The 57,671-nt window shown below is 65.9% G+C and carries 47 protein-coding genes (2 of these 47 running past the window's edge); 24 read left to right on the top strand and 23 right to left on the bottom strand.

Annotated features, from left to right (window positions below):
* The 5 genes from ACFFGH_RS15920 to ACFFGH_RS15940 form a co-directional block, all read left to right on the top strand.
* Positions 1-1,369: the end of a methylmalonyl-CoA mutase family protein gene (locus tag ACFFGH_RS15920; protein WP_386669966.1), read on the top strand. Its footprint begins 2,087 nt before the window's first position; only the last 1,369 of its 3,456 coding nucleotides appear in the window; its start codon lies off the left edge, out of view; it ends in the stop codon at positions 1,367-1,369.
* 3 nt (positions 1,370-1,372) lie between these two features.
* Positions 1,373-1,873: a nucleotidyltransferase family protein gene (locus ACFFGH_RS15925; protein WP_386669969.1), complete on the top strand. Its 501-nt coding sequence runs from the start codon at positions 1,373-1,375 to the stop codon at positions 1,871-1,873.
* Positions 1,874-1,894: 21 nt separating this feature from the next.
* On the top strand, positions 1,895-2,080 hold the full coding sequence (locus ACFFGH_RS15930; RefSeq protein ID WP_386669970.1) for a hypothetical protein: 186 nt from the start codon (positions 1,895-1,897) through the stop codon (positions 2,078-2,080).
* Positions 2,081-2,250: 170 nt separating this feature from the next.
* On the top strand, positions 2,251-2,844 hold the full coding sequence (locus tag ACFFGH_RS15935) for a hypothetical protein (RefSeq protein ID WP_386669971.1): 594 nt from the start codon (positions 2,251-2,253) through the stop codon (positions 2,842-2,844).
* Between the two features lie 482 nt (positions 2,845-3,326).
* Complete coding sequence (locus tag ACFFGH_RS15940; RefSeq protein ID WP_386669973.1) at positions 3,327-7,412, top strand: NACHT domain-containing protein; 4,086 nt, start codon at positions 3,327-3,329, stop codon at positions 7,410-7,412.
* Positions 7,413-7,555: 143 nt separating this feature from the next.
* On the opposite strand, the gene ACFFGH_RS15945 is transcribed toward ACFFGH_RS15940, so the two are convergent.
* Together ACFFGH_RS15945 and ACFFGH_RS15950 are read right to left on the bottom strand one after the other, a co-directional pair.
* Positions 7,556-9,070 (bottom strand): hypothetical protein, encoded by a 1,515-nt coding sequence (locus tag ACFFGH_RS15945; RefSeq protein ID WP_386669976.1) that lies wholly within the window; start codon positions 9,068-9,070, stop codon positions 7,556-7,558.
* Between the two features lie 167 nt (positions 9,071-9,237).
* Positions 9,238-9,588, bottom strand: a complete 351-nt coding sequence (locus ACFFGH_RS15950; protein ID WP_386669979.1) for an HNH endonuclease — start codon at positions 9,586-9,588, stop codon at positions 9,238-9,240.
* Between the two features lie 248 nt (positions 9,589-9,836).
* Here ACFFGH_RS15950 and ACFFGH_RS15955 point away from each other — a divergent pair, with 248 nt between their 5' ends.
* The gene (locus ACFFGH_RS15955; protein WP_386669980.1) at positions 9,837-11,408 is read left to right on the top strand and encodes a pre-peptidase C-terminal domain-containing protein; all 1,572 of its coding nucleotides are present in this window, start codon (positions 9,837-9,839) and stop codon (positions 11,406-11,408) included.
* A 37-nt stretch (positions 11,409-11,445) separates the two neighbouring features.
* Here ACFFGH_RS15955 and ACFFGH_RS15960 read toward each other — a convergent pair whose 3' ends face one another.
* Both ACFFGH_RS15960 and ACFFGH_RS15965 read right to left on the bottom strand, forming a co-directional pair.
* On the bottom strand, positions 11,446-11,715 hold the full coding sequence (locus ACFFGH_RS15960) for a hypothetical protein (RefSeq protein ID WP_386669983.1): 270 nt from the start codon (positions 11,713-11,715) through the stop codon (positions 11,446-11,448).
* Positions 11,716-11,788: 73 nt separating this feature from the next.
* Positions 11,789-12,265 carry a hypothetical protein gene (locus tag ACFFGH_RS15965; protein WP_386669985.1) on the bottom strand — a complete coding sequence of 159 codons (477 nt, stop codon included), beginning with the start codon at positions 12,263-12,265 and terminating at the stop codon, positions 11,789-11,791.
* Positions 12,266-12,700: 435 nt separating this feature from the next.
* Here ACFFGH_RS15965 and ACFFGH_RS15970 point away from each other — a divergent pair, with 435 nt between their 5' ends.
* Positions 12,701-13,729, top strand: a complete 1,029-nt coding sequence (locus ACFFGH_RS15970) for a mechanosensitive ion channel family protein (RefSeq protein ID WP_386669986.1) — start codon at positions 12,701-12,703, stop codon at positions 13,727-13,729.
* A 183-nt stretch (positions 13,730-13,912) separates the two neighbouring features.
* Here ACFFGH_RS15970 and ACFFGH_RS15975 read toward each other — a convergent pair whose 3' ends face one another.
* On the bottom strand, positions 13,913-14,233 hold the full coding sequence (locus ACFFGH_RS15975) for a hypothetical protein (protein ID WP_386669988.1): 321 nt from the start codon (positions 14,231-14,233) through the stop codon (positions 13,913-13,915).
* Between the two features lie 224 nt (positions 14,234-14,457).
* Here ACFFGH_RS15975 and ACFFGH_RS15980 point away from each other — a divergent pair, with 224 nt between their 5' ends.
* Positions 14,458-14,838: a YajD family HNH nuclease gene (locus ACFFGH_RS15980; RefSeq protein WP_446686153.1), complete on the top strand. Its 381-nt coding sequence runs from the start codon at positions 14,458-14,460 to the stop codon at positions 14,836-14,838.
* Positions 14,839-15,247: 409 nt separating this feature from the next.
* Here ACFFGH_RS15980 and ACFFGH_RS15985 read toward each other — a convergent pair whose 3' ends face one another.
* Positions 15,248-15,724: a hypothetical protein gene (locus tag ACFFGH_RS15985; RefSeq protein WP_386669990.1), complete on the bottom strand. Its 477-nt coding sequence runs from the start codon at positions 15,722-15,724 to the stop codon at positions 15,248-15,250.
* 995 nt (positions 15,725-16,719) lie between these two features.
* Between ACFFGH_RS15985 and ACFFGH_RS15990 the strand changes: the two genes are divergently transcribed.
* On the top strand, positions 16,720-17,583 hold the full coding sequence (locus ACFFGH_RS15990; RefSeq protein ID WP_386669991.1) for a hypothetical protein: 864 nt from the start codon (positions 16,720-16,722) through the stop codon (positions 17,581-17,583).
* Positions 17,584-17,875: 292 nt separating this feature from the next.
* Here ACFFGH_RS15990 and ACFFGH_RS15995 read toward each other — a convergent pair whose 3' ends face one another.
* Positions 17,876-18,532 carry a L,D-transpeptidase gene (locus ACFFGH_RS15995; RefSeq protein ID WP_386669993.1) on the bottom strand — a complete coding sequence of 219 codons (657 nt, stop codon included), beginning with the start codon at positions 18,530-18,532 and terminating at the stop codon, positions 17,876-17,878.
* A 128-nt stretch (positions 18,533-18,660) separates the two neighbouring features.
* Positions 18,661-18,918, bottom strand: coding sequence for a hypothetical protein (locus ACFFGH_RS16000; RefSeq protein WP_386669995.1), 258 nt, complete (start codon positions 18,916-18,918; stop codon positions 18,661-18,663).
* 347 nt (positions 18,919-19,265) lie between these two features.
* On the opposite strand from ACFFGH_RS16000, the gene ACFFGH_RS16005 reads away from it, so the two are divergent.
* Positions 19,266-21,944: an excinuclease ABC subunit UvrA gene (locus tag ACFFGH_RS16005; protein WP_386669998.1), complete on the top strand. Its 2,679-nt coding sequence runs from the start codon at positions 19,266-19,268 to the stop codon at positions 21,942-21,944.
* Positions 21,945-22,094: 150 nt separating this feature from the next.
* Here the strand turns inward: ACFFGH_RS16005 and ACFFGH_RS16010 are convergent, their stop codons facing one another.
* From ACFFGH_RS16010 to ACFFGH_RS16035, 6 genes are all read right to left on the bottom strand, one after another.
* Positions 22,095-23,651: an amidohydrolase family protein gene (locus tag ACFFGH_RS16010; protein WP_386670000.1), complete on the bottom strand. Its 1,557-nt coding sequence runs from the start codon at positions 23,649-23,651 to the stop codon at positions 22,095-22,097.
* Between the two features lie 85 nt (positions 23,652-23,736).
* Positions 23,737-25,026: a sensor histidine kinase gene (locus ACFFGH_RS16015; RefSeq protein ID WP_386670003.1), complete on the bottom strand. Its 1,290-nt coding sequence runs from the start codon at positions 25,024-25,026 to the stop codon at positions 23,737-23,739.
* Positions 25,023-25,697, bottom strand: a complete 675-nt coding sequence (locus ACFFGH_RS16020; protein ID WP_386670265.1) for a response regulator transcription factor — start codon at positions 25,695-25,697, stop codon at positions 25,023-25,025. Before ACFFGH_RS16020 ends, ACFFGH_RS16015 begins: the two co-directional genes overlap by 4 nt.
* Before the next feature lie 17 nt (positions 25,698-25,714).
* The gene (locus ACFFGH_RS16025) at positions 25,715-26,851 is read right to left on the bottom strand and encodes a DJ-1/PfpI family protein (protein ID WP_386670006.1); all 1,137 of its coding nucleotides are present in this window, start codon (positions 26,849-26,851) and stop codon (positions 25,715-25,717) included.
* A gap of 151 nt (positions 26,852-27,002) precedes the next feature.
* Positions 27,003-27,704, bottom strand: coding sequence for a CPBP family intramembrane glutamic endopeptidase (locus ACFFGH_RS16030; RefSeq protein WP_386670009.1), 702 nt, complete (start codon positions 27,702-27,704; stop codon positions 27,003-27,005).
* Between the two features lie 339 nt (positions 27,705-28,043).
* Positions 28,044-28,601 carry a DUF4142 domain-containing protein gene (locus ACFFGH_RS16035; protein ID WP_386670012.1) on the bottom strand — a complete coding sequence of 186 codons (558 nt, stop codon included), beginning with the start codon at positions 28,599-28,601 and terminating at the stop codon, positions 28,044-28,046.
* 426 nt (positions 28,602-29,027) lie between these two features.
* Here ACFFGH_RS16035 and ACFFGH_RS16040 point away from each other — a divergent pair, with 426 nt between their 5' ends.
* The 6 genes from ACFFGH_RS16040 (at position 29,028) to ACFFGH_RS16065 (ending at position 34,661) form a co-directional block, all read left to right on the top strand.
* Complete coding sequence (locus ACFFGH_RS16040) at positions 29,028-29,522, top strand: gluconokinase (protein WP_386670015.1); 495 nt, start codon at positions 29,028-29,030, stop codon at positions 29,520-29,522.
* 395 nt (positions 29,523-29,917) lie between these two features.
* On the top strand, positions 29,918-30,517 hold the full coding sequence (locus ACFFGH_RS16045; protein WP_386670018.1) for a hypothetical protein: 600 nt from the start codon (positions 29,918-29,920) through the stop codon (positions 30,515-30,517).
* The gene (locus ACFFGH_RS16050) at positions 30,514-30,738 is read left to right on the top strand and encodes a helix-turn-helix transcriptional regulator (protein WP_386670020.1); all 225 of its coding nucleotides are present in this window, start codon (positions 30,514-30,516) and stop codon (positions 30,736-30,738) included. Before ACFFGH_RS16045 ends, ACFFGH_RS16050 begins: the two co-directional genes overlap by 4 nt.
* Positions 30,739-30,790: 52 nt before the next feature.
* Entirely contained in the window at positions 30,791-31,723 is a 933-nt protein-coding gene (locus ACFFGH_RS16055) for an alpha/beta hydrolase family protein (RefSeq protein WP_386670022.1), read from the top strand.
* A gap of 86 nt (positions 31,724-31,809) precedes the next feature.
* Positions 31,810-33,111, top strand: coding sequence for an MFS transporter (locus ACFFGH_RS16060; protein ID WP_386670024.1), 1,302 nt, complete (start codon positions 31,810-31,812; stop codon positions 33,109-33,111).
* Positions 33,112-33,818: 707 nt separating this feature from the next.
* The gene (locus tag ACFFGH_RS16065) at positions 33,819-34,661 is read left to right on the top strand and encodes a DUF4394 domain-containing protein (RefSeq protein ID WP_386670027.1); all 843 of its coding nucleotides are present in this window, start codon (positions 33,819-33,821) and stop codon (positions 34,659-34,661) included.
* A 196-nt stretch (positions 34,662-34,857) separates the two neighbouring features.
* Here ACFFGH_RS16065 and ACFFGH_RS16070 read toward each other — a convergent pair whose 3' ends face one another.
* Positions 34,858-37,407, bottom strand: coding sequence for a DUF305 domain-containing protein (locus tag ACFFGH_RS16070; protein ID WP_386670030.1), 2,550 nt, complete (start codon positions 37,405-37,407; stop codon positions 34,858-34,860).
* Between the two features lie 427 nt (positions 37,408-37,834).
* On the opposite strand from ACFFGH_RS16070, the gene ACFFGH_RS16075 reads away from it, so the two are divergent.
* The gene (locus ACFFGH_RS16075; protein ID WP_386670031.1) at positions 37,835-40,033 is read left to right on the top strand and encodes a hypothetical protein; all 2,199 of its coding nucleotides are present in this window, start codon (positions 37,835-37,837) and stop codon (positions 40,031-40,033) included.
* Positions 40,034-40,114: 81 nt separating this feature from the next.
* Complete coding sequence (locus tag ACFFGH_RS16080; RefSeq protein WP_386670033.1) at positions 40,115-40,441, top strand: hypothetical protein; 327 nt, start codon at positions 40,115-40,117, stop codon at positions 40,439-40,441.
* Positions 40,442-40,802: 361 nt separating this feature from the next.
* Here the strand turns inward: ACFFGH_RS16080 and ACFFGH_RS16085 are convergent, their stop codons facing one another.
* Positions 40,803-42,107 carry a metal-dependent hydrolase family protein gene (locus tag ACFFGH_RS16085; protein ID WP_386670036.1) on the bottom strand — a complete coding sequence of 435 codons (1,305 nt, stop codon included), beginning with the start codon at positions 42,105-42,107 and terminating at the stop codon, positions 40,803-40,805.
* A 339-nt stretch (positions 42,108-42,446) separates the two neighbouring features.
* On the opposite strand from ACFFGH_RS16085, the gene ACFFGH_RS16090 reads away from it, so the two are divergent.
* On the top strand, positions 42,447-43,973 hold the full coding sequence (locus ACFFGH_RS16090; RefSeq protein ID WP_386670039.1) for a diguanylate cyclase domain-containing protein: 1,527 nt from the start codon (positions 42,447-42,449) through the stop codon (positions 43,971-43,973).
* 224 nt (positions 43,974-44,197) lie between these two features.
* Here the strand turns inward: ACFFGH_RS16090 and ACFFGH_RS16095 are convergent, their stop codons facing one another.
* Positions 44,198-46,117, bottom strand: a complete 1,920-nt coding sequence (locus ACFFGH_RS16095) for a glycerophosphodiester phosphodiesterase family protein (protein WP_386670040.1) — start codon at positions 46,115-46,117, stop codon at positions 44,198-44,200.
* A 352-nt stretch (positions 46,118-46,469) separates the two neighbouring features.
* Complete coding sequence (locus ACFFGH_RS16100; RefSeq protein ID WP_386670042.1) at positions 46,470-47,033, bottom strand: porin family protein; 564 nt, start codon at positions 47,031-47,033, stop codon at positions 46,470-46,472.
* 275 nt (positions 47,034-47,308) lie between these two features.
* Between ACFFGH_RS16100 and yihG the strand changes: the two genes are divergently transcribed.
* From yihG to ACFFGH_RS16115, 3 genes are all read left to right on the top strand, one after another.
* On the top strand, positions 47,309-48,187 hold the full coding sequence (yihG, locus tag ACFFGH_RS16105; RefSeq protein WP_386670045.1) for a 1-acylglycerol-3-phosphate O-acyltransferase, YihG family: 879 nt from the start codon (positions 47,309-47,311) through the stop codon (positions 48,185-48,187).
* Positions 48,188-48,500: 313 nt separating this feature from the next.
* Entirely contained in the window at positions 48,501-49,340 is an 840-nt protein-coding gene (locus tag ACFFGH_RS16110) for a hypothetical protein (protein ID WP_386670047.1), read from the top strand.
* A gap of 234 nt (positions 49,341-49,574) precedes the next feature.
* Positions 49,575-49,943: a DUF6164 family protein gene (locus tag ACFFGH_RS16115; protein WP_386670267.1), complete on the top strand. Its 369-nt coding sequence runs from the start codon at positions 49,575-49,577 to the stop codon at positions 49,941-49,943.
* A 427-nt stretch (positions 49,944-50,370) separates the two neighbouring features.
* Here the strand turns inward: ACFFGH_RS16115 and ACFFGH_RS16120 are convergent, their stop codons facing one another.
* The 4 genes from ACFFGH_RS16120 to ACFFGH_RS16135 form a co-directional block, all read right to left on the bottom strand.
* On the bottom strand, positions 50,371-50,874 hold the full coding sequence (locus tag ACFFGH_RS16120) for a YciE/YciF ferroxidase family protein (protein WP_386670049.1): 504 nt from the start codon (positions 50,872-50,874) through the stop codon (positions 50,371-50,373).
* Between the two features lie 666 nt (positions 50,875-51,540).
* Positions 51,541-54,093, bottom strand: coding sequence for a CHASE domain-containing protein (locus ACFFGH_RS16125; protein WP_386670051.1), 2,553 nt, complete (start codon positions 54,091-54,093; stop codon positions 51,541-51,543).
* A 764-nt stretch (positions 54,094-54,857) separates the two neighbouring features.
* On the bottom strand, positions 54,858-55,103 hold the full coding sequence (locus tag ACFFGH_RS16130; protein ID WP_386670054.1) for a helix-turn-helix domain-containing protein: 246 nt from the start codon (positions 55,101-55,103) through the stop codon (positions 54,858-54,860).
* Complete coding sequence (locus ACFFGH_RS16135; protein WP_386670056.1) at positions 55,103-55,609, bottom strand: DUF2975 domain-containing protein; 507 nt, start codon at positions 55,607-55,609, stop codon at positions 55,103-55,105. The genes ACFFGH_RS16130 and ACFFGH_RS16135 overlap by 1 nt, the downstream gene beginning before the upstream one ends.
* 64 nt (positions 55,610-55,673) lie before the next feature.
* On the opposite strand from ACFFGH_RS16135, the gene ACFFGH_RS16140 reads away from it, so the two are divergent.
* Both ACFFGH_RS16140 and ACFFGH_RS16145 read left to right on the top strand, forming a co-directional pair.
* Complete coding sequence (locus tag ACFFGH_RS16140) at positions 55,674-56,600, top strand: ABC transporter ATP-binding protein (protein ID WP_386670058.1); 927 nt, start codon at positions 55,674-55,676, stop codon at positions 56,598-56,600.
* Complete coding sequence (locus ACFFGH_RS16145; protein WP_386670061.1) at positions 56,581-57,336, top strand: ABC transporter permease; 756 nt, start codon at positions 56,581-56,583, stop codon at positions 57,334-57,336. Before ACFFGH_RS16140 ends, ACFFGH_RS16145 begins: the two co-directional genes overlap by 20 nt.
* A 96-nt stretch (positions 57,337-57,432) precedes the next feature.
* On the opposite strand, the gene ACFFGH_RS16150 is transcribed toward ACFFGH_RS16145, so the two are convergent.
* On the bottom strand, positions 57,433-57,671 hold the final stretch of the coding sequence (locus ACFFGH_RS16150; RefSeq protein ID WP_386670063.1) for an extracellular catalytic domain type 1 short-chain-length polyhydroxyalkanoate depolymerase. The gene runs 823 nt beyond the window's last position; only the last 239 of its 1,062 coding nucleotides appear in the window; the start codon falls outside the window, past its right edge — the gene reads right to left on this strand; it ends in the stop codon at positions 57,433-57,435.

Consider the following 57,671-nt stretch of genomic DNA (forward strand, 5'->3'; position numbering starts at 1 on the left):
ACCTGCGCCGATGATCCTCGCGATGTTCATGAACACCGCGATCGACCAGCAGGTCGAGAAGTACCTGCGCGCCGACCAGGCCCGCTGGGACGCCGCGCGCGAAGTCATGGACAAGATGTTCGAAGGCCGCGAGCGGCCGATGTACAGCGGCATGCTGCCCGAGACGAACGACGGACTCGGCCTCGGCCTGCTCGGCGTCACCGGTGATCAGGTGGTCGAGCGCGAGGTCTACGAAAAAATCCGCGCCGAGACGCTCGCCACCGTGCGCGGCACGGTGCAGGCCGACATCCTGAAAGAAGACCAGGCCCAGAACACCTGCATCTTCAGCACCGAGTTCGCCCTGCGCATGATGGGCGACATCCAGCAGTTCTTCGTGGACCACAACGTCCGCAACTTCTACTCGGTGTCGATCAGCGGGTATCACATCGCCGAAGCCGGCGCGAACCCGATCAGCCAGCTCGCCTTTACGCTGAGCAACGGCTTCACGATCGTCGAGTACTACCTCGCGCGCGGCATGAAGATCGACGACTTCGCGCCCAACCTGTCGTTCTTCTTCTCCAACGGCATGGACCCGGAGTACACCGTCATCGGCCGCGTCGCCCGCCGCATCTGGGCCCGCGCCATGCGCGAGCGCTACGGTGCGTCCGCGCGCAGCCAGATGATGAAGTACCACATCCAGACCAGCGGCCGGTCCCTGCACGCGCAGGAGATCCAGTTCAACGACATCCGCACCACGCTGCAGGCGCTGTACGCACTGTTCGACAACTGCAACAGCCTGCACACCAACGCCTACGACGAGGCGATCACCACGCCGACCGAAGAGAGCGTGCGCCGCGCGGTCGCGATCCAGATGATCATCAACAAGGAGCTGGGGCTTAATTTCAACGAGAACCCCTGGCAGGGCAGCTTCATCGTCGACAAGCTCACCGACATCGTCGAAGAGGCCGTCTACAAGGAGTTCGAGGCCATCAGCGAGCGCGGCGGCGTGCTCGGTGCCATGGACACCATGTACCAGCGCGGCAAGATCCAGGAAGAGTCGCTCTACTACGAGCACAAGAAGCACGACGGCAGTCTGCCGCTGATCGGCGTCAACACCTACCTGCCCAAGGACCACGGCGGCGACATCGTCACCGAGATCGAGCTCATCCGCTCCACGCCGGAGGAAAAGGGGCAGCAGATCGAGAATGTGGCCACCTACCAAGGCAACCGCAACGCGTTCGCGGGCGACGGCCTCAAACCGCTGCAGGCGGCGGCGCGGGAGCGGAAGAATGTGTTTGCCAGCCTGATGGAGGCGGTGAAGACGCACTCGCTGGGGCAGATCAGTCATGCGCTCTACGACGTCGGCGGCGAGTACCGCCGCAACATGTAAGTCGTGTCGAGGCTCATCGACCAGATCCGGCAGGCGCTCGCCGCATTCGCGGCCGAGGACGTTTCGCCGGCGCTGATCGGCGGCCTCGCGCTCGCTGCGCATCGGGTGGTGCGCGCGACACAGGACGTGGACTTCCTCGTCGATGCCGACGACGCCGACCGCGTCCACGCGGCATTGCTCGGTCTCGGCTACCGCTGCATCCACCGCAGCGAGGACGCCGCGAACTACGTGCGCGGCGACGAGGGGTTGGACCTGCTGTACGCGCACCGTCCGATCGCGAGGCGCCTGCTCAACGAGGCCGAGTCCCGCGACACGCCGATGGGCCGGCTGCGCGTGATCACCGCCGAGGGCCTAGTCGCGTTCAAGCTGCAGGGCTACGTCAACGACCCCGCGCGCGCGCGCGACCTCGAGGACATCCGCGCGCTGCTGCGCACGCCCCCGATGCGCTCGATCTCGACGAGATCGCCGGCTACTTCCGCCTGTTCGAGCGCGACGAATTGCTGACCCAGCTGCTGGAGCAGGCCCGTGAGTGACGGCGCCGCCCGCGCGCCCGAGCCTGTGCTGCTGCGTGACGGCGGCATACAGTTCGTGCCCGCGCACAACCGCGAACCGCTTGAGGCCTGGAGTGAGCTCATGGACGTCGTCGAAGCGCTGTGCCCGCAATGGCCCGTGCGCGCACCGGCGCGCTACGCCAATCGCTTCCGCCTTTAGCCGGCACCGGCGCGGCTAAACGCGACCGAGCCACCCGGAATTTTTCTCGAAGCGCCCGCCTACGCGGGCGTTTCGCGTTTCCGGGCCCCAAAATCGCGTCGATCGCGTTTGCCGCCACCGCGCCCTTCCATTAGCGTGCGCATCTGGACATGGACAGCTGGGGAGCTGTTATGGAAATCAAGCAAAAGCGCACCTCCAACCGCATTCGCTACGTCTTCGGCGAGGACGAGCTGCAGTACTCATGGGAAGACGGCTCCGGCAGCCGCTCGTTCTCGGTGCAGTACACCGACATCACCCGCGACCGCCAGACGCTGGTCGAGCGCAACGAATGGCTGCGCAACGTCGGCTTGCTGTGGCTCGCGCTCGGCGTCGTCACCACCGGCCTGGCCTGGTTCAACAAGGGCCAGCTCGACCCCTCGCTGTGGCTATTCATCGGCGCCGGCTGCTACGGCGTCTACCGCGTGCGCGCCACCGGCTTCACGATCCTGCCGAGCGACAAGGGCAACCTGCTCGTCATCGACGGCGACGAAGGCAAGCGCATCATCGGCGAGATCGAATCCCGCCGCGCCGCCCAGTTCCTGCGCGAGTACGACTTCATGCCCGAGAACGATACGCCCGAGCAGCTGCGCGGGCGGTTCAAGTGGCTGCACAAGGAGGGCGCGCTGAGCGACGAAGAGCTGCAGCGGCGGTTGGCGGTGGTGGATGCGAGGGATCCGGGGCGGATGCAGAGCGAATTGGCGCCAGCTCGTGCGGTGCTGAACTAGTCGCGCCTCAGTCGGCCCCACCATCCAGGGCGAGCGGTAAGTGAACCTGACCCCGTTAGCTGGTCGCGACTTTCTAGCTGGTCGCGACTTTCGAAGATCTCACCTAAATGCTTGATTTCTCCAGAATTAACCCAGTTCAGCAAGGCCAGAGGTCGTCATTTGAGGAACTTGTCTGTCAGCTAGGTTCGCTTGAGCAACCGGAAGTTGGCGCGACGTTTAGGCGGGTCGACGGCGCCGGCGGGGATGGCGGCGTCGAGGCCTATTGGACAACAGCTGATAGGCGGGTGGAGGGCTACCAGGCTAAGTTCTTTCTGCGCAGCGGCGAAATTGACTGGGTCCAGGTTGACGAGTCGGTAAAGCAAGCCCTGGCGACGCATCCGAAGCTGCGGCGGTATGTTGTGGCTTTTCCTTGCGACCTTACCGACAGAAGTGGGTCCAAGCGACGCGGCAAGTCCGGGTGGGAACATTGGGCGGACCGAGTATTGCTTTGGAAAACCTGGGCTCTACAGGCTGGGAACATCGATATTGAGTTCGCTGCTTGGACGGCAAGCGAACTGGTTGCTCGCTTATCAAAGCCGGAATCAGCTGGCCTTCAAGAGTTCTTTTTCGGTGAAGTGTGCCTGTCGACGGAGTGGTTCAACGACAAGTTGAGCGAATCCATTCTCGCACTAGATGAGCGGTTTCACCCTGAGGACCACATTGAGGTACGCGCGGAAAAGCTGTTCATGGCACTCGCGCGATCGCAGGAGTATCGAGGCGAACTGCTTGAATATTTGGGTGCGGCGGCTGCAATCGGCGCCTCCGCAAAGCTGCTGGATGGGTTTGAGCCGTCACATCAGCAGCGGGACTTGTGCGTGTTGTCAGCTTCACTAGAGGCGTTTCGCGACATCCAGAAAGACATCGAGTGCGATCCGCATGTCGGTTGGAACGCTGACAGCTGGATCGCGAAAGTTAAAGCGGTCCGATCAGCGTGCGAAAGGCTGAGTAAGTTCTATTGGCAGTGCGATAACACTCTCGATCGAAACGACACCGCGAAATACGACACACGCAACCGGATCGAATGGGCGAGGGAATTCGAAGAGGCGCTGGAGCGGCTTGAGTACGCCTTCGGAGCAGATCATAACGACGCCGAGCGATCTCGGATTGCGTTCGTACGCGGCAGTGCCGGGTCGGGGAAGAGTCATCTGCTAGCGCGAGGGGCACAAATCGCGCTACGGACTGGACGTCCCGCCGTTCTAGTTCTGGGAAACCGCCTTAATGACGGGGACCTATGGACCCAGCTGGCGCAAGCGCTCGGGCTTCCAGGCCGGACACCGGAACAGCTGCTCGGCGCGCTCGACGCTGCCGGAAAGCGAGCCCGAGCGAGGACGTTGTTGCTCATCGATGCGATTAACGAGGGCGCGGGTAGCAGGTACTGGCGGAATAACATCGCCGGGCTCATTCATCCCTTAAAGGCTTACTCTCACGTCGGTGTGGTGGTGGCTTGTCGGGATGAGTATTTCGACTTAGCAATTCCGTCGGAAATTGCGAAGAGCGGTCCAGTCGTAAGGATTCGAGGATTCGAGACGCACTCAGAGCAGCTCAATGCCGCTCGTGTATACCTGGACCGAAGGGGGATCGCCCGCCCTAGCACGCCCTGGTTGGCGCCTGAGTTCGTCAATCCCCTTTTCCTACGTGCGGTCTGCACGTCACTTGCGCGCGATGGGAAAACCGAGTTCCCATCAGGCCTAAATGGTACGAAAAAAATTCTGTCTTACTATCTGGACAGCATTGGCGCTGAAATATCTAGGCGCGAAGGCAGCGCAGTCTCACTAGCAACCAATGTGCGACGTGCGGTGCTGCGTATCGCCGGCGTCATGCTCGACCAGCGACAAGACTACTTGGACTTCGGCCGTTGTCGCGCCGTGCTTGCTGGGGAATTTGACAACATAGCTCCGAACGAAGGCGACTGGCTGTCTGTCTTCTGCGGCTGCGGCCTGCTCCGCAGGGACCCGAGCCCAATAGCGGACGAGTTTCTGCAAGAGGACGTTGTCAGGTTCAGCTTCCAGCGGTTTCAAGACTTCCTGATGGCAGAGCAGGCGCTCGCTGGCGAGCGCGCGGCTGAAGGGCTTTTTGACATCGACGGCAAACTCAATTTCTGCTTGGAGCCCTCGGGGTTGGCTTGGGAGTGGCGAGGGCTGGTCAGCGCGCTGGCGATTGCTATCCCCGAAAAGCTCGGTCATGAACTCGTCGATTCACTACCGGGTGGCGAGGAAGCCTGGTGGCCGGATTGGGGCGTTAGAGCGGCGTTCGTCGACAGTGTGCGCTGGCGGATTCCAACGTCGTTTTCGGCTCGGTCGCTAGAGCTGTTGAATCGTTGCGACGATCCTCACGAGATTCTGTTGAGCGTTGCGGTGGCGGCGAGTCACCCATGGAATGCGAACTTTCTTACGTCGAATTTACTTCGGCGGCGACTACCTCGACGAGACGCAACTTGGACCACCTGGGTCAATGACCAATCAGAGTCCGCCGATTCCACGCTGGGGGTGCTGCTTGAGTGGTGCCGCGTGGGACAAGCACCGACATCGAATGCCGAAAATCAATACTTGGCCGCGCTAACGCTGTGTTGGCTATTTACTTCCACGAACCGTGCGATACGTGACAACGCAACAAAAAGCCTCTCCTCGCTATTGCTTTCTAACCGCGGTATTTTTCCGAAGCTCCTAGCTGAGCTCGAGAACGTAGACGATCTGTACGTCCACGAGCGGCTAGTCGCAGCAGCGTTTGGTGCATGCTGTAAAGATCCAGATGGCGAGCGTCTTAGAGAGTACTCAGGCGCGGTCGCACGCCACATGTTCAAGGCGAAGCGCGCGCCGTTCAGCATCCTTTTACGCGACTATGGACTTGGCATTGTCGAACTAGCTGATGCACGCGGCGTTCTTCCTCCCGATGTCGAAGTCGCCGACTGCAGTCCTCCGTACCAGTCGTCACCTGTGGTTGCCAATGTCAGTCAGTCACGCCTCGATGAGATCGCAAAGCGCGCGGGCGACGATTCGATTGTTCGATCGGCGACGTCTTGGGGGGATTTCTCGAGATACGAGATTGAGCCTCGTACGCGGCGCTTTCTCAATGTGCGTATCAATGAGGTAGTGCCGCTGACGACCCGTCAGAAGGAGCGCGCTTTCGAACGGGAGGTTATTGGCAGCGCCAAGGACAGAATCCGGTCCTACGAGCGCCTTGCGAGGGCGGCGAACCCCTACATCTCCGGTTTAATTGCCCCGTCGTTCCCCAATGAGCCAGGGCCCCCGTCGACAGAGGCGTTACGGAAGTGGACCCGCGCGTTGAAACGGGCGGAGGACTCACTGTTCGCCCTACTCACGCAAGAAGAGATTGGACGGTTCCAAACGGATGCGGCGCCACATCTCTACAGGGAGACTGGTGCGAAGGACGTTGATCGAAGGTTTGACCTTGATTCGCTTAAGCGGTGGGTGGCACGTCGCGCGTATGCGTTCGGCTGGTCGGATAAGAGATTTCCGAGAGATCGATCGTCGAGTTACGGGAGAGATCGCGCCAAAGTCGAAAGAATCGGCAAGAAGTACCAGTGGCTGGCAATGGATGAGCTGTTGTGCAGGCTTGCCGACAACTTCTGGATCGATTCGGAGTACGAGGCTCCGCCTGTTATTTACAAGAGCCCCTTGGATCTAGGGTTCGAGCGCGACATTGATCCGACCATTCTCGGTACGGAGTCCGAGCCGACCCCGATTGGTGTGCGCTGGGCCAGTGACCCATGCATCTCTTTGGGTGCGGCAGACGAGGGCGAGTTGCGGAGTTGGCCCTTCGAGAAGAACTTGGAGAATGGCATAAAAGGCCTTGCAACGCGACGGGACGAGAATGGTACCGAGTGGCTCGTTCTATATGAGCACCAAGCCGAAGACGACAAATACTCAGATCATCGTGGCGAGCATGGTTTGCGGAGACAGGAGTTCCGCTTCTTGGCAACCATACTCGTAGACGCGACTGATGCGGCTGGAGCCGCAAAGCACCTGCGCAGTAAAAAGAACCTCGATTTATCGCAGTGGGCGGTACCCGAGTTTACCGACGGTCCCTTTCTGCATGAATTGCCGTGGCGAAACACGTGGGATCAGCGCAAATGGATATTTGATTCGTGGCGCATGCAAGTCGGGACGCGCTATGCGCAGACTGTCGCGCGCTACCACTGGGAGTCGCACCTGGATGCTTCTTTGCCCGAAGGCTATTACGGCTACGTTCCGATGCCTTGGCTGTGCAAGGAGCTTGGCTTGACGGCAGGCAAAGCTGGCATATGGCGCAATGCGAGTGGAGAAGTTGTTTACAAGGAGGTAAAGGCGCTCCCCAGGGGCGAAGTTTGCTTGTTGAGGATGCATGAAGCGCGGCTCCTTCTGGGCGGCGATTGCAGCTGTGTCACCTTGCTAATCGCCGAACGGACGGCGTGGCCCGGAGGAAGTAACGCATTCGCAACGTGGCGTCGAACCGAGGGTGTTGCGTGGACGGATGGCGGACGAACACGTAGTTCTGTTTGGTCGAGGGACACGCGAAACGGGGAAGATTAAGAGGCGGCAGGCTCAGGGGGGGAGTAACGGGGTCAGGTTAACTTACGCACCAGGTACGGATGTAGTTAATCCCTTGTCGCCACGACCGCCCCTGTTTGGCCCAGCCGATTCTTCATCGCGCGCGCTCTCATTCATGGTTGCCGTCAGTAGCGGCGCAATGCATCTGTGATCCTGACACTCCGGTCCGCTCCAAGTTCACTTACCCGATCAGTTAGGGCGCTCAGCAGAGCCCGCTTTCGCACATCCCCGAGGGGTGCGTAGGCCTCACTGCGCCGGATCCAGTCGTCGGCTGCCGTAAGCCACCACAGGAAGTCGGAATCCGCAATTCGCAGTCCAAGTAGCTGATCCAGGCGGTCCCACAGCCCGCCGGTGTTGAGGAGCTTGCGCATGGCTATCCGCCCGGCTTCGCCAACGTGGTCGGACGCCAGCACGTGCTGGATGAGACCGCTATCAAGGCAGATGGCGCTGTCGCACACCGCAGTGTTCAGTGCCGCAAGTACCCGCCGCCCGCCGAGCTCAAGCAACTTTGAGAACTCATCCGGCGATACGGATTCGCCAGTCTTCAGCAGGCCCTTAAGTGCAAGCTGTCGAACGATGGGGCGGTCAGCCAGTAAAAGCCGCCTCATGCGACCCGCGTCTTGGTTCTCGGGCTCTTCTGCCAAAGAGGCCAGCGCACCGAGCGGGAAGGGGACGGACGGATGGTCGAGTGCAGCGCGCCACGCCTCTCGCGGATCGCTGCCACTCTGACGTGTGAGGAATGCCGCAAGCCGGCGGACACCTACGGAGCGGTCGAGGAGTGCACGGGGCAATGCGGCTGCGGCGGCAGCGTTGTCAGTGGTCGCGAGCGCGCGCAGCGACTCCCTGCGAATGACGGGGTGCGGCGCTTTGAGCCCGGCGGCTGCGAGGTCCCCGAGTCCCTTTGCGCCAAGCGTTGTCCCTGCATGGCGTAGGGCGTGCAGACCGATGCGCGGGTCGGGCTGCAGGAGTGCCGGCAGGAGGATGTCATCACCGCGCGCCACGGCTTGCTGGTAAGCCCAGCGGCGCACGGATGGCGTGCGGCTCTCCAGCGCAAGATGCAGGGCCTCGCGGTTTCCCGGCGCGAGCATCCAGCAGTCGACGTTCTCTACGAGCCACTCCTCGCCTGATCTCTCGCGTTGCTTGAGCCGCAGGACAAGCGGCCACGCCGACACGACCTCGTCTGGGTCGCACTGAGACAGCAACTGCACGACCGCATCGCGTGCGGCAAACCGAACCGGCGCCGCCCAGTCGGCGCATCGTACGAGCGCCGCCGCCAGCGTGAGATATCCGGGGAACTCAGCGAGGCGCCATACCGCTTTCTGCCGCTCGCGCCCATCGGGGTGCGAGCACGCGATAAACAGCAGGGCACTCCGTACGTCATCCACAAGCGGGCACGCACCGACGGCGTGCAGTGTGCCGAGCGCCCAATGCCGATAGGCGTCACTGCGATACGAGCGGAGGCGCTGGTCGATGTTCAGCAGCTCGTCTGCGCGTATCGCCACAAAGTCGCTCGCGGCCGGTTCCGCTTTGGCTGGGCCCATCCCTGCACGCAGCGCATCGGTCAGGATGCGCGGCAGTACGTCGCAGGGATCGCTGGGCACCCGTAACGGCTCGGAGCGGAAGAGAGTGCGCCAGTCCATGGGCTTTGTTGCTTTGCCGGAGAGGAGGAGACTGTGTCATTCGAGCGCATGGCTGGCAAACGGATCGAGTTCGCCGCAAGTCGCCAGATGCATAGCCGGCTAAAGGGGCTGGGCCCAAAGGAAATGGCGGTAGTTACGTCGGCTTAACGGACTCGGTCCGTACGCCTCTATGCCTTAAAGCAGTTGTCGCGATGCCACTGCAAATACGTCGCGTGCGGGCGCAGCTCAGGGGCATCCGGCACTGCGAGCATTCGGCCAGGCCGGATCAGCTTGTCGAGGTCGTCAGGTATGCCGTAGGGCGAGAGAAGAATCTGAAAGTCGTCAGTAAAGGTCATGAGTCCACGGTCGAACAGCCAATGCGCCGTGCCCGTGAGCGCAATGCCGTTACGCACGGTGTCTGGTCCATCGGCTTCAAAAATGGGGTCAGGTTCATTTTGTCGCAGGGCAAGTCGAGCCGTGGCAGACGGGGCATAGCGGACGCCCGGGCGAAGGTGCCTCAGCTTGGCCACGGATCGCATACACGGCTGTCGGAATCCGCGCCGCCTCTGAATCGGAAAAGTCCACTCTGACCCGGTTGTCGACCCTGACCCCGGTTGTCGTCGGGTTCGCCCCAAAACAAGGCCCCGCAGAGCGGGGCCAGAACGTGGCGCCGGTCACCCTTTTACGGCGATAATTTCCCCGCCGCGACCTCCACGGGGATTGAAGATCGCAGCTCGAACTGGCGGAGTGCCGGTCGACCAGCCAAACCACAAAGCAGGGGATACGCATGAAGCGAATGCTGGCAGCCTTGGTGCTGTCCGGATTGGCATTGCCCGTAGGGGCAGTGGGCACCTACATTCCGGCGCCGAGCCGGTTCGACATGGTTCACGACGAGGCGCGCGGCATCGTCTACATCAGCCACGGCACCGAGGTGCTGCGCTACCAGGTGACGACCGGCACGTTCCTGAGCCCGATCGTCCTGGGCGGCGCGCTTTCCGGCCTCGACATCTCGCCCGACAATCGCACGCTCGTGGTCGGCGACTTCACCGATTCGGTGAGCCAGTCCTGGGTTCATCTGGTCGACCTGGACTCGCTGTCGCATCAGAAAGCCACTGTGGCTACGCCCGACTACATGGAGGGCAACACTTTCGTCGCCGTCTACGACGCCAACGGCAAGATCTACACGACCTCCAGTTTCAATGGCTCCGGCTGGGTCCAGATGCGGCGACTCGATCCCGCGACCGGCGTGTGGACCAACCTGGCCTCCGTTGGACAGAACTCGATGCTGTCGGCCAGTGGCGACGGCCTGACGATCGCCTTCGCCGAGACCAACCTCTCCGACGGCCCTTGGGGTCTGTTCGACGTGCCGACGGGCGGGATCGTGCGCCGCGGCGGGTACCAGAACGGCACCTCGCGGTTCAACTACGAGATCGGCACCGACCGCTTCGGCGCGCAGTTGTCGATCCCGACCTACGGCGGCACGATGGTCTACGACGACGTCTACGCGAAGATCGCGACGATCGGGACCTACGCCGGCGCACAGCCGGTCGGCGTCGCCTACCATCCGGTCGAGCGCATCGCCTACTTCCCGTTCGCCCAAACCTCCGAAGTGCGCGTGTACGACATGAACACGCGCACCCAGACCGGCTCGTTCGACTTCGAGTACACCTTCAGCCACCCGGGCAACGCCGCCTTCCAGAACGGGCGCACCCGCCTGTCGCGCGACGGCTCGCTGCTGATGGTGTCCGTGGGCGGCGGCGTGCGCATCCACCAGCAGTACGCACCTCTGCAGGCCAGGTCCATCAGCGCATCGACGGCTTTCGGCCAGGCCAGGCACGTGACCCTCGACGGCTCGGTTGGCAACGGCGGCAACGTCGCCTATTCGCTCGGCACGGCGCCCAGCCACGGCACCGTAACCATCGCTGGCAATGTCGCGACCTACACGCCGGCCGCTGGCTACAGTGGCGCCGACTCGTTCACCTATCGGGTCAGCTACGGCCGGGCGGTGCGCGAAGCCACGGTGTCGATGACCGTGGGCGAGGGCCCGGTTACTGTGTTGACGAGCAAGGTCGCCGTCACCGGCGTCAGCGGCGCGGCCGGAGGCAGCAAGATGTACAGCATCGTTGTGCCTGCTGGCGTGAGCCGGCTCAACCTGACGACCTACGGCGGCACCGGAGATGTCAGCCTGTACGTCGGCCGCGATTTCAAGCCGACCACAACGGTGCATAGTTTCAAGTCCGTTCGTTCGGGCAACAACGAGACCGTGCGCATCTCCAAACCGGCTGCGGGCACGTACTACCTGCTGGTGCAGGGTGAGACCAACTTCAGCGGTTTGTCGGTGCAGGCCCGCATCGACTGAAAGTTGCAAACATCGCGGCCGTGGTGACGCGGCCGCACTAAAAACCCCGGCTTTGGTCGGGGTTTTTCTGGCCACAAAAGAGGCAAAAAAAGAAAAAAGGGGTCAGGTTGGGCTGCCCCGCATTCCACAGACAGGTAGTCAGGATACAGACCTGACCGGTTGGTATTCCCGCTCCGCCTGCACCGGCGACCGATATCCCAGCGCCGAATGCAATGCGGACGCGGTTGTAGAAGAGCTCGACATACTCGAACACCGCGCTGCGTGCGGCTTCGCGGTCCTTGAACCGAGAAAAGGAGGTCAGGTTCACTTACCAGGGAAGTGAACTAGCCCCCTTTGAACGAGTAGTGGCGCTCCGGCCCGGGACCGAGCACCCGCGACTGTTATCTGCCAACGCCGGCCATCACCCCGAATCGGAATCGTGCCGATTGTTCCGCGCCGCCGTCGCCCGTCGATTGCGCCATGCGCATCGTCGATAACAACGCAAGCCCGGCGCTGAAGTTGAGCCCATCGATGACGTCGTGCAGTGTGGGCACGAACTTCATATCTGCGGCGCGGCGAGCCCTGGCGTGTTCCGCGGAACCGGCGAGCGCAGGGTGGCCGTACAGAGGCGAGCGTTCCAATACTTCCAGCAGTGCCTCGCCTTCGCCAAGGCGTGAAGCCTTGCGCAGCAGGCGCAGCAGGGTTTCGGCATCCGGCGTGTCGGGCCCGGTCAGGACGCGGTCGATCGCCTCGCCGGACACCCGTTCGACCCACAGCGCGCGCAAATGGCGGTCCACCGTGGGGCGTACCAGCGACAGCATCGGACCGAATATTTGCCGCTCAGACAGGGTGACGATCGCCACGTGGTGCTCGATCACCTGATCATGCAACGCAAGCGCCGGTGTGCTCCGCCGGGCGTGCGACCAGAATAGGGGTCAGGTTCATATGTTCTTCGCAGCTGAGCCGACTGCTGCTGCGGTGGCGAGCCGCGACCCGAACCGCCGAACGCATGCTCGCCGTCGGCCTGCATCGCATCAAGCGACTTGTGGACCCGGTTGCGCGGCACGCCCAGCTCCGCCTCCAATCGCGTCACCGGGCTGTGGCCCCGCTCCATCAAGCGCGTTGCCTTGCGCTTGAACCGCGGAGTGAACCGCTGCCTTTCCATGCAACAGCTCCGGGGTTGTCCCCATTCTCAGGTGTCTATGGAAGTGGGCCAATCCACTCTGACCCCTGTTTTCGTGTTCGGGCCCGGTGAACGAGGGATCGGGGGCAGCGCGTTAGGATGCCGAGCAAACAGTCAGCGGGCCTCGAGAATGAAGTCGTGGGAAGCGGTCAATAGTGCAGGCGCTGGGCTCGCCGGTGTTGAACCGGATGTGGGGAATGCCTGGGACACCGTCGACGCGATGGTGGACGGATTCTTCGCCCTCCTGCCGAATATCGCCATTGCCGCCGTCGTCTTTCTTGTCTTCTGGATCGTGGCAAAGGTGATCCAGAAAGTCGTGGCCAGGGCAACGGCCAATCGCGAGAACGGCAATCTCGCCACCGTGCTTTCCAGGCTGGGTTACTGGGTGTTGCTGATCTTGGGCCTGCTCGTCGCGATCACCATCATCGTGCCGTCGATGACGCCCGGAAAGCTGGTGTCCACCCTGGGTATCGGTGGTGTCGCAATCGCCTTTGCGTTCAAGGATATTTTCCAGAACCTGCTTGCCGGGATCCTGATCCTGCTGCAGAAGCCGTTCCGTGTCGGAGACGAGATCACAAGCGGCGCGTTCACGGGAACGGTCGAGGCAATCGAAACCCGCGCCACCTGGATCAAGACCTACGACGGCATTCGCGTCATCGTGCCGAACAGCCAGATCTACCAGGAACCGGTGAGCGTCATCACCGCTTACGGCATGGTCCGCAGTGAATACGACGTGGGCATCGGCTACGGTGACGATATCGGGCAGGCCTTGGAGGTCGCGCTGGATACGCTGAAAGGGATCGACGGGATCCTGGACGATCCTGCACCCGACGTTCTCGTGTGGGAACTTGCCGGGTCCACGGTCAACCTCAGAATGCGTTGGTGGACCAACCCCAAGCGCGCCAATGTGGTGGTCAAGCACAGTGAGGTACTGCGAAAGGTGGCGGAAGCGATGGGCGCGGCCGGCATCGATTTGCCGTTCCCCACTCGGGTCGTGCTTTTGCATGACCAGACCGAGGCCACCGATGGCGACCGCACGAAACAACGTGAAGGTTGGCCGGCCGGAGACTCCCCGCCGCCCGCCCGTACCGTCGCAGGCGCGCTGATCCAGGCGGCTGAGCAGGCACCAGCGCAGCAGGGTGACAAACCCGCCACCTGACCCCGTTCCGTTCAGAGCGCCCGCGACTGTTATCTTCCAACGCCGGCCATCACCCCGAGTCGGAATCGTGCCGATTGTTCCGCGCCGCTGTCCCCGGGTCAAAAAAGAGGTCAGGTTCATTTCCATGGAAATTTGAACTGGACCTCTTTTTTGACCCTGTCAGCGCAGTACTACCTCGCGGTCTCACGCCTCGTCTTCTTCCCTGCGCCGGGCGCGTAGCGCGCTGCTGGCGATCAGCACAGAGCAGAACTGCGCCACGTCGCTATTGGAGCGCATGGAAAAGACCGCGCGTCCGTAACGTCCTTTGCGTCCCTTCGAGTCGCACTCCCACTGCTGGGCCTGCAGGTAGCCGCCACTGTTGATCTGTACGCGATAGGCCACGCCGTGGTGGGCTTCGATGACCACCCTGACCATGGTCTCGCCGCCCTCGATCTCGAATCCCTGCTCGACACCGACCTGCTGGATGAAACGGAGCCAGGTCTTCAATTTTGCGGCGCTGGCCATTCAATCCTCCCGAGTGTGCAATGTCTGCCATGGTCGCACCCATGGGATTAGGGGCAGGCGACGACAAGCGCCGAAATCACCGGAGCGAAGGGGGCGGAGGCAGTTAAAGCCGACTAGGGCGCTCCGTCTCCATAGTGCCCCGCGCATGCTTTCCGCCGCTTCGGGTGATACTTCGGCACGCGATCAGCAATCGCTTTCCCTGCCGCCCCACGGGACCCATGACCATGACCACGCCACAAGACGCCAAGCTTGACCGCATCGTTGCAGAGGCTAGGCGCAGCGCCGAGCAGCGCGACCAGGGTTACCGCGAGCGTGCGCTGAAGATGTACCCGTGGGTCTGTGGCCGCTGCGCGCGCGAGTTCACCCGCGCCAACTTGCGGGAGCTGACGGTCCACCACCGCAACCACAACCACTCGGACAATCCGCCCGACGGCAGCAATTGGGAACTGTTGTGCGTGTACTGCCATGACAACGAGCACTCGCGCCAGAGCGACTACACCGGGGTCAGCGCGCTGGACGCTGAGGACAAGACGCCCGCGGCGACGTCCAACCCCTTCGCCGACCTGAAGTCTCTGCTTGGGAAGCGCCCACCGAAGGACGGGTAGCCAAGCAGAAGGGGGCGTGCTCATTTCGCACAAATTGAATCTGGCTCGTTCACTTGAATACGCAAGCTGGTGTCGTCGTCAGGAATCCGCCGATGAACCCACCGAAAAAACCGCCTTCTCACCCAAATGAACAACCTGCGGATGCGCCGCTCGCGCGCGAGGGCGGGGTTCCTCACGTGCAGTCCCAACGGCGTGACCCAATTGCGTCGTGGATGGAGCTGATGGAGGCGGTGGAGGCACTCTGTCCCTGCTGGGCAGAGCGTCGTTCCTCACTGCCTGATGGCGTGTTCCGGTTGTGACCCGGCGACCGGTCCGTGATGCCGCAACGGGGTCAGGTTCACTTACACAGCCCCAAATAAAAGGCCCCGCAATGCGGGGCCTTCTTCTTCCTTGGGCTTGAGTCGTGTCGTTACGCTGCGCGTTCCGCCTCGTCCGGCTTCTTCCGCGGCGCCTTCTCGAACTGCTTTCCGAGGTCGCGGCGCAGGCTGTCGAGGCCGGCGCCCCTGCCGTTGAGTTTCAGCTGCGCGTAGCCGCGCAGCGCGGCGGTCATCACGTCGCTGCCGAGCGCCACGTTGGTGTCGGTGAGTTTCTCGACCAGGCGGTCGACGCGGGGGCGGCGTGCGGCGAGCTCGTCATGCGTGGCGAGGTCGCGGCCCATTTCTTCGAGGTCGACGTCGACCGGCGCCAGGCGTGGGTTCTCGCGCATGACGCGCAGGGTGGCGCGGCAGAACGCCTCCGAGCCGGTGCCCATTTTCGCAATGCCACGGCGCCCGCGTTCGAGCACCACCAGCATCGGGTCCCACAGCCGCTCCACCGTATCCAGTGCCGCGTCGAGTTCGGCCCACTGCGCGGTGTCGAAATGCACGCTTGCCAGGTTCTGTCCCATGCCCGTTCTCCCTGTCGTCGTTGACTTGCCCCGGGCGGCGTCGGTGCCGTCCCGTGGTGCTATTGAATGCTCGAGCTATCGCGCAGGCTGAGATTTCGCACGATCGCCTGAGACCGCTCGTCGGAGAGATGCAAAAGGCGGTGAAAGCGGTGCGGTTTCAATAGGCTACGGACCGATGGGGTGGTCCACCCGCAGGTTGGCGCAGCGGGCAGGGCAGCCGTCGCACCCCGCAATTGCATTGCCTGCATAGGTCCAAAGCATCCGTCGAACGGTCGAAAGCATTGCTCCCAATGGAATGGCCCCCGACCAGCCCCTCGAAAAGCGGTTTTCAAACGGTCGAAAGCCGTGCCCTGATAGGTCGAAAGCGTTCGCCGAATGCTTTCGACCATTGGGTGCATAGGTTGAAAGCATTCGTTGAGCGGCCAAAAGCATTCAACGAATGGTCGAAAGCGTCTGTTGAATGCTCTCGAGCAGTCGGAGCTCTGCTCTCGAGCCGGAAGGGGCCGGGCGGGTCCAACGCGCCGCCGGTGCAATGCGCGGGCGGCGGCGGCCGGTCGACCCGCGGGGGGCGGGCCATGGCACAAGACGACGTGTGCGCGGTGCGGCAGCCCATACCGGCAGCGGCGCCGGCCTTTCAAAGTTCCTGTCGGCGCGGTGGGCAATGTGCGCGTGCCGATCGAGTTGATCGCCGGCACCGGTTCGAGCTGGCCGCTTCGCCGTTTATCCATTAGCGGCGTCTCCGGCGCATACGCTGCGACGTTGCAAATAGCCCAACTCTTGCGTTGCAAATAAGTAACGCGACAAGGCGGGCATGCAGGCGAATAGTGGGAGCAGGCTGGACGGCGCTGATCCTGTACAAGGACGCGGCGCCGTGCCGCCCATGTGCTGACGCCGGGCTTGGTCTCCCAAGCGGGCGATTGACAATAATTCGCCAGCCGTGTTCGAGACTTTCCGGCGTTGTCAAAACGACTGGAACTTTTGAAGAGGACGACCTTATGAAAGCAGTCCTGCAATGCGCTTGCCTCCTGATCGGTGGAGCAATGTTTGTTTCGACGGCCGAAGCGGCCCTCGTCACGCATAACTACGTTGGCACCATCAAGCAAGTGAGAGGCCCCCAGCCTCCCGAAGTAGCGGTGGGCACCACCATCAATCTGTCGTACACGGTGGATGCCGCGACGGCTGACCAGAACTCGCTGCCCAGCCAAGGAATTTTCTTTGGCGCGATGCAGTCGCTGCGCGTGGAACTGCCGGGTCGCGAGCCGATCCTGTCGGTCAGCGGCGGCACGGTGCAGACATTCGACAACACCGAGTTGTCCGGGGTCACGCTGACCGACACGGTGCTCATGTTCAACGGCACGATCAACCAGCCCAGTGAGTTCGGGGGCCTGCCTGTCTACTACTGGCAGTTGATCCTCCAGGAAGTCACCCCGCTCGATGTGACCCCCACCATGCTCAACGGTGATGTGTTCCCAACCGAACCCATCGCGGCGCCAGAGGTGTATCTGCAACTGCAGACCACGCCTGGCTACATCACCACGCTCTTGTTGGAACTCAAGCCTGCCGAGCCTGCCGCTCCAACGGTCCCCGAAGTAGTGACCGATGCCAAGCTGCGCATCGATACGTTGGTTGAGCAGGGGCAGTTGGGTGCAGGTGTCGCCCAGTCAATCGTCGCCAAGCTCGATGTGGTCCTGCAAGCCTTCACGACGGAGAGGAACGGGGTTTGCGGTCCGCTGGTGGGACTTCGCAACCAGGTGGGCAACCTGCCTCGGCGTACTGCTGAAGAAGCGGCCGTCGCGGATGAGCTTGCCGCGCTGGTGGCGGTACTGACGGAAGCGGTGGGTACCTGTAGCGCCGAGTGAGGATTTGTCCGCTACCGGCCCCTACCGGCCGGTAGCGGACGTCGCCGGGCGCTCTTGGCGCGGCGCCGAAGCGACACGACCGCTGAGGCCGGCGCCGGCTGTGGAGAGGGAGGTCAGGTTCACTTACGCTTTCAGCGCCGACGCCGCCAAACAAAAGGCCCCGCACTGCGGGGCCTTTTGTGTTCGATGTGTGGTGACGACGCTTGGCAGCGCCTCGACGCGCATCTTCGGCTTCTTCCGTAGCGGGGTCAGGTTGGGTTCTTTGAGAAAGCGAACCTGATCCCGGTGGTCGTTACCGTTTTTGCGCGAACTCCGGGAAGGTCTCCGCGATCGACGCCTCATCCGGCAGGATGTAAAAGACGCCGCCGCGCTCGAACGTCGGCTGCATGATCTGTTCGAAAAACTCGGGCGAGACGTTGATGCAGCCATGCGTGACGCGGTTGTCGTCCGGCTTGGGCGATGCGAGGCGCTCGGCGCGCTTCTCGTCCGGGACGTTGGTAGCGGTAGGGTGGATGGCGACCGCGGAATCGTAGTCCACCCACAGCACGCGCCCGGCGTCGACGGACGGACCGAAACCGCCCACAAAGCGACCGGCCGGCGTGGTGCGGTCCCGGCCCGGAATCTCGCGAAGCGCTACACCGGCGATGCCGGGGGCCGTATGGTCGCCGACCGCCGAGCCAATGAGTACAGGTGCCGCGCCGCGAGGCCGGCCGTCGCTGCCGAACACCAGGATCTGTGCGGCGGCCTTGTCGATGATCGCGAATGGATAGCCTTGGCTGTCCTTCGCCGCGACCGCCCACCCCGCGAGCTTGATCACGTCGCGGGACACATCCTGACCTCGCGGGAGCTGGTCGAGGGCGGCGACCGGTTGCGAGGGGGCATCCTTCGCGCTGGCGATGCCGAAGCTCGCAAATGTCAGTGTCAACGCGCCGAAAACGGCGCGGATCACAGGGTGTGTGGGCGTACGGATAGGAAGATTCCTCAGAACGAAGACGGGATGGGATCAGGACACCGATGGCCCGCAAAGGCCACCGGGTTCCGGCTCAGACCGTTCGTTGCGAACAGTGCGAAGAGCGATTAACCGCGCGGCTTGCGGCGTGGTGCCGTTTCGAGCTGCTGGATGCGGCCTTCCATCTGATCCAGCCGCTGGTTGGCCTGCTGCGCCGACTGATTGGCGGCCTCGGCGCTCTGGGCCGCGCTCTGCACCCGCGTGTCGACTTGATCGAGGCGCGAGTTGATTCCCGCAAACTCGTCGTCATAGGTGGCGCATGCGGAAAGGCCGAGGGTGGCGGCGAGCGCCACGCCCATTGCGAGATGTCGCGTGGTCAGAAACATTTGAATCCTCCTTGCTGTGGGGGAGGCCGAAATATAGCGAGCTTTTCGGCGTGTTCATTTTCAGCGTACAGCTGAGGTTGGAGTACGTAGATGGGCTGTGAAGGTGTGTCGCTGCGCGGGCGCCGCAGCTTGAATTCTCCTCCTCTGCGAACCATCGCAGCGTCTGATCAACTGTCACAACGTCATGCGCGGAAAAAGGGGGCACGTTCTTTGCTCCGGAAACTCGAACTGACTCCTTTTGTTGCCGGACTTTCTCGTTTGCGCCGTACACGCCTTGGATATCGTGGCCTGACCCCACGTTCACGCCCCATCGCTAGCGTCAGCCTTTCCGGAGATCCGACTAACGCATGCCACGTTCCCCCGCATCGAAAGGCAAGGGCGCTCCGCCTGCGGTGGCCAGGACGGCGCCGACGCGCACCGCCCCGCGCGACACCGGCTTCGTCCGTGTCCGCGGCGCGCGCGAGCACAACCTCAAGGACGTCGACCTCGATGTCCCTCGTGATCAGTTGGTGGTGTTTTCCGGCGTGTCCGGATCGGGCAAGTCGTCGCTCGCGTTCGGCACGATCTACGCGGAGGCGCAGCGGCGGTACTTCGAATCGGTCGCACCGTACGCGCGGCGTTTGATCGACCAGGCCGGTGTGCCGGATGTCGACAGCATCGAGGGCCTGCCGCCGGCGATCGCCCTGCAGCAGCAACGCGGCGCAAGCAACGCGCGCTCCAGCGTCGGCAGCGTGACCACGCTATCGAGCCTTGTGCGGATGATGTACTCGCGCGCCGGCGTCTATCCGCCGAAGCAGGCGATGCTTTACGCCGAGGACTTCTCTCCGAATACGCCGCAGGGCGCGTGCCCGACGTGTCATGGCCTCGGCCACGTGTACGAGGTGACCGAGGCGCTGATGGTGCCGGACCCGTCGCTGACCATCCGCGAGAAAGCCGTCGCCTCGTGGCCGCCGGCGTGGCACGGGCAGAACCTGCGCGACATCCTGGTCACGCTCGGCTACGACGTCGATACGCCGTGGAAAGACCTGCCGAAGAAGGACCGCGACTGGATCCTCTTCACCGAGGAAACGCCGACCGTGCCGGTCTATGCGGGCTTCACCCCGGCCGAGACGCGCGCCGCGCTCAAACGCAAGGCCGAGCCCAGCTACATGGGCACCTACATCGGCGCGCGCCGCTACGTGCTGCACACGTTCGCCAGCACGCAGAGCGCGCTGATGAAAAAGCGCGTATCGCGCTACATGGAAGGCCGTCTGTGCCCGCAGTGCGACGGCAAACGGCTGAAACGCGAGGCGCTGTCGGTGACGTTCGCCGGTATCGACATTGGCGAGCTCTCGCGACTGCCGCTCGACCGCGTGGTCGAACTGCTTGAACCGGTCGCGCGCGGCGAGTTCCACGGTCACGCGGGCGGGGATGCAACCAATACCACCGCAACTAAAACTGATCGAGCCAAGCGCGCCGCCGCCGGACAGGCCACCCACGCCGCCGCGCCCGACGTGCGCCGCACGCCCGCGTTGTCGGAAGAAAAACGGCTGGCCGCGCAGCGCCTGGCCGAAGGCGTCATCGAGCGCCTGCACACGCTGCAGGCACTCGGGCTGGGCTACCTGTCGCTGGACCGCGCCACGCCGACGCTCTCGCCCGGCGAGCTGCAGCGCCTCCGGCTGGCCACGCAGCTGCGTTCGCACCTGTTCGGCGTGGTCTACGTGCTCGACGAGCCGTCCGCCGGCCTGCACCCGGCCGACAGCCAGGCGCTGTACGACGCGCTCGAGCAGCTGCGCGACGCCGGCAACTCGGTGTTCGTCGTCGAGCACGACCTGGAGCTGATGCGCCGCGCCGAGTGGCTCGTCGACGTCGGCCCGGACGCCGGCGAGCGCGGCGGGCAGGTGCTGTACAGCGGCCCGCCGGCAGGACTGGCCGACGTGCCCGATTCGCGCACCGCGGAGTTCCTGTTCGGCAACACGCCCGCGCCTACCAGCCGCGAACGCGAAGCCAGTGGCTGGCTGCAGCTGCAGGGCATCCACCGCCACAACCTGCACGGGCTCGATGCGCGCGTGCCGCTCGGCGTGCTGACCGCGGTCACCGGCATCTCCGGCTCCGGCAAGTCCAGCCTGATCGCGCAGGCGCTGGCCGAACTCGTGCGCCTGCACCTGGGCCATGAACCCGAGGACAGCGACGACGACACCGGCGACGGGCCAACCGTGCTCGAACGCACGCGCGGGCACCTCGCCGGTCACGTCGACGCGGTGCAGCGGCTGGTGCAGGTCGACCAGAAGCCGATCGGCCGCACCCCGCGCTCCAACCTGGCCACCTACACCGGCCTGTTCGACCACGTACGTAAGCTGTTCGCCGCCACGCCCGAGGCGCGTCGCCGCCGCTTCGACGCCGGGCGCTTCTCGTTCAACGTGGCCAAGGGCCGCTGCGACACCTGCGAGGGCGAGGGCGTGGTCAGCGTCGAACTGCTCTTCATGCCCAGCGTCCACGCCCCGTGCCCCACCTGCCACGGCGCGCGCTACAACGAGGCGACGCTGCAGGTGCATTGGAACGGCCGCAACATCGCCGAGGTGCTGGGCATGACGGTGGAGCAAGCCGCCGAGTTCTTTGCGACTGAAGACGCCGTCGCCCGCCCGCTGCACCTGCTGCGCGAGATCGGCCTGGGCTACCTGCGCCTGGGCCAACCGGCCACCGAGCTGTCCGGCGGCGAAGCCCAACGCATCAAGCTGGCCACCGAGCTGCAGCGCAGCCAGCGCGGCCGCAGTTTGTACGTGCTGGACGAGCCCACCACCGGCCTGCACGCCGCGGATGTCGATCGGCTGATGGCGCAGCTGCACCGGCTGGTCGATGCGGGCAACACCGTCGTGGTGATCGAACACGAGATGCGCGTGGTCGCCCAGGCGGACTGGGTCATCGACATGGGACCGGGGGCGGGCGAGCGGGGTGGGCGCATCGTCGCCGAGGGGCGGCCCGCAGATGTTGCGAAGGTGCGGGAGAGCCGGACGGCGAGGTATCTGGCGGCGGCACTGTCGGGCTGATGAGGTGCAAGGAAAACATGGGCAGCTCGGGCTGTCCGCATTTCAGAGACATGTAGTCGGGATATAGGCCTGATCGGTTGATGTTTGCGCTCCGCCTGCAGCGGGCACCGCACGGACAGGTGCGCGCGGCCTGCGGCGCGGCGCGGTCGCTCAGTCCGCCGCCTGCACGCGAATCAGCGGGCTGTTGAGCCCATCCCACAGCAGATGCAGATTGGTGCGCACGCTTCCGGCCTGCTGCTCGGCGAACGCGAGCAGCTCGTCGAGCGCGGCGCGATCGAGGTACTTGCCGGCGAAGAACAGCCCGCGGATCCGCCGGGTATGGCGCACGTCTTCGAGCGGGTTCGCGTCGAGCAGCAGCAGGTCGGCGGCCTTGCCCGTTTGGATCGATCCGAACGCGTCGTCCATACCGGCGAACACGGCAGCATCGAGCGTGGCGCTCCTGATGGCTTCTGCCGGCGACAGGCCCGCACCGACGAACTCCACGAGCTCGTCGTGGATGCCGAAGCCGGGGAACACGTAGGTGTCGCCGGCGTCGGTGCCGGCGAGGATCTTGACGCCGGCCGCATGCGCTTGGCCGACGTGGCCCTGCGCCATCCGGTACAGGGTGGTGTACTGCGGCCGACGCGAAGCATCCGTCGGCTGTGTCGCCACGCGATCGGCATCGGGCTCCCACAGGAGCTTCGTGAACACCAGGGGTACGTATTTCAAACGCGGATCGTTGCGGAACGCGGGGTCGCCGGCCCGCGCGGACAGCTGCAGCACCTGCAGCGTCGGCGTCCACCAGGTGTCGCTGCGCGCCATCGCGTCCATGAGCGCGGCGCATCGCGCGCGGTCGTGTTCGTCGATCATGCGCCAGCGCATTGCGGCGTCATAGGCGGCCGCGGGATCGGGCAGGGCGCGCAGGGCGGCGGCGCCCGGGAAGCATTCTTCGTAGAACATGCGAGGGTGTTCGACGCTGCGCTGACCCGCGGCCAGCATGTCCTCGAGCGGAATGCGCAGCGGCCGATGCCCGGCAAGCCCTAGCCCCTGCCGGCGTGCCTCGGTCGCTAGCGCGCGGTAGGTGGCGGGTGTGAGTTCGGAATAGGTCTTGAGGAAATCCGCGCCGGCCTGCCGATAGAACGCAACCAGCTGGCGCACCTCCGCCGGGTTGCGCGCCTTGAAGAACGCCGGATAGCCGTCGGGCACCTCGCCGCCGCCGTTGATCTTGAAGCTGCTTTGCAGCACGTAGCGGGGCGAGAGGCTTTCGCCGCGCTCGAGCGCGCGGTTCCAGGCGTTGCGATCGTCGATGCAGGCGAGGAGGCTGTCGGGCTGGGACATGCATCCGGACATGTCGCGCACGCCGGTGACGCCGTTCGCCACGAACAGCGGATGCGTGTACTGCGGCGAGATCTTCACCGCGTGCGTGTGCATGTCCCACAGGCCCGGCATTAGGTACTTGCCGGTGCCGTCGATGATCGTCAGCGAATCGTTCGTAGGAGTTGGTGCGCTGGGTCCAACGGCTGCGATGCGCCCGTCGCGCAACACGACGTCCTGCCGGTCGCGAACCGTGCCGTGTTCGACATCCACCACGGCGACGTTGCGCACGAGGAAGTCGCCGGCGGTACCGACACGCGGCGTGTCCGGCAGCGGCCACATCAGAAGGCCGGCGGTGACCAGGACGAGCACGCCGAGCATCGCTGCGCTCGCGCGAAGCAGTTTCATGAGCATCGGGATCATCCTTGGATCGAAATGGGTCGGCTTGGTGCGCCGGGGAGCGCGACCGGCCCCTCGGGACAGGAAGTACGAGCGCTGGCTAGTGCTCCGTGCGCAGCGCGAGCCGGGCCACGACGCCGGCTTCGCTGCCTGTGATCTCGAGCGCGAGCCGGGATTGCGCCGCCACCCGCTGGACCAGGCTTAGGCCCAGCCCGAATCCCGGGCTCGCATCGCCTTTGCGGAATGGCTTCGGCTCGCTGATGTCCGCCAGGTCGCCACACAGGCGGCCTTCGTTGACGATCGAAATGGCGTCCGCATCGGCCGTGATGCGGATCGCGCCGCTCGCGGTATGCGCGAACGCGTTGCCGATCAGGTTGCCGAGGATGATCCGCACCACAGGCTCGGCGGCGTCGATCACCGCGTGGCGGGGCGCGTCGACCTCGACGGTCACCGGCCTGTCCTGCAGCAGCAGCGACTGCTCGACGACGACGCGTTCGACGATCGGCAGCAGCGGGGTCCGCACGGCGGGCCCGCTCGACTTCGACGCCTGCTCGCGGGCGAGCGTGAGCAGGGCAAGGATCAGCTGCTCCAGCTGCATCGCAGATTGCTCGATGCCGGCCGCGTGCTCGCGCTCGGCGGGCGGCAGGTGCGGCGACGCACGCATGCGCTCGGCCGTGCTGCGGATCACCGCGAGCGGCGTCCTGAGTTCGTGGCTCGCGTCGCGGGTGAACGCGCGTTCGCGCTCGGCGAACGCGCGGATGCGTTCCTCCAGCGATTGCAGCCGGCGGGCGAGCATCCCGACCTCGTCGTCGCCGCCGGTGAGGTTGCCGAACGACGGGGCAGCCTCGTCGAACGCGAGCCGGTCCACCTGATCGGCCAGGCGCGACAGCCGGCGCGTGGTCCGACGCGCGATGAACCAGGCCAGTGCCAGCCCGGACAGCAGCATCACGAGGCCGGCCCCGGCCAGCAACGAAGCCAGTGCGCCCCTCATTGGCCGCACCACCAGCTCGTCGCTCACCTCGCTGGCGAGCCATGCACGCGCGCCGTCCCCACCAAGGATCGCGTGCACGTGGTAATGGCGCCCGTCTGACGTGGAGATCTCCCGGCGCCCCGGCTCGGGACCGAGGACGGCGCGCACGCCCGCAGGCAGCTGCTCGAAACGCTCGTGAAGCCGTATCGACCCCTCGCCCACCGGCGCCCAGCGTCCGTGCAAGAGGCGATGGTCGGTCTGCCGATCGGCCTCGCTGCCCAGGCGGGCCTGGAAGAATGCGTCCTCGACGGAGTAGGCGAACGCCATCGCGAACAAGGCGAACAGGGCGACGAGCACGACGGTGAACCCGCCGAACCCCCACATCAGGCGCGATTGCAGCCGGCGCGACGGCCGGCTCACAGGTCCGGCACCAGCGCGTAGCCAACGCCGTGCACGGTGCGCAGCATTGGCGTGTCGAACGGGCGATCCAGCGCCTGACGCAGCAGGTACAGATGCGAACGCAACGGATCGGACTGCGGTGGCGCATCGCCCCACAGGCGGTCGATCAGTTCGCTGCGCGTCAGCGTCCGCGGCGAGGCTTCGGCGAGCTCCAGCAGGATGCGGAACGGGGTCTGTTGCAGGTCGAGCGGACACTCCTTGCGCCAGGCCCTGCCAGCGCGCCGGTCGATGCGCAGCGTTCCGAGCTGCAGCACCTGCGAGGCGCCAAGCCTGTGGCGCCGTGACAGCGCCAGGCAGCGCGCGAGCAACTCGTCGCCCGAGAACGGCTTGGTGAGGTAGTCGTCGGCGCCCGCATCGAAGCCGGCGAGCTTGTCGGCAACCATGTCGCGTGCGGTCAGCATCAGCACCGGGACGTAGCGGTCGGCTTCCTGCCGAAGCCGCTCGCAGACGCGCAGACCATCCAGCCCCGGCAGCGTGAGGTCGAGCACGAGGACATCGGGCGGCTGTTGCAGCGCGAGCCGCAGCCCGGTGATGCCGTCGGCCGCGAAGTCGACCTGGTGGCCCTGCCGTTCGAGCAGGGCCGCCAGGTTCATGCAAAGCGATGCGTTGTCCTCGACCACGAGGATGCGCAGGTGCGCGGACTGCATCGTCAGTCGTCCATACGGGTTTGCAGCATCTTAGCTTCGGCGAGCTCCGGGTGAGCCTGCAGTACGCCGGCGATCAGACGACGGGCCTCGTCGCGCTCGCCGAGCCGCCACCGCGCCTCGGCGATGCCCACCCCGAGCTGCGGATCGGTCATGTACGGACGGGCGAGCTCCATGATCGCGAGCGCGTTGCGCACCTCGGCATCGGTCTGCACCGCCTTGAGCTGGTAGTAGCCGAGCATGCCGATGAGCTTGACGTGGTAGCGCTCCGGTTCCTCGGCGAGCGCCGCGTGCGCCTCGTCGTGTTTTCCGTCGAGCAGCGTCTGCACCAGGCGCATGCTCGCTTCGTCGCGCCAAGGCTGCCGCGCGACCGGCTCGCGACCGAGCGCATGGACCACGGCTTCGGCGACCGCCGGGGTCGAGAAGAGGTTCTGCCCGGTCACCAGCCTGCCGTCCACGACCAGTTTCGGCATCATCAGCGGCGCCTCTTCCCAGCGCGCGCCGCGCTCCCGCATCGCGTCCTCGAGCAGGAAGCGGAACTCCTTGATCCACTTCTTGCCCAACACCGTTTCCTCTTCATTGGTGAGGCCCGTCAGCCGCTTGCCTTTCACCAGCAGGTCGCCGTTCGACAACCGCACGTCGACGAACGCCGCCGGGCCGTGGCACACGGCGCTGACGACCCCGCCGCGTTCGTACACGCTTGCGGTGATCGACTTGAGCGCGGGGTCCACGGGCAGGTCGAACATCGCGCCCTTGCCGCCGACGATGTAGATGGCCGAATAGTCGCCTGGGCGCACCTTCGCCGTTGGGAGCGTGGCGGCGAGCTTGCCCACCGCATCCGGGTCGGCCAGCACGCGTGCATTGAAGGGCTCCTTGGGGTTGTAGCGATCGGCCTCGACGCGCCCGCCCGCCGGGCTTGCCACATCGACCGCATAACCGTTGTCGCGGAAGATCGCCCAGGCCTGCGAAAACTCGCTCATCTCGAAACCCGCCCGGGTTTTGCCTTCATCGCGGCTCTCGCTGCTCACGACGACGAGGATCTTCGGCTGGGCAGGGGATGCCGCGGGCGCTGCCGCGACTGCGTTCTGCGCGGCGAGCAGCAGGCCGACCGCGCCTGCGATGTTGAGGAAGGTGGTGGGCATGTCCGCTTCTGTTTGGGATGTCTGGTCATCCTTCGCGACGGATGTGAAACAGGTTTCAAATACACGGCGGCAAAGCGCCAAGGTGCGTTTGCCGACTGACGTGGAGCGACCCGGGAGCTTCGAGCGCGAGCGCCCGCTCCGCGCTTTTCCGTCAGCGCAGCGCCTGCAGGATCGCCGGCAGCGCGGCGAGGATCACGAGCCAGTGGATCGCGATGTTCACGTAGAGGTTGCGCGTGCGGACGAACAGCGCACCGAACACGAGCGCCCAGCCGAAGAACCACCAGAACTGGTCCAGCGATTTCAGGCCGTGCTGGAACACGAACGGAATCGCCGCGATGAGCACGGCCGCCCAGCGCCCGATGCGTCGCCGGGTCAGCGCGTTGATCGCAAAGCCGCGGTAGACCAGTTCCTCGGACACGGCCGCGAGAAAACCCATGAGCACGAACACCAGCCGGGAAGACAGTGACTGCGGCGTCAGGTCCGCGTAATCCGATAGTTGGGCGATCTTCATCGGATCGAGCCCACGCGTGGCGATCGCGCTTTCGATGAGCGCGACCAGCGCGAGCGCGAACACGAAGTAGCCGATGCACATCCAGCGCAAACGGCGCGATCCGATGTCCAGGCCGAATGCGGCGAGCGACAGCCCGTTCAACCGCGCGATCCATGCGATTGCGATGACCTGCACGGCGTACCAGGCGGAGATCAGCATCCAGAACGAGGTATTGAAGTCCGTCCCCGTCCAGGCGAGCAGCGCCTTGTTCAACAGAAGCAGCGAGATCAGCGTCGCAATGGCAGGAAAGCCCAGCAGGACCAAGGCGACGTGCTTGCGGGGGATCAGTGCGGTCGCTTCCATTGCAGTGCCTGAAGGTGGTCCAGGCGGCAGTCTGGTCCGCCCGAACGCGACACTCAGGTGCCGACGGTCATCGGTCCGAGGTGCCGGAAGTCACTTCGGTCGTGGAGCTGGGAAGTTAAGACCCTTCAATGTCGCCTCGGCCGCTGGCGGGGCGACCGGTAGCGGCGCTAACGGGGTCGGGCAAGCTTCCGGCCGGAACACGAAAACCGGCCAGACAAAAGGCCCCGCACTGCGGGGCCTTCTGCGTTGCATATCCTGGGCTCGAGCGTTACGCCGCCCGATCCCTCGGTTGTCCGCCCGGACACCGCGGGCCGGGGCGAAAGCCCGCCCGCGATCCCATCAGGACCGCAGGCTACCGGTGCCCTCGATGCGATCCACCATCTCCTTGTGCTGCTGCAGCGTGGGCAGCATGCCGCGGGCATACGCCACGAGCTCGGGGTGCTCGTCCGAAGACGTAAAACCCTCGAAAAGCGTCAGCGTTTCGCGATGCGCGAGCTTCTGCTGATCGATGTAGACGCTGTCGAACTGATCGTCACTGGCCTGACGCAGGTGGTCGATCATGGTCTGCCGGTGCTGGTCGAGCTCGCCCTCGATCTCGCCGATGAGGTCCTGGTCGCCGTGGGACCGCAGCGCCGCCATCAGCTTGTTCGCGCTCTCGGTGTGATCCTGGAGCATGCGATCGGCCAGCTGCCGCACTTCGGGCGAGCGTGCGCGCTGCTGCGCGATGCGGGCTGCCTCGATCTCGTAGACATCGCCGCGGCTCGCGTTGGCCACGAATGCGTTCACCGACTTCGACCCAAGGCCCGCCTTGAGGGTGCCGACCATGCCGCCGACCGCATCGACCGCCTTGGCGATGCCGCCCACGCCCTGTTTCTGTTCTCCGCGATGTTCAACCATTGTCCTGTCTCCTTGTGTTGGGGAGCGCGGACGTATGCGGCCGTACTGGCCGACCTCCGCGCAAGAGACATCAGCCTATGAGGGAGGCAGTTAGGCGAGGGTGGTAGCGAGGTGAAGAGCGCGGGAGGAGCCGAGGTCGCAAGCAGTGCTGCTTGCGGCAGCGCTGCCAGCGGCTCGTTCGGGTGAGTGATACGGTTCGCTCCGGACCGGTGTGCTGACGGGCAGGTGTGACGCTCACCGGGATCATCCAGCGAGGCTGGTATTCCTCGGCCCGGTACACCTCGGGCATATGCAGATCGAGCAGCGAATGCGCGTCGCCGAAAATGCAATGAAGCGGTCGTGGCAGGTCGGGCCGAGGAGGCTGGCCGCATGCTCGGACGATGACGGGACGCCGGCGCCGTACGGCGTAACGCTGCGAGGGCTGCAGTGAGCAGGACGCGCATCGTGCTGGTCACGGGCGTCGCCGGTTCGGGCAAGACGACCGTCGGCACCCGGCTCGCGCAGCGCCTGGGCTGGCCGTACTTCGAGGGCGACGACTTTCACCCGCCGGCGAACCGCGAACGCATGGCGCGCGGGCTGCCGCTGACCGAAGCCGACCGCGCGCCGTGGCTGGAGGCGCTGCGCGCCCGCATGGACGAGGTGCGCGCGGCGGGCGGGCGTGCGGTGCTCTCGTGCTCGGCGCTGCGGGAGACCCACCGCGAGCAGCTGGTCGGTGGTTGCGATGACGTATTGCTCGTGCATCTCGCGGGCGACTACGAAACGATCCACGCGCGCGCCGTGCAGCGGCAGGGGCACTTCTTCGATCCCGCGCTGGTCGCGAGTCAGTTCGAAACGCTCGAGCCGCCGCGGGATGCGCTGGCGCTCGACGTGCGCGAGACGCCCGACGCGATCGTGGAGCGCATCGCACGGGCGCTGAGTTAGGGCGGGGAGAGCGCCCATCGGCGCGATCCGCGGGCCGCCGCCAAAGGCGTTGCGGGCACCTACGCAGCCTGCCGAGCACAAACGTTTACGCGGAACGGATGCGCGTACCGGACTTGATGTTCTCGACAGTGCTGCGCCTGCTACCGCGACGCAGGCAGGGATCGAAAGCAGCGCGCGGTACGTAACGAGTGAACCAAGGCGAGGGCCGGCCTCCGGTGGCGTCGGTCGGCAGCACGTCCGCATCAAGCGACGGTGCGCACCGCGGTGTCCCCGGGGCGGGCCGGTGCCAGGCAGACCGGCACGGCACCTTTACGCTTGCGGTATGTTCAATTCGAGGTGTACGCTGCACCGTACACAATGTACGGTTAACCAGACATATGCTTCGTATTCTCGCCGTGGTCGTCGCGGCGCTCGCCCTCGGCGTGGTGCTGGCCTCCGGCGCGGCCTTGTGGCCTGTCCCGCCGGGTATCTTCGGCGCCCTGCTGATGGTCGGCGTCGCGTTTGCAGCGCGTCGGCGCTGGGGGCTACTGGCGGACGCCGCGCCGGGCTCGCCGGAACGCATGCTCTGGGTGTCGCTGGCCGCCAATGCCGTGGTGGCGACGCACCTGTTCGCCACGCTGTATCGCATCGGCCCGACGCTGGGGATGCACACGCCGGTCGTCCACGCGCTGGGCCGGGATAGCTGGACACTCGTCGGTGGCGCGTTGCTTGCCTACTGGATCGTGCGCGACCCAACGCCGCGCGCCGACGAACGCGACCGCACGATTGCCGTGCAGGGGCTGCGCGCGGCGCATTACGGCCTGCTGCTCGCGCTGGCGGTGCAGATCGGAGTGCTGGGCTTCGTGCACGAAGGCTGGGTCAGCCGTTTATCGCGCCCGACGATCGCGCATGCGTTGATCCTGGCCATCATCGCCAGCGTGCTCGTCGATGCGATCGCGCGGCTGCGTGCATACGCACTCGACGCCGCGGCGTCCGGGTCGGACCCCGCCCCATGACCGCTCTGCCGGTCGGCAACCACCTGCGCCGGCTGCGCTTCGAGCACGGCGAGTTGTCGCAGGAGGCGCTGGCGCGGCGCGTGGGCGTCACCCGTCAAACCATCATCGCCATCGAGGGCGGTCGCTATGCGCCGTCGCTGGAACTGGCGATGCGGCTGGCGCGAGCGTTCGGCCTCGGCGTGGACCAGGTCTTTTTCTGGACCGGTACCGAAGACGAATAGCCCGAAGCCCGCGATTCGTTACTCCCGATTCACTCGACCCAGGCGCCCCGACATGACCGCACGCGCATTTCCGTCTTTACTGAAGATTCTGCTTTGGAGCATCGGCGGCGCGCTGGTGCTGCTGCTCGCCGGCGCCGCCTGGGTGGTGTGGCGGGTGTACAGCTTCGATACCAGCACGCTCCCGGCGCGCCATGGCCAGGTCGACGCGCGGCTGTACGCGCCGCCTGGGCCGCCGCGACCCCTGCTGGTCGGGTTGGGTGGCGCCGAAGGCGGCAACAGCTGGACGCGCGAGTACTGGCAGCCGCAACGCGATCGCTTCCAGCAGCAGGGCTATGCGCTGCTGGCGCTCGGGTACTTCGGGTTGCCCAATACCCCGCGGGATCTGGACCGCATCGCGCTCGAGGGTGTGCAGAAGGCGATCCGCGAGGCCCAGGCCGACCCGGCGGTCGACGGCGACTGCGTCATCCTCATGGGCGGTTCGAAAGGCGCGGAGCTTGCGCTGGCGCTGGCCGCGCATGACCCGACTATCGATGCGGTCGTTGCGATGGCTCCCGGCGACACCATCTTTCCCGCGCACACGGATGCGATGAACACATCCTCGTGGTCGTACCGCGGGCAGCCGCTACCGTTCGCACCGATTCCGTGGTCGGCCACGCCCGACCTGATCGGCGGCAACATCCACGCCGTGATGGAGCGGGCATTGGCCAACGACGCGGCCGCTGCGGCGGCGATCCCGGTGGAACGCATCGCGGGGCCCATCCTGCTGGTGGCGGCGCGCGATGATGAGATGTGGCCTTCGGTTCGCATGTCGCGCCGAATGGTCGACCGACTGGAGCGCGCAGGGTTCGCCCACGCGAGCGAGTTGCTCGTGGTGGACGGTGGGCACGTGGCCGTGGCGAAGCATTTCGACCGCGTCGAGGACTTCCTGGAGCAACACGTCGCCCCGCGGGCAGGGTGCCGGCCCGTTCGCGCAGCGGGAGGCTGATCGCCCACCACCCGCGCGACACTTCGCGGCGCTGGCGTGGGCGTTGACCCAGCCGAAAGGCGGACTCGGCTAGGCTCCCGCGCTCAGTGAGTCGCACGTTCTCCTCCCTCTCGATCTACAACTACCGCGTCTGGGCCGGCGGCGCACTCGTGTCCAACGTGGGCACGTGGATGCAGCGCGTCGGGCAGGACTGGCTGGTGCTGACCCAACTGACCGATCACAGCGCGACGGCGGTGGGCACGGTGATGGCACTGCAGTTCGGGCCTCCGTTGCTGCTGCTGCCGCTGACCGGTTGGGTGGCCGATCACCTGGACCGCCGCAAGCTGCTGTTCTGGACGCAGGCGGCCGCCGGCTTACTGGCGCTGGGGCTGGGCCTGGTCACGCTGATGGGTGTGGTGCAGCTCTGGCATGTATATGCCTTCGCGTTCGGGCTCGGCTGCGTCACCGCGTTCGATGCGCCCGCGCGGCAGGCGTTCGTGTCGAACATCGTCAGTGACGAGCACCTGGCAAACGCCGTCGCGTTGAATTCCACATCGTTCAACGCGGCGCGCATGATCGGGCCCGCGGTGGCCGGCCTGTTGATCGCGGCGGTGGGCGAGGGCTGGTTGTTCATGGTCAATGCGGCTTCGTATGCGGCCGTGCTGGTCTCCATCCTCTGCCTGCGGGCGCACGAGCTGCATGCTGAGCCGCGGCCCGAGCACACGCGCGGCAGCATGCTGGCGGGCTTCCGCTATGTGTGGCAGCGGCCGGACCTCGTCGCGGTGATGGTGATGCTGGCGTTGATCAGCACGTTCGGCTTCAACTTCGCGATCTTCGTCTCGACGATGTCGGTTACGGTGTTTGACGGGGATGCGAGCCAGTACGGCCTGCTTACCTCGGCAATGGCCTTGGGGACGATGAGCGGCGCACTGCTGTCGGCGCGCCGGCCGATGCCCGGCATGGTGCTGATGGGGGGCTCGGCGGCGGCGTTCGGCGTCGCGACCGCGGTCGCGGCGGTGATGCCCAGCCCGTGGTCGTTCGGGGTCGTGCTCGTGTTCGTCGGACTTGCCGCGCTGACATTCATGACGGCCAGCACCTCGATGGTGCAGCTGACCACCGAGCGCGCTATGCGCGGCCGCGTGCTCGCGCTACGCATAGCAGTGGCCATGGGCGGCACGCCGATCGGCGCCCCGTTCGTGGGCTGGATAGCGGACCGCTTCGGCCCGCGCTGGGCACTCAGCGTCGGGGCACTCTCGGGACTCGCGGCGGCAGGCGTGGCGCTCGTCTATCTGGTCAGGTATCGCAGGCTGCGCCTGCAGCGCGACGGCGGGCGGTGGCGTCTGATGCTCGACGCCGAATCGCCGGGCCGCGACACCGTGCGGGTTGCGACCGGTGAGCGGGTGAAGTGAGGGAAGGGGCGTTGCCGCGCCATTCGCACGGTGCTCGATCACACGGCAGCACACGGCCGGCGAGGGGTTGATTGCGCGGCTCGCGTCTACCGCAACCACCGGAGGCTAGAGCTCCGTTGTCCCTCGTAAACGAATGGGGCCTCGCCTCGCTCCTCGCACTGCCGAATTGGATCTCGACCTTGTGAAGCCGCAACGCTCTGATTGAGGTGATTCAAAAGACACGCCCACGAATGCGTCATCGATGCGGCAGCGTCCGAACGAACCTCGATATGTGAGTAGACCAGGCGCATCGCCTTGCGCACGCATCAGCCACGCGGGCAGAGGCGACGAATTGGTCGAGTTAACCGGGCCCGTAAATTTTTTGAAACACTTTTACGGGTGTCGGTAAGAACGCCGCTATGGGGATAAACGGGACGCGCATAAAAACAAGAAAAGCGCGCACCGCACGTGACGCTCAGCATCTTCGGGCCTGCGCGCACGTCATCGAAAAGCATGTGGAACTTGTCATCGGCATCACATCGCGACTGCAAATTTCCGCTGCGCTCAAGTGAAGGGATCCGGCCTTGGGCAGTCCAGCAAGGGATCCACGCGGCGTCCGCCGATGCGACACCGCGGCCACATTCGTCCCGTAGGTGTTACCCGTCCCCCTCTGTCAATCAAATTTTTTCGGAGATGATCCCATGACTTCCAGATATAACCTGCTTTCGTTGTCCGCAGCGATCGCCATCGGCGTCGCGACGGCATTCGCGCCCGTCACCGCCGTTGCCGCCGGTGATGCGCCTTCAACGCAAAGCCATACGGGGCTGAAAGTCATCGGTCTGACGTCGGATCAGCGACTGATCCGTTTTTACGAGCGGCAACCGGCCAGCGCATCGAATATCGGCTATGTCCGCGGACTCAGCGGCGACCGCAAGCTCGTCGGCATCGACTATCGCGTGCAGAACGGCAAGCTGTATGGCGTGGGCAATGCCGGGGGCATCTACGTGATCAGCACGAGCACTGCTGCGGCGACCAAGGTCAGCCAGCTCACCGTCGCGCTGGAAGGCCGCCAGTTCGGGGTCGATTTCAATCCCGCGGCTGATCGACTGCGAGTGGTGAGCGATACCGGCCAGAACCTGCGCCACGACGTCAATCCGGGCGGCGTCACCATCGTCGACGGCCGCCTGAGTTACACCGCCGACGCGGATGCTCGCGGCATCGCCGGGGCCGGTTACACCAACAATGACCTCAACGCGTCGACGTCCACCAACCTGTTCGACATCGACTTCAAGCTCGACCAGGTCGCGTTGCAGTCGCCTGCGAACGCCGGTCTGCTGGCAGCAACCGGAAAGCTCGGTTTCGACGCCGCAAGCTGCGTTGGCTTCGACGTGTACAGCAAGATCCGCAACGGCGTTACGGTCGGGAATAGAGGCTACGCCGCACTGCGGTCCAGCGGCGGTGCTACCCGCTTCTACAAAGTGAATCTGCTTACGGGCAAAGCGTCTTCCCTGGGTGCGTTCGCGGGCGAAAATACGCCGGTCGACATCGCAATTCCACTGAATCAGCTTTGACGTAGCGCGCAGCGTCCGGCGCGGCCGGGCGCTGCGATTCCGATGGATCGATACTTCATCGATCCGCCTGTTACCACGTCGGCTCCCGCTCTCTGCGGGAGCCTTTTGCATTCCGGGCGGCGCAAAGGGAGCGGAGTGCTCGAGTCGAAGCGATCCTTCTCGCCTCGCCGCACTCTGAGCCCCTGTGCCCGAGCGGTTATTGCAACTTTGACGCAAGCGCCTTCAAAGTCTGCGACAGCGCATCCCGGCGCTCAGCGTTGCGTCCGGCGGCGTCACGGGCGGCCGCAACCGATCCGGCCAGCGCACCCAAGCGGCGGGCAAGTGCGTCCCTGTCGCCAGCCGGGCCTGCCTGATCCAGCGCGGTCCGTGCAGCCGTCAACGTTTCGCGCAGCTGGGACTCCAACCCGGCATCGAGTGCTCCGTTACGCGACAGCTGATCGACGTACGCCAACGCCACCACCGGCGCATCGGGCCACGTCATTGCGAACTGCTGCTGCGGGTTGAATACCGGGTCGGCTTTCGCGAGCGCAGCGGCGGAAATCTCGTTCGCGGTGATGAACTTGCTGGGTTCCAGCGTCAGCACGTCCAGCCCGCGCGTAATCTCCGAGCCGTAGATGCGGCCGTCGTAGAAATACGTCGACCAGAAGCCGCCAGTGACCAGCTTGTCGGGGTTGGTCGGGCCGCGATCGAAGAACGCGATCTCGACCGGGTTGGACGAGTCGGTGAAATCGATCACCGACAGCCCGCCCTGGTACCAGGCCTGCACGAACACGTCGCGCCCCGGCACCGGCACCACCGAGCCGTTGTGCGCGACGCAGTTCTCGGTTACCGCCTGGGGCGCGGGGATCTTGAAGTAGCTGCGGAACACCAGCTTGCCGTCGACGATGTCGTAGATCGCATCCGCACCGTAGTTGCGCGGGTCCGACGCACGGCAGCGTGGCCGACCGCCGCCGCCCCATTCGTCGGTGAAGATCACCTTGGTGCCGTCGTTGTTGAACGTTGCCGAGTGCCAGTACGCGAAACCCGGATCGGTGACCGCGTCGATGCGCTTGGGCTTGAGCGGGTTGGTGATGTCGAACAGGATGCCGTTGCCCGAGCAGGCGCCGGCCGCGATCTTCTTCGCAGGAAACACGGTGATGTCGTGGCAGTGATCGGTCTTGCTGGTCTTCTGGGTGCCGTCGCCGTGGTCGCCACCGCGCCACAGGCCGGCAAGCGTGCCGGTCTTCGGGTCAGCGAACACCGCCGGGCTGTCGACGACCCGCGCTTTCGACGGATCCGCCACCGGAATTTCGATGACATCGATGCGGAAGAGCGCGGTGCGCGTATCGCCGGGCAGCTCGTCGACGCAGCGTTCGAGTTCTTCCTGCTTGCGGACCGAGCTGGTGCCGGAGTTGTAGACGACGATGCGCTTGTCGTCGCTCGATACGATCGAATGGGTGTGCGAGCCGCGGCAGGTCTGCACGGCCGCGACCTGCTTCGGCCGCGCCAGGTCGCTGATGTCGAACACGCGCAGGCCGCGGAAGCGCTCCTTCGAGACGTCTTCGGTGACGCCCTGCAGGCCGCAGTCCAGCCGGCCGCGGGTTTCCTCGACCGACATCAGCAGCAGATTGCCGACGATGGACACGTCACCCTGGCCACCCGGGCAGACCACCGAGCTGACCAGCGTCGGCACGCCATCCGCGCCGAGGCGATAGGCGTTGAAACCGTGGTAGTTGCCGACCACGAGCACGTCCCCCGAGAACGCCATATCCGTGTTCGAAAAACTGAGTAGCGCGCCTCGGCCTTTGTCACTGGACTCGCCCTTGAAACGCTTGAACGCCTTGTCGCGCTGCTCTTCCGCGAGCGCCTTGGCGTCCTTCTTCTCTTCCTTTTTCTTCTTCTTGTCGTCGACCGGCTCCAGCGGCAGGCCCGCCGGATTTTCCGGATCGAAGAAGCCCGGCGGCTTCGGTAGCGAAGCCACCAGTCGCAGATTCTCGATGGCGGTTCCTGCGTCACGGAAGCCCGCTTTCAGGCCGGTGCGCGGATCAGGGCTGACCGCGGCGAGCAGCGTGGTCATGCGCTCGATCTCAGCGGCCTGGTCGTTGGCGACGTCGTTGACGAACTCGAGCAGCGTCGGGTCGTATGCCGAACCTGATTGCTCCAGCAGTTCCTCGACCATCTTCAGCGCACCGCCGTGGTGGCTGATCATCAGCTGCAGGAACTGCCGGTCGAACTCCCGGCCTTCGGCCTTCGCCAGCGCCGCCATCTGCTCGGGCGTGGCCATGCCGAACATCTGGAGCGCCGCGTCGCCGTGCGCGCCGTGAGCCGCCGCTGAGTGCGACGCGTGCGTGCCCGCGGGCGCCTGCGGACCCGCCGCGCTCTCGCCACGTGCGGCGAGCCACTGCTGCATGAAGCCGATCTCGTCGCGCTGCGAAGCCTCGATGCGGCCAGCCGCTTCGATCACCGCCGGTGAGTTGGTGCGCTTGCCAACCAGCGCGGCCATGTCCAGCGCCTGCTGATGATGCGGGATCATGTGGCGCATGAACTGCACGTCCGCCGCCGAATAGCGCGACGCGGCAATCTTCACCGCGTCATCGGCCGACAGCTCGCGCGCAGGGGCACCCGGTGCGCCCGGGTTGACGATGCTGACCTGGGCCGTCGCCGGCGCGATCGATGCGGCCAGCATCGCGGCGAGCAGGGAAGACGGGCGCAGGCGCAGGAGGCGTGCGTCGCGCGAAGAAGGGGGCAGAGAGCGCGGTCGGGTCATCAACGGGATCCTGGGGCGGGATGGGTGGCACAGCGCGTCGTGCGCTTCGCCCCCTAACTTATCGGAAGCGCAACGGGACGGATGTGCTGAATCCGTCCGGACCCGTGGGCACTGGCGAGGCCGGGAGGTCCTGTCCGGAGGCAGGGCGCGCTCGCCAGATGAGGGCAAAGAAGGTGTGTCGCAGCACGGCACCGCGGGGGCAGGTGATCCCCGGGTCCCAAGCAGCCAGTTCCGCATTGCGTCAGGATTCTTCCTCCTTCTCACCGGCGGCTTGCACAGGCAGGAGCCGGGGCGACGGGCAAACAGACAGTCGCCTCTGCGCCATCGCATGCGGCCGCGCTTCCGACCTGCGGTTCCGTTCGCCCTCCGAACGGAGCGGGTCACTAGGCGCGTCATCGCTAGAGTGGCGAACACACCTTCCGCCCGCTTGGACGCCATGGCCTCTCTCGCTTTCCTGCTTGCGCCCGCCACCCCGATTCCCGCCGAGGCGGACCGCGCTTGGTTCTGCGATTTGAAGCAATGGTCAAGCGCCCTCAGCGGGCACTGGGACAGCCTACGTGAGCGGCTGCCAGCCGAGCAGCGTGCGCGTGTGCCGCGCCGCCTGCGTTCGCGGCTGCCGAACGGCACGATGTATTTCGGCTCGGGGTCGGGGCAGCACGGGGTCAGCCGCAACGCGTGCAAATGGGCCAAGACGTTGCTCGACGGCTACGTAGGCGGCGGCTGCAGCGGTCCGGTGCCCGTCGTCGACACGCTGGTGGCCTCGCAGGCGCTGGGCCTGACGCCCGCGCCGGGCCTCGACAATCTGGTGCAATACCGCGGCGATGCGCTTCGCGCCATTCCGGCGGGCAAGCTCAAACGCGGGGGGGCGCTGGGGTACCTGTGCAATGCCGGCTCGCCTTGGGAATTCAACGTCTTCGCGTACGGGGCGAGCGAGCGCAATGCGCTGCATGCGTTTGCCGAGGCGTACGGTGGCGACTACGTCATGCTGGTCACCTGGGGCGAGGCGCTGATGATCGAGCGCATTGCCAGCCCCGGGCCAGGCATGGCGCCGACGGTGGACGCGTCGTGGTCAGTACGGCTCGTCCCACTGGTCGCGGGCCGCGATCCGGGCGTGCTTACGCGGTTGCGCAGATTGTTCGACGGGGCGGCCGTCCAACCGGACTTCGCCACAATCGAGCGCGAGCTCGGCGCGCCGCGTATCTCGGTCGCTGGGTTCTTCAAGGCGTTCGGTATCGCCGGGGCGCGAGAGATCCAACCGCCAGATGCGGGTGCGCTGTGGGCGCAGCTCGACGAAGTTGCCGCCGCGCTGCTGGCCGGCGAGGCGCCGCCGAAACCCGCACTCGCTGCGGTCAACGCCGTGCTGGCCGAGTCGGGCGACAAACTGCCTGGGAAGCCGGCGCGGCCCGGGAAGGGCGCTACGGCATCCGCACTCGTCAATGCGTGCCACGTCTTCAGCGAGCGTCTGCCGGAACCGACGAGCGGCGCGTGGGCGGAGCGCAAGCACGCTGCCGATACAGTGGTGCGGGTGGAAGACAGCCCGGCGCGTCGGGGAATGACGTTCGGCCGCGATGCCAAGGGGGTGGGCGACTCGGCGGCGGCCGCACGCATGCTGGCGCACATCGAGCCGCCGCCGCGGGCGGGCGACCCGATGGCCCTGGCGCTGCTTTCGAACCAGTGTGAGGCGTGGAACTGGCACGGCTTCGTCGAGCCGCTTGCCAAGCTGGCCGAAACGCTGGGACAGACCGGATTTACCGCCATCGTCGCGCCGTCCGACGAGCGCTCGGCGATGCGTGAAGCCTTCGGTCTCGAGGCGCCCGAGGAGCGCGAAGGGGACGCGCCTGCGGGGCCCTGGGCCGCCGAGGTCTTTCTCGACAGTCCCACGCTGGTCAAGGGCGATCTCGGCGCAGCGGCCGCGGCGTGGCTACGCAAGCGCAAGTGCGCCGGCACGGTCGCACGCATTACGGCCGATGGCGACGCGTCGATTACCTACTTCGCAGGCGGGCGGGAGGTGCCACACGCGGCCGATGCCGGGCTGCCCCAGGCCGACCTCGACGCGCTGCGCGACGCACGCGCGGCATTCAATCCGCGCGCAGTGCCGATCGCGCTCGGTGTCGGCGATCTGTTCGCGCCCGGCGACCTCACGCCGTCCATGCAGTTGCTGCCTGCGGTCGAGCACGCGACACGGGAGGCCGCGAGCGGTCTGCTCACGGCGCTCCCTGCGCTTACGCCGGTACGCGACTGGCGGACCCTCACCGATCGGTTCGACGGCGAACTGCGGTTGCGTGGATGCGATGGCGCCCAAGGCGACGCGCTGCTGGTGCTGCGCATCCGTGTGCCGCATGCGGAGCCCGCCGGCCTGCGCTCACTACGTAACGATTTGACCGGGCGCGATCTCGCCGACCAGGGCGACGTCTGGTGGCACCGAGAGGACGAGCTGCGCGCCGACATGGGCGACGACTACTACCCAGCGTTGCTGCAGCTGATCCTGGGCGATGCTCCGCCGGGGACGGAACTCGCGCTGACCGGCGGGCGCGAGCCGCCGCTCAGCGTCGTGCTGTGTGATCCGAGCAAAGTAGAGGTGCCGCCGTGCGACGCAATCCAAGTGGGCGAGTGCGCGCACACTTGATCTTGCGTGCTGCACCGAGGGGCGGAACGCCATCTGCGAGGCCAATGGGCAGACTGGTGCATTGACGGAGACCCATAAGCCGTGTCGGAGTGGGTGAGGCTGGCCGACTGGAAGCCGGTGCAGGCGCAACTCCACGAGTTCCGGGGTCGATTCACCGGCGACGAGCTGCTGGGCGGGTTTGACGTGGCCCGCCTAGATGATGGATTGACGTTGACCGTACGCGGCCTCTCGCACATCACAGCAACACTGGAGCCCCGCGCACACGATGTGTTCGAAGCCGCCGGCGTGCCGAACTTGGACGGCCTGCTGGTCGCGTTCAAGCGCGACGACGGCGGCCGGATAACGGGGCTGGCGATCGGGCCGGATTCGCTGCACGAGTTGCCGTTCCAGAAGGTCGCTTCGAACTGAGTCATGCGCTGTTGCGGATCAGCGGCCCACCAGCGGTACAGATCCGGTCGATCGATAAGGCGGGTGGTCGGACCTTCCGCATGCGAAGGTCGCGACGCCGGGTCACCGTTCTTCAGGCAGCGAGCTGGGTGTGTTGCGTGCGGTCGCGCCTGAGGCCACGCCTACGGCCGGGCGTCGCGATCGACCAAGCGGCCTTCCAGTCGCGTGAAAAAGGCGCCGACAGGTGGCATGGAAAAGCGAGGCATGCAGCCCTTTCGCTAGGGCGCGGATCTCAGCTGTGCGGCCGGGGGGGCGGCTGAGTCTCTCTGACACGTCGCGGCGACATTCGCGTCGCGCCGGGCAGGTGAGGGGGCTCTGCTTGCTACCGCTCGACCACCTCGCCGCCTTTCATCACAAGCTCCACCTGCTTGAGTACGCCGACGTCCTCCAGCGGATTGCCGCGAACCGCGATCAGGTCAGCCTGTTTGCCGGGTTCGAGGCTGCCGATCTTGTCACCAAGACCGAGCAGGTCGGCCGCGTTGCGGGTGGCGGCGACGATCGCCTGGGTCGGCGTCATGCCGTGCTTGACCATCAGGCCGAACTCGTCCGCGTTGCGGCCATGCAGGCTGACGCCGGCATCGGTGCCGAAGGCGATCTTCACGCCGGCGGGCACTGCGCGTTGCAGCGCCTTGCCCGTAATGCCGATGCGCCACTGCACCTTCTCCAGCACCTCGCCGGTATAGGCGCCAGGGTTGGCCTCGAGGCGTTCGAGGTAGCCGTTGACGGTGGAGAGCGTCGGTACGTAGTACGCGCCACTTTCGCGAAAAAGCTTGAGGCCGTCGGCGTCGAGCAGCGTGCCGTGCTCGATCGAGTCCACCCCCAGGCGCAGCGCGAGGTTGATGCCGTCGGGGCCGTGCGCGTGCACCGCTACTTTCTTGCCGTACAGGTGTGCCGTGTCGACCACGGCGCGGGCTTCGTCTTCGAACATCTGTGCGCCCAGCCCGGCGCTGATGCGACTGTTGACGCCGCCGGTGATCGACAGCTTGATCACGTCGGCGCCCTGGGCGATCTGTCGGCGGACCGCTTTGCGACAACTATCGACGCCGTCGCAGACGTTGCCACCGGTGTCGACCGCGGCGTGCAGTTCTTCGCGATACCCGAGCGTGGGGTCGCCGTGGCCGGCGGTCGCCGAGATCGACGAGTTGGCGGTCAGGATGCGCGGGCCGGGCAGCTTGCCGGCATTGATGGCATCACGCAGTGCGCGGATTTCGCCGTCGCCGTCACCCAGATTGCGTACGGTGGTGAACCCCGCCGCGAGCGTCTTGCGGGCATTGACCGCGGCTTCCAGTGCATTGTCGGCTGGGCTTCGCTGCACTTCCGCCAGCTGGCCGGCAATGCCGCCGACATCGCTGGTCAGGTGAACGTGGCTGTCGATCAGGCCCGGCAGCACGAAGTGCTCGCGCAGATCGACCAAGCGCGCGCCGGCGGCGTTGAACGCCTCGGGGCCATGGTGGCCGTCGCGCACCTCGGTAATGACACCGTCTTTGACCAGCAGCGTAGCGGGACCGCGCGGCGGTGCCTCCGGCCGGTCGAGCAGTTTCCCGGCCTGCACGACTAACGGCTGTGCTTGGGCGCAGACCGCGGCCGCGAGCAGCGACAGGGCAAGCATCAGGCGTCGGATCGACATGCAGGTATCCCGCGATACGGCTCTCGGCCAAGGTAGAAAACGTAGCAGATCCCGCGCGCGGGGAAGGCCGCCGGCTGCTCGTGGCCGCGATCGCGCCCGGTGTTGGCACTGGCACCGTCGCGCACATCGCGCGGCGAGGCCGCGTTGTCGCAGCAGTCCGCGCAAGGGGCCAGCGCACGGGGCTGCACGGGCTCGCCTGCAGCGACCTTCGCCTATGTGAAAGGCCCATCCCGAGATCGCCGTGGCCTGTTCGCGGTATTGCACTGTCGGAGTAGGCGCGATAAACCACTGTGATCGGTCCCGCGACCTTCCGCACGACCATCGCGCCGAACGAGGCCCGTGAAGCTCCCAGCGCCCCACCGCCTCGCACAGATCTACTACTTCCCGCGCACCGCTGGCTTCGCGCTTGCGTTCGCGGCGTCTGCCGTTCTGTTTTACGAGCGCGCGATTTCAGCTGCGCAGCTCGCCTATGCGGCAGGCGTATTCCTGCTTTACCCACAGCTGGTTCACCTGTGGTCGTGCCTGGCTGCGGATAAAAAAGCAGCGGCGCTGCGCGGCTTGCTGATCGACGCGTTCGTGCTCGCGACCTTCGTGGCGACGATCGGCTTCAACCTCGGCCTCGGTTTCTGCCTGGCCACGGCCGTGTGCATGAACAACACCGTCTACTTTGGTACGCGGGGCCTGGCCCGCAGCGCGGCCATGTTCGCGGGCGGTTGCGCGGTCGCGGTTGGCCTGATCGGCTTGCGTTTCGAGCCGCTGCCAAGCGGCCTCGGCACCTATCTTGGCCTGCTGACCCTGTTCGTCTACCTGATGATGGTCGCGTCGGTGTTCTACGCGCAGAACCGTCTGCTCATGCGCGCCAAGCACGAGGTCGACCGCAAGGGGTTGCTGTTCCAGGGGCTTGCCGAGGCCGGGATGGCGATGGCCAATGCCGACGGGTGGGACGAGCTGGTCGCAGGGTGGCTGCAGCATCTGCAACCGTTGCTGCCCGAGGGCGCGGGGCGAGGGGTGATCGTGCGCTCGTCGCAGCGGCCCGGCCTGACGTACCACGTGACCTTCGAGGGTATGGACGAGGCCGAACAGGCGCGCGTGCTGAAGCTGACCGCGAAAATCGTCTCGGCGCAGCTCATCAGCCATGTCGCGACGAGCGGCTACCGCGCGGCTGGCGCGGCCGGCAGCAGCAACCCGGCGCCGGACTACGACTTCCATCGGATTCCGGTGGATGCGGGCCTGCTGGAAGCCGTGTTCGTCCTGCGCCGCGATCACCGCGTTACTGAAGTCGAACGCGGCGTGGTGACGTTGTTCCTCCAGCAGCTCGGGGCTGCGCTCTCGAACTACGGCCTGACGCAGCGGCTGACCGAACTAGCGAACACCGATGGACTTACCGGCCTTGCCAACCGTGCCAGGCTGGACGAACGGCTGACCCAGGTGATCGATCTCAAGCGCCGCCAGCCCGGCGCCGATTTCTGCCTCGCCGTGGTCGACATCAACGGGCTCAAGCGCGCCAACGATGTGTACGGGCACGAGGCAGGTGACCGCCTGATCATGGCCGCCGCCGATGCGCTGCGCACAACGTGTCGCGCCACCGATCTGGTTGCGCGGATGGGCGGCGACGAGTTCATCGTGCTGTGTCCCGCAACGACCGCCGAGGAAGCGGGGCATTTCCTGCGCCGCCTTGCGGAAACCGTGCGCACCACCACCGTCAACTGCCACTCGGGCGACGGTGTCGCGTTGGAGCTGCCGCTGCGATTCAGCATCGGCATCGCCGACTCGCGCGAAACCGACCCCGCCGCGGTCATGAAACTTGCCGACCGGCGCATGTATGAGGACAAGGCGGCGTATTACGCGTCGCACCCACGGGACTGACGGGATGCCCGGTGTCAATCGGTGTTTCCTGAGAGACGGGCGCGACGCTCGACCGCAACCGCATCTACGCTCGCGAGATCACGGGGTTGCGGGATTGCCGCGATGTGGCGCAGCTGATTCGAGGCGCTCGGTCTTTCGGAAGCCCGACCGCGCACGGACGAAGCTATTCGGAGTGACGGACCGCCCGCCTGCTCGAGCGCAGCAGCGCTTCTCCCGCAGCGCGGCTACCGGGCCAGCTGATGCGGCGTCGCCGTTAGCTGGTGGCGACGGAACCAGCTGCGAAGCCGCGCGAGCAGCAGTTCGACGTCGGTCAACGCCGCGCGCTCGGCACGCACCCTGACGGCCTCGGCTGGCCGGTCGGTTGAAATGTCGTCCACGCCCAGGTCCATATAGCGCGCCATGAGGGCAGGGTCGTTGACCGTCCACACCTGTAGTCGGTACCCGTGCTGCCGCGCGGCCGCCACCGCTTCGGAGTCGAGCGCGACATGGTTCAGGCCCAGCATGTCGAAGTCCGTGCGCCGCGTTGCGCCGGGCAGCGCGGCGTTTGCGAACAGCACCAGCCGCATGGTCGGGGCCGCGGCGCGGGCGGCCCGCACAAGCTCGGGCGACAACGACGCCAGCATGACCACGTCCTCGTAGCCGCCGCGCTCGATTTCGCGAAGCGTGGCCGCGAGCAGTTGATCGGCATTGCCCCCGTCGGGCTTGAGCTCGATCAGTGTCAGTGCGCGGCGGTCGATGAAGGCGAGCGCCTCGGCCAGGGTCGGAATGCGCTCGCCTGCAAATGCGGGGTCGAACCGGAGGCCCGCGTCGATCTTCCGTATTGCCGCTAACGACGTTTCACCGACCGCCCGCGAATCCCCGGCGATGCGCAGGAAGTCCCGATCGTGGACGACCACCGGAGCCCCGTCGGCGCTCAGCCGGACGTCGAGTTCGATCGCATCGGCGCCGGCGTCGACCGCGGCGCGGAATGCAGCAAGCGTGTTTTCCGGGGCCACCGCCGATGCCCCGCGGTGCGCGGTGACGGTGACCTCGCGGCGCAGGTTCATGCTCGACACCGCGAGCGTCGCCTGCGTGAGCGCCACGATCAGGAAGACCGCCTCGGCTGCCCAGATGAAGCGGCCGGGGCGAGATGGAACGGCGTCTAGCGTGAGTGCAGTCAGGCCGCCCCCGAAACGGTGGAACAGCGCCCGTACCAGCAGTGCGTTGACTGTGGTGCCGACGAACAGCACGCCCAGCGCGGTGCCGGCATAGAGCGTGAGGTAGGCCGCCATGCCCGTGCTGACCAGCAGGCGATGCGGCGGCAGGCCATCCAGAAGCGGCGTGGCCGCGCGGCCGTAGAACTCGGTAACGATCAGCGGTAACGCCGCGACCGTAAGCGCGACGCCGACGACCAGCACCGCGACGCGCCGACGGCGGCCGTGCGTCAGCGAGCGACTGCGTACCAGCGCCGCCGCCGGCGCCAGGCCTTCCAGCACCAGTGCGGGAGTGGCCAGCAGCCAGCGGAAGTAGAGCCTTGCGTGCAGGAACAAGCCGGCGACCAGCACCGGCAGGAACGCGGCCAGAAACCAACACAGCGCGGGCGGCCGGGCGATGACCACGTAGTACGGGTCGTAGCCGCCCAGCAATGCTTCGTAGAGCGCGGCGCCGATTGCAAGCCAGGGCAGCGCCAGCATCGCGTGGGCGAGCACCTGCGCGCCTGCAAGCGTAGCGAGTGGCCCGGCGCGCCGCATGACGCCCAGCAGCGCCATCGCCGCGATGCGATAGCGGCAGCCGCGGCTCGCCGACACCAGCAGCATGCCAGCCTGCTGCAGCAGCACCACAAACCATGCAAGCCCGCCTGCCAGCGTCAGCCACGCAAGCGCGAGCAGGTTGTCGACCAGCCCGTCCACGTCTCCCGCGAGTGGCCGTTCGACCCAGTGCAGCGACGCGGCGAGCGACCAGGTGGTCAGTGGCGCCGCCGCTACCGTCGCGAATGCGGTAAACAGCAGGTACCAGGCCAGCATCGGCCGCAGGTGGCGGCGCAGATCCCGCCGCATGTCGCGGACGAGGATGCCGCGCAGGAGCTGGCGGTCGTCCGCTACCGGCGGCAGGCTTGTGCGGGTGGTGTCGCAGGTGCCGATGTCCGCGCCGCGCGTGTCATGCATCGCGTGAGTGTAATCACGGCATCGCGCGAGCCGTGTCGTCGCTTCCTGTTACACGAGCGCAGCGGGGCATCGCAGCCCGAGTGCTGGTGCCGTCTCTACGACCCGGGCGAAGCAGCATTCCGTGAAGAGCCGGTTGCGTGAGGGGCACAGCAGCTACGGCGTGAGCGCGCAGACAGAGGGGGCTGCGTGCGAGCGCCCTTTGTGTTCACCGGACACGTGGTTGGCGGCACGCAGTGGCTCCATCTGGCGCGCCGCTGCGTGCAGCGCCGGATCAGCTGCACCTGCTGGCGTCGGGCCGCCCAAAAGAAAGGCCGCCTTTCGGCGGCCTCTCCATGTACATAACCAAAACCGATCAGAAGCGCAGTTCTGCACCAAGCGTCAGCGTTTCCGCGGTCACGTCCACCCCGTCGCCGCCGCTCTTCAGGCGGTCGTAGTTGACGCTGAGACCGAACGTCTCGCTGAAGTCATACCCTGCGCTCACGCCGAAGTACGGCTTCGCCGAGCTAGCTTCCGCATCTTCCAAGGAACCGTCGAACTCGACCGTCGCCACGCCGCGGGCAACGCCTGCGCGGCCGCCGACGAAGAAGCCGGTGTGGTTGCCACCGAAGTTCTTTTTCGCAACCAGACCAACGCCGACGCCGTGGAGCTTCACGTCGTACGTGTCGAAACCGTCGTTGTACGAGGCGCTGTAGTAACGCGAGTAGAAACCTTCGACCGCGATGTTCGGATTGAACCAGTAGCCACCGCGAACACCGAACGCCGTGTCGTCGTCGCTGCCGTTGCCAATGCCATCGGCGCGGATGTCGACATCCGCGCGGCCGGCCTCGACACGAATAAACCCGCTGCCGTCTGCGAACGCCGGCGCGGAAAGGCCTGCCAGCGCGAGGCTGACGGCAAGCATGATCTGCTTCTTCACTGAATTCCCCTGTGATTGATTACACCCGGTCCCCACCGGGCGACTGAGATGTTAAAGGAAAGTGAAAGCGCCCGGAAGGCCCCGACGCGGCAGGGGCGGGGCCAATCCCTCTTGCCTGGGTTGGGTCGCGCCGCAACTCGGCAGCCCCGGAGAGCTGACCACCTGTTTCGGCCATCGCTCAGCGACGACGGCTTCCGGTTCGCTTCCAACCGCAGTGCATCTGCCCGCGCGACATCGCCGGCACAATAGGCGCCTGTTCAAGCGTCCGGCATTCCATGGCCCTGATCCGCCTGTCCCTGATTTCCCTGCTGATCGCACTCAGCACCGTGCTGCACGTCGTGCCGCTGTTGATCGTTTCATTGCTGAAAGCGGTACTGCCGTCCGATCGGCTGCGCAGGGCCAGCGATCCGATGCTGACCGGGCTGGCGGAAAGCTGGATCGGGGTGAACAGCTGGGCGGTGGACCGGTTCACCGGCACGCGCGTCGAGGTGCAGATGGATGCGGCGCTGAAGACGGATGGCCATTACCTGATGCTGGCGAATCACCAGAGCTGGGTGGACATCGTGGTGCTGCAGAAGGTGTTCAATCGGCGTATACCGTTCATGCGCTTTTTCCTCAAGCGGCAGCTGTTCTGGGTGCCATTGCTCGGGATGGCGTGGTGGGCGCTGGATTTCCCGTTCATGGGTCGCTACACGCCGAAGCAGATCGCGCGCCGCCCGGAGCTGGCGGGCCGCGACATCATCGCCACGCGGCGTGCCTGCGAGAAGTTCCGCGCCATCCCGGTGACAATCGTGAACTTCGTCGAGGGCACGCGTTTCACGCCGGCCAAGCATGCCAGGCAGGGCAGCAGTTACCGGCATCTGCTCAAGCCCAAGGCGGGCGGCGTGGCGTTCGTGCTCGATGCGATGGGTGAGGGGCTGCACGCGATCCTCGACGCGACCATCGTGTACCCCGGCGGACGCCCTTCGCTGGCAGACCTGCTCGCGGGCCGCGTTGCAGAGGTGCGCATCCACGTACGCCAGCGTGCGATCCCCGATGAGCTGCTCGGCGGCGACTACCAGAACGACCGCGCGTTCCGCGTCCGCTTCCAGCAGTGGATGAACGGGCTTTGGCACGAAAAGGACGCGGAGATGGAGCGGCTGCTGGCGCGGTGACTGGCCCAGCGCTGCGATAACCGCAGCGTCTGGCGGTATCGCTCTGACTCCGAAGCGGTCGCGTAATCCGCGACGCGTGGGCAATGGCGGCTGCCGATAGCGGCCACCTTCAAGCTCTAGGTTTCCGAAATGGAACGCGCGGGGTCGTACATCGGGCCCGGTACTTGGACGATATTTGGAGCGGCTTCCGCATTGCGAATGCACGTTGCCTCGGCCTCGCCGGCAAGGCGACGCGCGTCGCTTGGCGACACTCCGTCGCCCTCGGTAGGAAGCGGATATCCCTCGCCCCCAAGGAGGTCATATGGTCCGTCCAATGCTTACTCTCGGTGCGCTCGCGATCGCGCTCGCCGGCCAACCGCTCCATGCTCAGGAAACCCCGACCCACGTCTACCGCGGCGTGGTCAAGCATGTGGTCGGCCCCCAGACCTCCGCCATCAAGGTGGGCGATCCGGTCGTAGTGTCCTACCGGCTCGATACCTCCGTGCCGGACTCCTTCGCGAACGACCCTCGCAGTGGCTATTACGCCGGCGCAACCGCCCACCTTGGCGTTTCGTTGCCCGCGAGCGGTCTCGACGTCGCTGGCGGGAAGGGCGCCGGCTCGGTCGTGCAGACGTTCGACAACACCCGCTCGCAGAACGACCAGATCAGCATCCGCACCGCCGCGATCGTGCGGCCGGATACGCTGCAGGGACTGGTGGTGAACGCGCTGGAATACAACATCATCAGCGAAACGGCCGCTCCGAACGAGACGCCGGACATGCTGCAGAGCGATGCGCTTCCGGTCGGCCAGCTGTTGGGCCACGACCACGTGGTGCACATCAATACGTCGGCCGGCTGGACCAATTTTCTCGTCGCACTGGACCCGGCTGAAGCTCCCACGGTTGCCGAGCTGGTCGAGGAAGCCGTGGTGCTTCTGGATCGCGGGATGAGGTCTGGCGCGATCAAGCCTGGCACCGCGAAAAGTCTGGCGCTGAAGTTCGAGCAGGTGCTCGACGCGTACGAGTCCGGCAACACGTCGAAAGCATGTTCGAAGCTCAGGACCATCGACACGCGCGTGCGCAAGTCGATCCTGACCCGCTGCATGACGTCGGCGCTGGGCCGCGAGCTGCTGGCGCTGACGGCCGCGATCCGCCAGACAGGCGGCGCCTGCTGATCGGCTGTCGGGCTCGGCATCGCCGGTGCTCACCGGCGATCCCGCGTAAAGCTGCGGGCGACCCGGGTTGGGCATGCCCGATCTGTTCGGCCCGTCTCCACATGGCCCCGTAAAGTGGGGCCGTGTGTTTCAAAGTCAGCGCGATCCGCGCCGTCGGTGCAATCGTTTCTGGCCGCTTCGTGGCGCCCGCAGGAACACGACGCCGCGGCGGGTGCCGGCGGCTATCATCCCGTCATGGCCAAACTCCTGCTCAACCTGCGCAACGTCCTCGAAGACGAGGCCGATGACGTGCGCGCGATGCTCGATCAGGCGCGGATCCCGTATTACGAAACGCCGCCGAGCATGTGGGGCATCTCGGCGGGCGGGATCTACGTCAAGGACAACGAGGACGTTCCGGAGGCCAAGCGCCTGATGGCCGAATACCAGGCCAAACGCCGCGACCGCGTACGCGCCGAGCACGAGGCGGCCGTACGCGACGGCACCGCAGAAACCTTCCGGACAGTGCTGCGCACCGAGCCCCTGCGCGTGGCGCTGACGGTGTTGGCGATCATCGTCCTGCTCGGCCTGGTCGCGTTGCCGGCGGTCCTGCTGCGCGGGGGCTGACGACGGAGCGGCCCGTCGGCGACGGGCGATCTACCTTGACCCGCCACGCAGATGGGAGCCGGGGCCGGAACAGCGCACTAGCGCAAGCGTGTCACAGGGTGTGGGGTCTGCTGATGCCGCTTGATGCGTCGTCGCAGCAGTCGCGGGCATCGAACAAAACACGGTGTCGTCAACGGTTTACCGACTTCGGCTGGGGCGCTCGTGGTCCAGCCGCACCGCGCACTCGCGCTCCGGCGAACGCTGCTGGATCTGGCGCGGATCGCGTACTTCATCGGCGTGCCGGCCTGGCTCGTTGTGCGCATCGTTTCAGGCTGAATCCGCTCGCGGCCCGAGCGACAAAGAGAATCGCGCACCCAGCGGTGGACCGACCGCAAACAGATCGGCCGTAATAGCCGGCCCGGATGTCACGCATCCGGGCCGGCGATTCTCAGGCGTTCTGCGCCTTGAGGTTGATCGACGTCTCGGCGAGCGTGGTGGCGTATTCGTCGCCCTGGTAGATCTCCTTCGTGGCGCGATGCAGGCGTTCGGCATCTTGCTTGCGGCCCAGCGCATCTGCATACGCAGCTGCCGTGCCGAAGCCGGCCAGACCGTAATGGGTCATTCGCTGGTACTGGGCGATCATGACGGCATCGAGCAGCGGGCCCTGTTCCGGCGCTTCCTCGATGATGTGCTTCTTCGCTTCGGCGACGAGGCCGGCCATGCCCTTGCAATGCTCCTTCGCGACTTCCGCGTCGTTCGATTCGAGGAGCTGCTTGAGCACGTCGGTGTGCTCGGCGATCGCCTTCTCGGACTTGGCCAGCAGATCCTTGAGCTTCTGGCTCGTGGCTTTGTTGGTGACCTGGCTGACGATGCGCTGCATCTGGTCGTTCGCGGACCAGAGGTCCTTGAGTTCGTGGGTGTAGAGCTCTTGCAGGCTGGAGGGCTGGGACATGGCAGTTCCTTCGGGTGGGGAGGTGAGAGGTGTTGCACGTGGCTGGGTGCACGTTCGAGGGCGAACACTAGGCGCTGCGCGTAGTGGGTACCGTGAAGCAACCGGTGCATGCATGAGCCTGCGGTCGCGTTGAAAAGCACGTTCGGTCGCCTACCGGTTGTGCTTGATTGATGGCCTGCCAACGCGGTTCCGATGCGGCCGCGGCACTTACGCATCCCGCGTTCGAAGACGCTGATGAGACGGCGTGGTTCGGCACGCTCGCGGTGATTGCCGGCCTGCTTTTGCGCGCGGCTATCGAAGACATGCTCAGCTAGACACACCGATGTCCTACCGACGCGAATCCGGCCGCGCCCGCGATCGCCAAGGTGCGCCGCGTCCATGAACTGCTCGAGCGAAATACCCGATCGCGCCCGCGCAGGGTCGATCTCGAACAGACCCGCCACACGCTCGTCAGCGATCACGATGTTGCGGACAGGGTCGTACGAGGAGTTGCCGATCGTGGCGGACGCATGCAGCGACAGCCAGAGGCATTTTCGCTTGCTTCCTGCCTGGCGAGCGCCTCTACCTTCTCCGTGGTCTCGACCACAATGCAGCGGATGCCGCACACGTGAAGGCTGTGGCTGCTGATGTTCGCGGCCTTCGCGCCCGTCCGGGTCGCACGGTGAATCACACGCGCGGAGGCGCCGCGCTCCTGAGCGCCGCCAGCAGCCGCCCGGGGTCAACCGGTTTCACCAGGTGCTGGTGAATGCCTGCATCGATCGACGCGGCCACGTCATTGGTCTGCCCGTACCCCGACACCGCGAGCAGCGTCGCGCGCGACGTGCGCGGGTGCGCCCGCAAGCGGCGGGCCAACTCGTGGCCGTTCATGCCGGGCAGCCCGATGTCGAGGATGTAAACGTCGGCCGGGTCGTCATCGGCCGCCTGCAGCGCGTGCTCCGCGCTGTCGAACTTGCGCACGCGGTGGCCGTCCACTTCGAGCAGCATCGCAGTGGTGTCCAGGGCGTCGGTGTTGTCGTCGACGACGGCAACGCGCAGCGGCGCCGCTTCCTCGACTTGCGGCGCCGCAGGCCGCGTTATTGCGTCGGCGCCTTCCGCAGCAGGCAGCTGCACGGTGAAGACGCTTCCTTGCCCGACGCCGCCGCTTTCGGCACGCACCGCGCCGCCGTGCATCTGCACGAGCATGCGCACGAGCGCGAGGCCGATTCCCAATCCACCCTGCGAGCGGTCCAGCAGGCGCTCGCCCTGGGTGAACAGGTCGAATACATGCGGAAGAAGCCGCGCGCTGATTCCACCGCCATTGTCCTGGACGCGGATGACCACGCCATCGGCGGTGTGCCCGGCCGACAGAACGATCCGGCCCGGCGCGGGCGTGTACTTGATCGCGTTGTCGAGCAGGTTCGCGGTGACCTGCGTCAGACGGGTGCGATCGCCGCTCACCCAAAGCGGGCCGTTTTCGATATTCAGTTCAAGCTCATGGCCGGACGTCTGCAGCGCGAGCCGCGTCTGTTCCAGTGCAGCGTCGATGGAGCTGCGCAGGTCATAGACCTCGGCGTCGATCGTGATCTGACCGCGCGTGACACGCGAGACATCGAGCAGATCGTCGACCAGTTCGGATAGATGCTTGGCCTGCCGCGCAATGATGCCGCTGGCATCGCGCAACTGGCCCTGATTGATCGATGGCGAGGACAACAGGGCAGCTGCCGTGCTGATCGGCGCGAGCGGATTGCGCAGTTCGTGCGCCAGCATCGCGAGGAATTCATCCTTGCGACGGTCGTTCTCGCGCAGCGTGGATTCAACTCGACGGCGCGCCGAAGCGTCGCGAAACACCACGACCGAGCCGGACGCCTCGCCGTTCGGAGTGCGGATCGGCGCGCTGTTATGATCGACCGGTCGCTGCGTGCCGTCGCGCGCGCGCAGCATCACCTCGCCCCGACCATGCTCCCCGGGCTGCGTTGTTCCCTGGGCGTCTTCGTGTTGCAGGGAGGCGGTTTGCACGACCTCGTGCATCGGGCGGCCGAGGGCATCCGTTCTTGACCAGCCGGTGAGTCGCTCGGCCACGGCGTTCATCCACGTCACGCGTTGCTCGGCATCAACCGCGACCACCGCGTCGCCGATGCTGCCGAGCGTGGCACTGAGCCACTCGCGTTCGCGGTGCAGCGCGTCGGCTGCCTGCCTTTCTGCCTGGGCAGCAGTCTCGGCGGCCAGCCGTTCCTGCCCCTGCAGCCAGCTCAAGCGCGCAAACAGTGCGCTGGCCGCCAGTGCAGCCAGGGCCAGCCAGGGCATAAGCCATTCAAGCGAGCGCGCTTCAAGCGCGGGCGTGCTGTGGAAGCGGATCAACCACGGCCGCCCGGCCACGTCGATGTGGTGATCGACGGTGAACCGCGGTGCTTGCAATCGCGTCTGGCGAATCGTGCTGCGTAGCAGTGCCTGCGGGTCGGGCTGCAAACCGTCGAAGAGTTCGTAGTCGATCAGCTTCGTGCTTCCACGCGTGCCTGCCAGCAGATCGCCCGCGCGCAACGGCGAATACACGTAACCGAGCAATGTTCCCGGCTGCTGTGGTTCGCCGCGTTCGTGGATCGGCAGGTACATCAGGAAACCGGCCTGCTTGTGCCGATCTATTTCCTGCACCAGCGTGACCTTTCCCGACGCGACGAGGTCGCGCTGTTCGCGCGCGGCGGCCATTGCTGCGCGTCGCACGGGCTCGGTCGACATGTCGAAACCCAGCGCCGCAGCATTGCGGCGGTCCATGGGCTCGAGATACTCGATGCTGTAGTACTCATCGCGCGGGGCTTTGGGCCAGACTTTGAAGTCTGCGAGCCCCGCCGCCCGCGCACGCTGTTCAAACGCGTGCACTTCGTAGGGCTCGAGCCGTCGGGTGAAGCCGATACCCAGAATTCCGGGGTACCGCGCGCGCAGGTCCAAGCTGTCAACGTAGCGACGGAATTCCTCGCGACTGACCTGCTCGCTGGCGTCAAACAAACCCGCGGTTCCCCGCAGCAAATTCGACGTGACGGCGAGGCGCTGGTTGATTGCGTCGCGCACCTGCAGCACTTCGTTCTCGAACGCAAGGCTGTCCTGGCTTCGGATCGCCGAACGAAGCCCGGCGAGCAGCGCGCCGGTGACGAGCACGGCCAACGCGAACACGAGCAGCGACACCGCAAGTGGCGATCTCAACAGGCGTTCGAGCAGTGGTGGTGGCAGCGCGTCTGGTCTTCTCACGGACGAATACTAGGACGGTGCAGCGTAGTCTGCGTGATGCGCGAGCCCAGCGGTGCACGAGCATCTGCTTCAGACGCGACACGCTCGAGTCATGATGCAACCGCTCAGTGCGGGTGCAACGGCACTTGACGGGCCGGGAGCAAGCTCACCTGCCGGTGAACCGCAGCGCGTTCGAGAGCGTATTGCACTGCTGCAACATCGGCATTGGTGAGCCTAAATGTCCGGTGAAGGGCGCCCTGCCGTTTCCAATGCGCCGTCTCGTCAGACAAGGGGAGCGACTCTCCTTTGAACTACGGCTGCCCACCATGACTCCATTCGAAATCAAAGCGGTTGCTGCCGCACTTGTCGCCATCGTTGCGCTGATGTGGGCGCTCACGTTTCTCGAGTGCTGGTGGAAGCGGGGTAAGCAGTCGTAGTGCGGGAGCGCGGGCGGCGCGGGGCGCATAGCGGCGTGTGTGCTCACATCTCGGCGAATTGGCATCGCGCGGTCCCGCTGGCTGTGGTGCTTGATCGCCGCTCCACTGTGAGCCGCTGACCCAGCATCGCCAGGCGGCGCTACATTTGATCGACCGATGTTCCACGGGCCGGCTCGCCCGTTGTAGGCGGCGGAGATTCTTTCGATAAGAAGTGTCCATCGGCTCGGCCGTTCGTCAGGGGCCTCGCGGCGCCCGTGGGGCCACAGAGTCGGTACATACGTCGCTGCAAAGCCCGCTGCACTGCTGCCGCACAGCCGCATCGAGTGATCACTGATGCGCCCCAAAGTTCTAGTCGCCAGCTTCTCCGTGTGCCCGGTCCGCATCCAGCGCGTCGGGGGCGTAGCCCAGCAGGTCGCCGGGTTCGCATTCGAGAACAGCGCATAGCGCCGCGAGCGTGGAGAAGCGGATTCCGCGCACCTTGCCCGTGCGCAGCAGCGAGAGCTGGGTCTCGCTGAGGCCGATGCGACGCCCGAGATCCTTCGCGGTCATCCGTCTTGCGGCAAGCACCGCGTCAAGCGTGACGGTTACCGGCATCAGACGAACTCCGTCAGCACATGTTCGAGCTTGTGCATGCGTTCCTGCACGTCGATCGCTCGCCTGATCAGGCCGCCAAGCAACACGAGCGCAAGCCCGACGACACCGATCGCGACGTACGCAACGTCGAAGACCATGACGGTGCCCCACATGGGGTGGGCCGGCCTTGCAAGCCAATTGACCAGGAGCGGCACGCCGAACGCGCTGACGCCCGCACCGAGCGCGAGTGCGGTGCCTGCGCGGCGGCACGCCCGGACCATGAGCGGGCCGAGCACGCCGCCGCGCGCGTAGGCAGCGAACGCCTGCCGAATCGCGACCACTGCGAACAGGTAGGGCAACGGCACCAGCCACTGCACGGCCAGGTCGCCGACGAAGACCTGGGACGCGGGGACCTTCGTGAGCACGAACAGCGTCGGGAGCACGAGTGCGGCGACGGTGCCCGTCAGCATGAAGTCGGCGATACGGGTCAGCCATCGGCTGTGCTGTTGCAGCGACTGCGCATCCATAATTTAATTTGCGCTTAAATAACTTTAGGAATAACTTAAATCATACCGCCCACGGAGACAGGACATGGAACCCGCCGTCCGCACCCGCCGACTAACACGAACGTTCGGCCGGCTGTCCGCCGTGCAGGATGTCGACCTGGACGTTCCAGCCGGCGCCGTCTACGGCTTCCTCGGCCGCAACGGCGCCGGCAAGACCACCACGATCCGCATGCTGCTGGGCCTGCTGGCCCCGAGCGCGGGTCAGATCGAGGTGCACGGGCTGGATGCCCTGCGTGAGCGCCGTCGCGTCGCCTGCCTGATCGGCTCGATGGTGGAAACGCCGGGGCACTACGACCACCTCAGCGGGCGGAGCAACCTGGCGTTGACGGCAGGATTGCTTGGACTGCCGCGACAGGCCGTCGACCGGGCGCTCGAAATCGTCGACCTCGCCGCGGATGGCGACCGTCGGGTAGGCGACTACTCGCTCGGCATGCGCCAGCGCCTGGGTGTCGCCCGTGCGTTGCTCGCGCGTCCGCGGCTGCTCGTGCTCGACGAGCCCACTAATGGCCTGGACCCCCGTGGTGTGCGCGACATGCGCGGTCTGCTTCGCGAGCTGCCTTCGCGCGAGGGCGTGACCGTCTTCGTCTCAAGCCACGCGCTGACCGAGATCGATCAGATCGCAACCCATGTCGGGCTGATGCAGGAAGGGCGGCTGGTGCTGCAGGCCCCGATCGAAGAGCTGCGACAGCGGCATCGCAGCGCGATCGAGGTGGACACCGCGCAACCCGAGGAAGCCGCGGCTGTGTTGCGACAGGCTGGCGTCGTCGTTCGAGCCGAAGGTTCGCGTCTGATCGTGCCGTGCCGCGAAGGCGCGCCCGAAGCGGCGGAGGTCAACGCGCTGCTGGTCCGCCACGGCATTCCCGTCCACGGGCTCAGCCCCGGAACGCTTCGCCTCGAAGCGCTCTTTCACGACGCCACCGGAGACCGCACCGATGTCCCTGTCGCCGCCTGACTACACGCTGCTGCGCTGCCTGCGCGCCGAGTTCACCAAGCTGCGCGGTTCGCTGGCATTGCTGTTGTGCCTGGTCGCGCCGGTCGCCGTCGCGGCGCTGATGGCGCTGATCTTCAATCGCCACGGCGGCGAAGATCTGCCTTGGCGGATGTACCTGCTCGGCAACGCGGCGACGTGGGCGTACTTCATGTTGCCGATGACGATCACCGCGCTGACCGTGCTGGTTGCGCAGATGGAACATGGCCCGCGGATGTGGAACCACCTGCTCGCGCTGCCGCTTCCACGTCGGCACATCTTCTTTGCCAAGACGGGCGCGGTGATGTCCCTCTGCGCCGGTATGACCGTCGTGCTGGCGCTGCTCGCGCCCGCGCTCGGTTACCTGAGCGATGCGATCACGCCGGACCGCGCGCTGACCGGCCCGGTCGCTTGGGGCGAACTGATCGGCGTGCTGTCGCGCATCTATGCAAGCGCCTGGCTGCTCGTCGTCATCCAGCTGTGGGCCGCCTTGCGCTGGAGAAGCTTTGTCCCGCCATTGGCGCTCGGCATCGGCGGCACGTTTGTCGCGGTTGCCGCGACCGGCTCGGATCTCGGCCCGTATTTCCCCTGGCTCATCCCCACCAATGCACTCGCCAGCGACGGTTCGGCAGCACTGACCGCGCTGTTTATCGGCGCAGTGGGCGGCGCCGTATGCACGATCGCAATGGGGCTCCATCTCGCGCGGCGACCGGCGACCTGACCTCAGGCGCCGGCAGTGGGCGAGGGCGTGGAGTCGATGCTCGCCGGCTGTTGCCGCCCCGTCCGGGGACGAACGGGGCGGCACGCCGAACTCATCTCAGTGCAGAACCGCGTGAGTGGCCGGCTGTTCGCTCACCCGCATGAAGAACTCCAGCATTGCAGCCGATGCATCCGGGCCCTCGGGGTCGGTGTAAGCGCCTTCGGCGCTGCCGCCGCTCCACGCGTGGCCCGATCCGTGCACAGTCCAGCGCTCGATGCGCGCCTGGCCCGTCCCGTCAGTGAAGACCTCGCGCGTGTATGCGTGCCCGTCCGGTACGCGGCCTGTCTCGGTGGTGG

The sequence above is a fragment of the Lysobacter korlensis genome (assembly GCF_042434515.1).

Excerpts from the sequence above, each read along its gene's own strand:
- ACFFGH_RS16030 (WP_386670009.1), bottom strand. The coding sequence starts at position 27,704 with ATGGAAGCGACCGCACTGATCCCCCGCAAGCACGTCGCCTTGGTCCTG.
- ACFFGH_RS15955 (WP_386669980.1), top strand. The coding sequence starts at position 9,837 with ATGAAGCGAATGCTGGCAGCCTTGGTGCTGTCCGGATTGGCATTGCCC.
- ACFFGH_RS16000 (WP_386669995.1), bottom strand. The coding sequence starts at position 18,918 with ATGTTTCTGACCACGCGACATCTCGCAATGGGCGTGGCGCTCGCCGCC.
- ACFFGH_RS16145 (WP_386670061.1), top strand. The coding sequence starts at position 56,581 with ATGTCCCTGTCGCCGCCTGACTACACGCTGCTGCGCTGCCTGCGCGCC.
- ACFFGH_RS15970 (WP_386669986.1), top strand. The coding sequence starts at position 12,701 with ATGAAGTCGTGGGAAGCGGTCAATAGTGCAGGCGCTGGGCTCGCCGGT.
- ACFFGH_RS16130 (WP_386670054.1), bottom strand. The coding sequence starts at position 55,103 with ATGCCGGTAACCGTCACGCTTGACGCGGTGCTTGCCGCAAGACGGATG.
- ACFFGH_RS16110 (WP_386670047.1), top strand. The coding sequence starts at position 48,501 with ATGCTTACTCTCGGTGCGCTCGCGATCGCGCTCGCCGGCCAACCGCTC.
- ACFFGH_RS16025 (WP_386670006.1), bottom strand. The coding sequence starts at position 26,851 with ATGCCCACCACCTTCCTCAACATCGCAGGCGCGGTCGGCCTGCTGCTC.
- ACFFGH_RS16115 (WP_386670267.1), top strand. The coding sequence starts at position 49,575 with ATGGCCAAACTCCTGCTCAACCTGCGCAACGTCCTCGAAGACGAGGCC.
- ACFFGH_RS15985 (WP_386669990.1), bottom strand. The coding sequence starts at position 15,724 with ATGGGACAGAACCTGGCAAGCGTGCATTTCGACACCGCGCAGTGGGCC.
- ACFFGH_RS15975 (WP_386669988.1), bottom strand. The coding sequence starts at position 14,233 with ATGGCCAGCGCCGCAAAATTGAAGACCTGGCTCCGTTTCATCCAGCAG.
- yihG (WP_386670045.1), top strand. The coding sequence starts at position 47,309 with ATGGCCCTGATCCGCCTGTCCCTGATTTCCCTGCTGATCGCACTCAGC.
- ACFFGH_RS15935 (WP_386669971.1), top strand. The coding sequence starts at position 2,251 with ATGGAAATCAAGCAAAAGCGCACCTCCAACCGCATTCGCTACGTCTTC.
- ACFFGH_RS16140 (WP_386670058.1), top strand. The coding sequence starts at position 55,674 with ATGGAACCCGCCGTCCGCACCCGCCGACTAACACGAACGTTCGGCCGG.
- ACFFGH_RS16085 (WP_386670036.1), bottom strand. The coding sequence starts at position 42,107 with ATGTCGATCCGACGCCTGATGCTTGCCCTGTCGCTGCTCGCGGCCGCG.
- ACFFGH_RS15980 (WP_446686153.1), top strand. The coding sequence starts at position 14,458 with ATGACCACGCCACAAGACGCCAAGCTTGACCGCATCGTTGCAGAGGCT.
- ACFFGH_RS16120 (WP_386670049.1), bottom strand. The coding sequence starts at position 50,874 with ATGTCCCAGCCCTCCAGCCTGCAAGAGCTCTACACCCACGAACTCAAG.
- ACFFGH_RS16005 (WP_386669998.1), top strand. The coding sequence starts at position 19,266 with ATGCCACGTTCCCCCGCATCGAAAGGCAAGGGCGCTCCGCCTGCGGTG.
- ACFFGH_RS15990 (WP_386669991.1), top strand. The coding sequence starts at position 16,720 with ATGAAAGCAGTCCTGCAATGCGCTTGCCTCCTGATCGGTGGAGCAATG.
- ACFFGH_RS16095 (WP_386670040.1), bottom strand. The coding sequence starts at position 46,117 with ATGCATGACACGCGCGGCGCGGACATCGGCACCTGCGACACCACCCGC.
- ACFFGH_RS16035 (WP_386670012.1), bottom strand. The coding sequence starts at position 28,601 with ATGGTTGAACATCGCGGAGAACAGAAACAGGGCGTGGGCGGCATCGCC.
- ACFFGH_RS16070 (WP_386670030.1), bottom strand. The coding sequence starts at position 37,407 with ATGACCCGACCGCGCTCTCTGCCCCCTTCTTCGCGCGACGCACGCCTC.
- ACFFGH_RS16010 (WP_386670000.1), bottom strand. The coding sequence starts at position 23,651 with ATGCTCATGAAACTGCTTCGCGCGAGCGCAGCGATGCTCGGCGTGCTC.
- ACFFGH_RS16135 (WP_386670056.1), bottom strand. The coding sequence starts at position 55,609 with ATGGATGCGCAGTCGCTGCAACAGCACAGCCGATGGCTGACCCGTATC.
- ACFFGH_RS16050 (WP_386670020.1), top strand. The coding sequence starts at position 30,514 with ATGACCGCTCTGCCGGTCGGCAACCACCTGCGCCGGCTGCGCTTCGAG.
- ACFFGH_RS16055 (WP_386670022.1), top strand. The coding sequence starts at position 30,791 with ATGACCGCACGCGCATTTCCGTCTTTACTGAAGATTCTGCTTTGGAGC.
- ACFFGH_RS15945 (WP_386669976.1), bottom strand. The coding sequence starts at position 9,070 with ATGGACTGGCGCACTCTCTTCCGCTCCGAGCCGTTACGGGTGCCCAGC.
- ACFFGH_RS15950 (WP_386669979.1), bottom strand. The coding sequence starts at position 9,588 with ATGCGATCCGTGGCCAAGCTGAGGCACCTTCGCCCGGGCGTCCGCTAT.